Annotated in this window: 52 protein-coding genes and 1 pseudogene (1 of these 53 running past the window's edge); 31 read left to right on the top strand and 22 right to left on the bottom strand. The window is 42.2% G+C overall.

The genetic code is table 11. The features are described 5' to 3' along the window. Together V5G28_RS07600 and V5G28_RS07595 are read left to right on the top strand one after the other, a co-directional pair. Nucleotides 1-139: the final stretch of a nucleoside deaminase gene (locus tag V5G28_RS07600; RefSeq protein ID WP_332992497.1), read on the top strand. It extends 293 nt beyond the left edge of the window; only the last 139 of its 432 coding nucleotides appear in the window; its start codon lies beyond the left edge, outside the window; it ends in the stop codon at nt 137-139. Nucleotides 140-374: 235 nt separating this feature from the next. Continuing rightward, nucleotides 375-776, top strand: a complete 402-nt coding sequence (locus tag V5G28_RS07595; protein WP_096561668.1) for a hypothetical protein — start codon at nt 375-377, stop codon at nt 774-776. 3 nt (nt 777-779) lie between these two features. Here V5G28_RS07595 and rbsK read toward each other — a convergent pair whose 3' ends face one another. The 4 genes from rbsK to V5G28_RS07575 all read right to left on the bottom strand — a co-directional run bounded on the left by rbsK (nt 780) and on the right by V5G28_RS07575 (nt 4,478). Continuing rightward, nucleotides 780-1,730 (bottom strand): ribokinase, encoded by a 951-nt coding sequence (rbsK, locus tag V5G28_RS07590; protein WP_336230042.1) that lies wholly within the window; start codon nt 1,728-1,730, stop codon nt 780-782. A 111-nt stretch (nt 1,731-1,841) separates the two neighbouring features. Continuing rightward, nucleotides 1,842-2,141, bottom strand: a complete 300-nt coding sequence (locus V5G28_RS07585) for a hypothetical protein (protein WP_332992494.1) — start codon at nt 2,139-2,141, stop codon at nt 1,842-1,844. 642 nt (nt 2,142-2,783) lie between these two features. Beyond that, nucleotides 2,784-3,830 carry an alpha/beta hydrolase family protein gene (locus tag V5G28_RS07580; RefSeq protein WP_332992492.1) on the bottom strand — a complete coding sequence of 349 codons (1,047 nt, stop codon included), beginning with the start codon at nt 3,828-3,830 and terminating at the stop codon, nt 2,784-2,786. Between the two features lie 90 nt (nt 3,831-3,920). After that, nucleotides 3,921-4,478, bottom strand: a complete 558-nt coding sequence (locus V5G28_RS07575; RefSeq protein ID WP_096561671.1) for a sugar O-acetyltransferase — start codon at nt 4,476-4,478, stop codon at nt 3,921-3,923. A 184-nt stretch (nt 4,479-4,662) separates the two neighbouring features. Between V5G28_RS07575 and V5G28_RS07570 the strand changes: the two genes are divergently transcribed. Beyond that, nucleotides 4,663-5,865 (top strand): patatin-like phospholipase family protein, encoded by a 1,203-nt coding sequence (locus V5G28_RS07570; protein ID WP_332992510.1) that lies wholly within the window; start codon nt 4,663-4,665, stop codon nt 5,863-5,865. On the opposite strand, the gene V5G28_RS07565 is transcribed toward V5G28_RS07570, so the two are convergent. Together V5G28_RS07565 and folB are read right to left on the bottom strand one after the other, a co-directional pair. Then, a complete protein-coding gene (locus tag V5G28_RS07565; protein WP_096570483.1) occupies nt 5,855-7,165 on the bottom strand; it encodes a GGDEF domain-containing response regulator in 1,311 nt (436 codons plus the stop codon). The two genes, V5G28_RS07570 and V5G28_RS07565, sit on opposite strands and share 11 nt — an antisense overlap. An 810-nt stretch (nt 7,166-7,975) precedes the next feature. Further along, entirely contained in the window at nt 7,976-8,350 is a 375-nt protein-coding gene (gene folB / locus V5G28_RS07560; protein ID WP_096561675.1) for a dihydroneopterin aldolase, read from the bottom strand. A gap of 318 nt (nt 8,351-8,668) precedes the next feature. On the opposite strand from folB, the gene V5G28_RS07555 reads away from it, so the two are divergent. Both V5G28_RS07555 and menD read left to right on the top strand, forming a co-directional pair. Beyond that, the gene (locus tag V5G28_RS07555) at nt 8,669-9,922 is read left to right on the top strand and encodes an RNA-guided endonuclease InsQ/TnpB family protein (protein ID WP_332992486.1); all 1,254 of its coding nucleotides are present in this window, start codon (nt 8,669-8,671) and stop codon (nt 9,920-9,922) included. Between the two features lie 84 nt (nt 9,923-10,006). Beyond that, nucleotides 10,007-11,800, top strand: a complete 1,794-nt coding sequence (gene menD, locus V5G28_RS07550) for a 2-succinyl-5-enolpyruvyl-6-hydroxy-3-cyclohexene-1-carboxylic-acid synthase (protein ID WP_332992484.1) — start codon at nt 10,007-10,009, stop codon at nt 11,798-11,800. Nucleotides 11,801-11,803: 3 nt separating this feature from the next. Here menD and V5G28_RS07545 read toward each other — a convergent pair whose 3' ends face one another. After that, entirely contained in the window at nt 11,804-13,894 is a 2,091-nt protein-coding gene (locus tag V5G28_RS07545) for a S8 family serine peptidase (protein ID WP_332992482.1), read from the bottom strand. Between the two features lie 428 nt (nt 13,895-14,322). On the opposite strand from V5G28_RS07545, the gene V5G28_RS07540 reads away from it, so the two are divergent. The 4 genes from V5G28_RS07540 (at nt 14,323) to V5G28_RS07525 (ending at nt 19,196) form a co-directional block, all read left to right on the top strand. Further along, entirely contained in the window at nt 14,323-15,117 is a 795-nt protein-coding gene (locus tag V5G28_RS07540; protein ID WP_332992480.1) for a TIGR00297 family protein, read from the top strand. 188 nt (nt 15,118-15,305) lie between these two features. After that, entirely contained in the window at nt 15,306-16,064 is a 759-nt protein-coding gene (locus tag V5G28_RS07535) for a foldase protein PrsA (RefSeq protein WP_096561681.1), read from the top strand. Continuing rightward, nucleotides 16,013-18,679, top strand: a complete 2,667-nt coding sequence (locus tag V5G28_RS07530; RefSeq protein WP_332992477.1) for a type I secretion system permease/ATPase — start codon at nt 16,013-16,015, stop codon at nt 18,677-18,679. Before V5G28_RS07535 ends, V5G28_RS07530 begins: the two co-directional genes overlap by 52 nt. Before the next feature lie 85 nt (nt 18,680-18,764). Next, entirely contained in the window at nt 18,765-19,196 is a 432-nt protein-coding gene (locus V5G28_RS07525; protein WP_332992474.1) for a VOC family protein, read from the top strand. Between the two features lie 262 nt (nt 19,197-19,458). Here V5G28_RS07525 and V5G28_RS07520 read toward each other — a convergent pair whose 3' ends face one another. Then, a complete protein-coding gene (locus V5G28_RS07520; RefSeq protein ID WP_332992472.1) occupies nt 19,459-20,160 on the bottom strand; it encodes an esterase/lipase family protein in 702 nt (233 codons plus the stop codon). Between the two features lie 532 nt (nt 20,161-20,692). Between V5G28_RS07520 and V5G28_RS07515 the strand changes: the two genes are divergently transcribed. Then, on the top strand, nt 20,693-21,283 hold the full coding sequence (locus tag V5G28_RS07515) for a hypothetical protein (RefSeq protein ID WP_332992471.1): 591 nt from the start codon (nt 20,693-20,695) through the stop codon (nt 21,281-21,283). 287 nt (nt 21,284-21,570) lie between these two features. Here V5G28_RS07515 and V5G28_RS07510 read toward each other — a convergent pair whose 3' ends face one another. Next, nucleotides 21,571-22,305 (bottom strand): 16S rRNA (uracil(1498)-N(3))-methyltransferase, encoded by a 735-nt coding sequence (locus V5G28_RS07510; RefSeq protein ID WP_332992469.1) that lies wholly within the window; start codon nt 22,303-22,305, stop codon nt 21,571-21,573. Nucleotides 22,306-22,394: 89 nt separating this feature from the next. Here V5G28_RS07510 and V5G28_RS07505 point away from each other — a divergent pair, with 89 nt between their 5' ends. The 5 genes from V5G28_RS07505 to V5G28_RS07485 all read left to right on the top strand — a co-directional run bounded on the left by V5G28_RS07505 (nt 22,395) and on the right by V5G28_RS07485 (nt 27,277). Beyond that, entirely contained in the window at nt 22,395-23,450 is a 1,056-nt protein-coding gene (locus V5G28_RS07505; protein WP_332992468.1) for a C45 family peptidase, read from the top strand. Nucleotides 23,451-23,590: 140 nt separating this feature from the next. Beyond that, nucleotides 23,591-24,730: an FAD-dependent monooxygenase gene (locus tag V5G28_RS07500; RefSeq protein WP_332992466.1), complete on the top strand. Its 1,140-nt coding sequence runs from the start codon at nt 23,591-23,593 to the stop codon at nt 24,728-24,730. 112 nt (nt 24,731-24,842) lie between these two features. After that, complete coding sequence (locus tag V5G28_RS07495) at nt 24,843-25,058, top strand: hypothetical protein (protein ID WP_096561695.1); 216 nt, start codon at nt 24,843-24,845, stop codon at nt 25,056-25,058. Further along, nucleotides 25,051-25,473 carry a hypothetical protein gene (locus tag V5G28_RS07490; RefSeq protein ID WP_332992462.1) on the top strand — a complete coding sequence of 141 codons (423 nt, stop codon included), beginning with the start codon at nt 25,051-25,053 and terminating at the stop codon, nt 25,471-25,473. Before V5G28_RS07495 ends, V5G28_RS07490 begins: the two co-directional genes overlap by 8 nt. Before the next feature lie 226 nt (nt 25,474-25,699). After that, a complete protein-coding gene (locus tag V5G28_RS07485) occupies nt 25,700-27,277 on the top strand; it encodes a hypothetical protein (protein WP_332992460.1) in 1,578 nt (525 codons plus the stop codon). Between the two features lie 50 nt (nt 27,278-27,327). Here V5G28_RS07485 and V5G28_RS07480 read toward each other — a convergent pair whose 3' ends face one another. After that, nucleotides 27,328-27,984 carry a Uma2 family endonuclease gene (locus V5G28_RS07480; protein ID WP_332992458.1) on the bottom strand — a complete coding sequence of 219 codons (657 nt, stop codon included), beginning with the start codon at nt 27,982-27,984 and terminating at the stop codon, nt 27,328-27,330. Between the two features lie 246 nt (nt 27,985-28,230). On the opposite strand from V5G28_RS07480, the gene V5G28_RS07475 reads away from it, so the two are divergent. Both V5G28_RS07475 and V5G28_RS07470 read left to right on the top strand, forming a co-directional pair. Then, nucleotides 28,231-28,482, top strand: a complete 252-nt coding sequence (locus V5G28_RS07475; RefSeq protein WP_332992456.1) for a hypothetical protein — start codon at nt 28,231-28,233, stop codon at nt 28,480-28,482. Beyond that, nucleotides 28,482-28,904 carry a type II toxin-antitoxin system VapC family toxin gene (locus V5G28_RS07470; protein ID WP_332992454.1) on the top strand — a complete coding sequence of 141 codons (423 nt, stop codon included), beginning with the start codon at nt 28,482-28,484 and terminating at the stop codon, nt 28,902-28,904. The genes V5G28_RS07475 and V5G28_RS07470 overlap by 1 nt, the downstream gene beginning before the upstream one ends. A 349-nt stretch (nt 28,905-29,253) precedes the next feature. On the opposite strand, the gene sir is transcribed toward V5G28_RS07470, so the two are convergent. The 3 genes from sir to V5G28_RS07455 all read right to left on the bottom strand — a co-directional run bounded on the left by sir (nt 29,254) and on the right by V5G28_RS07455 (nt 32,874). Beyond that, a complete protein-coding gene (gene sir / locus V5G28_RS07465) occupies nt 29,254-31,284 on the bottom strand; it encodes a sulfite reductase, ferredoxin dependent (protein ID WP_332992452.1) in 2,031 nt (676 codons plus the stop codon). A 328-nt stretch (nt 31,285-31,612) separates the two neighbouring features. Continuing rightward, nucleotides 31,613-32,158, bottom strand: a complete 546-nt coding sequence (locus V5G28_RS07460) for a hypothetical protein (RefSeq protein WP_332992450.1) — start codon at nt 32,156-32,158, stop codon at nt 31,613-31,615. A 377-nt stretch (nt 32,159-32,535) separates the two neighbouring features. Continuing rightward, a complete protein-coding gene (locus V5G28_RS07455; RefSeq protein WP_332992508.1) occupies nt 32,536-32,874 on the bottom strand; it encodes a DUF6464 family protein in 339 nt (112 codons plus the stop codon). A gap of 274 nt (nt 32,875-33,148) precedes the next feature. Between V5G28_RS07455 and V5G28_RS07450 the strand changes: the two genes are divergently transcribed. Beyond that, complete coding sequence (locus tag V5G28_RS07450) at nt 33,149-34,144, top strand: alpha/beta fold hydrolase (RefSeq protein ID WP_332992448.1); 996 nt, start codon at nt 33,149-33,151, stop codon at nt 34,142-34,144. A gap of 278 nt (nt 34,145-34,422) precedes the next feature. On the opposite strand, the pseudogene V5G28_RS07445 reads toward V5G28_RS07450, so the two are convergent. Together V5G28_RS07445 and V5G28_RS07440 are read right to left on the bottom strand one after the other, a co-directional pair. Continuing rightward, nucleotides 34,423-34,953 (bottom strand): annotated as a pseudogene (locus V5G28_RS07445) (hypothetical protein); the annotation flags it as partial. A 536-nt stretch (nt 34,954-35,489) separates the two neighbouring features. Beyond that, entirely contained in the window at nt 35,490-36,836 is a 1,347-nt protein-coding gene (locus V5G28_RS07440; RefSeq protein ID WP_332992446.1) for a helix-hairpin-helix domain-containing protein, read from the bottom strand. Nucleotides 36,837-37,033: 197 nt separating this feature from the next. Between V5G28_RS07440 and gatA the strand changes: the two genes are divergently transcribed. Beyond that, nucleotides 37,034-38,488: an Asp-tRNA(Asn)/Glu-tRNA(Gln) amidotransferase subunit GatA gene (gene gatA / locus V5G28_RS07435; protein WP_332992444.1), complete on the top strand. Its 1,455-nt coding sequence runs from the start codon at nt 37,034-37,036 to the stop codon at nt 38,486-38,488. A gap of 41 nt (nt 38,489-38,529) precedes the next feature. Here the strand turns inward: gatA and V5G28_RS07430 are convergent, their stop codons facing one another. Continuing rightward, entirely contained in the window at nt 38,530-39,495 is a 966-nt protein-coding gene (locus tag V5G28_RS07430; RefSeq protein ID WP_332992442.1) for a helix-turn-helix domain-containing protein, read from the bottom strand. Nucleotides 39,496-39,675: 180 nt separating this feature from the next. Between V5G28_RS07430 and V5G28_RS07425 the strand changes: the two genes are divergently transcribed. The 4 genes from V5G28_RS07425 (at nt 39,676) to V5G28_RS07410 (ending at nt 45,656) form a co-directional block, all read left to right on the top strand. Beyond that, nucleotides 39,676-40,560, top strand: a complete 885-nt coding sequence (locus V5G28_RS07425) for an alpha/beta hydrolase (RefSeq protein ID WP_332992440.1) — start codon at nt 39,676-39,678, stop codon at nt 40,558-40,560. Nucleotides 40,561-40,939: 379 nt separating this feature from the next. Then, nucleotides 40,940-42,049, top strand: a complete 1,110-nt coding sequence (locus V5G28_RS07420; RefSeq protein WP_332992438.1) for a helix-turn-helix domain-containing protein — start codon at nt 40,940-40,942, stop codon at nt 42,047-42,049. A gap of 690 nt (nt 42,050-42,739) precedes the next feature. Beyond that, entirely contained in the window at nt 42,740-44,107 is a 1,368-nt protein-coding gene (locus tag V5G28_RS07415; protein ID WP_332992436.1) for a serine/threonine-protein kinase, read from the top strand. A gap of 40 nt (nt 44,108-44,147) precedes the next feature. Beyond that, the gene (locus tag V5G28_RS07410) at nt 44,148-45,656 is read left to right on the top strand and encodes an ABC transporter substrate-binding protein (protein WP_332992434.1); all 1,509 of its coding nucleotides are present in this window, start codon (nt 44,148-44,150) and stop codon (nt 45,654-45,656) included. A 25-nt stretch (nt 45,657-45,681) separates the two neighbouring features. On the opposite strand, the gene V5G28_RS07405 is transcribed toward V5G28_RS07410, so the two are convergent. After that, nucleotides 45,682-46,362, bottom strand: coding sequence for an HAD family hydrolase (locus tag V5G28_RS07405; RefSeq protein WP_096561730.1), 681 nt, complete (start codon nt 46,360-46,362; stop codon nt 45,682-45,684). 158 nt (nt 46,363-46,520) lie between these two features. Here V5G28_RS07405 and V5G28_RS07400 point away from each other — a divergent pair, with 158 nt between their 5' ends. Continuing rightward, nucleotides 46,521-47,294: a glucosamine-6-phosphate deaminase gene (locus V5G28_RS07400; RefSeq protein ID WP_332992430.1), complete on the top strand. Its 774-nt coding sequence runs from the start codon at nt 46,521-46,523 to the stop codon at nt 47,292-47,294. Here V5G28_RS07400 and V5G28_RS07395 read toward each other — a convergent pair. Further along, nucleotides 47,286-47,414, bottom strand: a complete 129-nt coding sequence (locus V5G28_RS07395; protein WP_442994229.1) for a DUF433 domain-containing protein — start codon at nt 47,412-47,414, stop codon at nt 47,286-47,288. The two genes, V5G28_RS07400 and V5G28_RS07395, sit on opposite strands and share 9 nt — an antisense overlap. Before the next feature lie 5 nt (nt 47,415-47,419). Between V5G28_RS07395 and V5G28_RS07390 the strand changes: the two genes are divergently transcribed. Then, nucleotides 47,420-47,521 carry an AraC family transcriptional regulator gene (locus tag V5G28_RS07390; RefSeq protein ID WP_332992427.1) on the top strand — a complete coding sequence of 34 codons (102 nt, stop codon included), beginning with the start codon at nt 47,420-47,422 and terminating at the stop codon, nt 47,519-47,521. Nucleotides 47,522-47,583: 62 nt separating this feature from the next. On the opposite strand, the gene V5G28_RS07385 is transcribed toward V5G28_RS07390, so the two are convergent. From V5G28_RS07385 to V5G28_RS07370, 4 genes are all read right to left on the bottom strand, one after another. Further along, complete coding sequence (locus V5G28_RS07385; protein ID WP_332992425.1) at nt 47,584-48,012, bottom strand: GNAT family N-acetyltransferase; 429 nt, start codon at nt 48,010-48,012, stop codon at nt 47,584-47,586. Next, nucleotides 47,990-48,364 carry a DUF433 domain-containing protein gene (locus V5G28_RS07380; RefSeq protein WP_332992422.1) on the bottom strand — a complete coding sequence of 125 codons (375 nt, stop codon included), beginning with the start codon at nt 48,362-48,364 and terminating at the stop codon, nt 47,990-47,992. The genes V5G28_RS07385 and V5G28_RS07380 overlap by 23 nt, the downstream gene beginning before the upstream one ends. Nucleotides 48,365-48,481: 117 nt before the next feature. Then, nucleotides 48,482-49,255, bottom strand: coding sequence for an ABC transporter permease (locus V5G28_RS07375; RefSeq protein ID WP_332992420.1), 774 nt, complete (start codon nt 49,253-49,255; stop codon nt 48,482-48,484). A gap of 65 nt (nt 49,256-49,320) precedes the next feature. Next, nucleotides 49,321-50,268 carry an ABC transporter ATP-binding protein gene (locus V5G28_RS07370; protein WP_332992418.1) on the bottom strand — a complete coding sequence of 316 codons (948 nt, stop codon included), beginning with the start codon at nt 50,266-50,268 and terminating at the stop codon, nt 49,321-49,323. Between the two features lie 738 nt (nt 50,269-51,006). Here V5G28_RS07370 and V5G28_RS07365 point away from each other — a divergent pair. The 6 genes from V5G28_RS07365 (at nt 51,007) to V5G28_RS07340 (ending at nt 57,600) form a co-directional block, all read left to right on the top strand. Further along, a complete protein-coding gene (locus V5G28_RS07365; protein WP_332992416.1) occupies nt 51,007-52,503 on the top strand; it encodes a multicopper oxidase family protein in 1,497 nt (498 codons plus the stop codon). A 1,158-nt stretch (nt 52,504-53,661) separates the two neighbouring features. Further along, complete coding sequence (locus tag V5G28_RS07360) at nt 53,662-54,315, top strand: response regulator (RefSeq protein WP_073627933.1); 654 nt, start codon at nt 53,662-53,664, stop codon at nt 54,313-54,315. 34 nt (nt 54,316-54,349) lie between these two features. Beyond that, nucleotides 54,350-55,642, top strand: coding sequence for a hypothetical protein (locus V5G28_RS07355; protein ID WP_332992413.1), 1,293 nt, complete (start codon nt 54,350-54,352; stop codon nt 55,640-55,642). A gap of 136 nt (nt 55,643-55,778) precedes the next feature. Next, entirely contained in the window at nt 55,779-56,177 is a 399-nt protein-coding gene (locus tag V5G28_RS07350; protein WP_332992412.1) for a hypothetical protein, read from the top strand. Nucleotides 56,178-56,401: 224 nt separating this feature from the next. Next, a complete protein-coding gene (locus tag V5G28_RS07345; RefSeq protein WP_332992410.1) occupies nt 56,402-56,722 on the top strand; it encodes a hypothetical protein in 321 nt (106 codons plus the stop codon). Nucleotides 56,723-57,351: 629 nt separating this feature from the next. Next, nucleotides 57,352-57,600 carry a peptidoglycan-binding domain-containing protein gene (locus V5G28_RS07340; protein WP_332992408.1) on the top strand — a complete coding sequence of 83 codons (249 nt, stop codon included), beginning with the start codon at nt 57,352-57,354 and terminating at the stop codon, nt 57,598-57,600. The last annotated feature ends 71 nt before the right edge of the window (nt 57,601-57,671 follow it).

Below are 57,671 nucleotides of genomic sequence, written 5' to 3'. Positions count from 1 at the left end.
AACGTTTCCCGGTGCTAAAGAATTTATGGTATCCCACGGTGTGGAAGTTGTTGACCTCAATCTTGATGAATGCGAACAAATGATGAGCGAGTTTATTGAAGAAAAGCCCGAACTGTGGAACGAAGATATAGGTAAATAGTTGGTAGTTGTAGAGACGCGCCGCTTGAAGCGTCTCTACAGGCTACTCCCTTCCCGCTAGAAGATTACCTATAATGTAGGTCAACTCACATCTTGCACCAAGTAAAAGATACACGTAGCTTCTTGCCAAAAAAAATAAGAAGTCGTGGAACTAATTGAAAAAGGATGCGATTAGAGGTTTGATATTTGGAGCGAGAGACGTAGCGTTCTTTCTAGAATAAGTTAGAGAATTAAAGATGATTGTTGAACCCGAATTTGACAAAGAAACTTTTTTTGAAGCAGGCAATCACGAAGATTTTTGTAAATTATTACGTGCTTGTGCTTACGCTCTTGAAAAAAAGATTTCACTTTATAACGCCATAGAAGAAATCGGAGTGAAATTTCAAATTCTCATGTGTTCTATCGTAAAAAATGAAGAAGTCAACGATGAAGGAAAAATTGAAGAAAGCGAAGGTGAATTTTGTGAAAATTACGAGTTACAAGATTTCATAGAAGATATTCCGTACGGTGTTCGGCTGGCGTTTCTTGCGGCTGAATGCACTGCAAATTTAATTCGCTGCGTAAGTATTTCTGAGAATGAAGAAAGTCGAATTTTGTATGAGTATATAAAAAAGAGTTTAGAGGAAGAGAATGTTTGAGGATTATAGGTAATCTTCTAGCGGCAAGGGAGTAACTCCCCTTTCTTTGAGAAACTCATCAAAAGTTAATCTCTCTGGAAGCGAAGGTTGCGCCCCTGGTTTCGTTGCAGCCAAAGCACCCGCTGCTGCACCCCAAACCACCGCCTGACGCAAAGAAAGTCCCTCATGAAGCGCCGCCGCTAAACCACCATTAAACGCATCCCCCGCAGCAGTTGTGTCAACAGTATGAACTGGAAAACTAGGTATAAAAAAGCTTTCCTCTTGAGTGGCACACAAAACACCTTTTGCTCCCAGTTTGGCGATCGCATTTTTCACACCCCTTTGTCGTAATACAGCCGCTGCTTTTGTTGCCGATTCTTCTCCATCCACGGGAAAACCCACCAGTTGCGCTGCTTCCACTTCATTCGGTGTGATAATGTCTATTAATGGGTAAAGTTCATCTGGTACATCAGGCTGTACAGGTGCTGGATCGAGAATGACTGTGACTCCCGCTTCTCGTGCGGCTTTGGCAGCGGCAACAACAGCAGGCATAGGGATTTCAAATTGTAAAAGTAATGCAGTAGCTTCTGGTAACAAACGCGACAACCGTTCCACATCTTCCTCATTAACGCGCCCATTGGCACCAGGAATGACAAGAATTTGATTTTCACCCCTCATATCTACAGTGATCATGGCAACACCAGAACTCACGGTTTCATCCACCAACACATTGTCAGTTTGCACACCGGATGCTTGCAGAGAGTCGAGGAGTTCTGTACCAAAACTATCTGCGCCTACACGCCCCACCATGTAGGTTGGAATTCCCAGCCGCGCTGATGCTACTGCTTGATTTGCACCTTTACCGCCTGGTGCTTTGAAAAAATCTCGTCCCAGCAGCGTTTCTCCTGCAACTGGTAACCGGGGTATTGTTGCTACCAAGTCTATGTTGATGCTGCCGAATACGATAATAGTCATAATTTAGCGAAGTAGCGCAGACTTATATTATCCCGCGTTTAGGCTCAGGTATCGACGCCGAATGTTTTGTGACGTCCTTAACAAAAAAGTGGAATACGTACGCGTATCAGCTTAAAACTTTTTGTTGCGAAAGAATACAATGTAGTAGAGTGAGGGGTCAACTCTATCTGTAAAACGAGTATAAAAATATTGCTCTTGGCTAGAGTCAGCTTCGTAGTGTTCAGATAGATTATTTTCCAGCGTTTCTGCTGGGCTTGGGGCAAGAGTTGCTTTCATCAGGGCAGCAATCTTTGACGATATAACAGAAAAAGGATTTTGTAGATATCTCTGTACTAGTGGCTTTTGTTCATGACAAGAAATTTCTACTTTTTCTAAATCTTGTTGTAACTGATCATTTATATTGTTAAACATATACGTCCTCCTGGAAAAGCATTAAGTTTTATTGCTGTTTTTTCCCTTTTTTAGGGAAATATATCCAAAGCAGAGATTTGGCAATGGGGAAACATCTAAAGAAGTGAATTTCTTCTGAAGAAAATAGGTAAATTTAGTTGGAATAAAGCTAACGAAAAGCAAATTACTTAGAACTTACGCACTATACCAATGCATCTGCAGATGCATTTAGTATTGTCGTTATTGCAAACATTATGTAGGAAGCTGTTGGTTTAACTTTAGACAGCAATCGTCAACAACTTGGAAATTTTTCAAGACAACCCTGAAAAATTATTTTGTCTTAAGATTTACTGCCACCATACAACCAGGCTATGCACGTGTTGCATAACGCATCATATCAGGAGTTATTTGTAAAGTGCCTAAGTCCTGTCACTATAGAATCTTAGTTATAAACTATAACAGGTAATCACTTTTCGTTGGTAATTCTAACTGCATTCTTAATAGTTGTGGGTGAAGTCAACTTATGCACTTTTAACTTTTATTGCAGTCACATGGCTTGTAACAAGTAAAATGAATTCGGACTCACCTTTTACGAGGTTTCCTACGGCTGCGCTGATTCGATGCCTTCTACACAACACTTCTATTTCTGTTTTCTTGCGTATGTTATTTGGGTTTCTTCAGCCCCAACAGTGCACCACAGGCACTGAGTACCACTAACCCCAATGTACAAGATGCTTCAGGAATAGGCTTAGCTTGGCTAACCACGCTCACATTTGGATCTAGAGCATCACCCGTGTCATAAACGTAATCAAAAGCAGCTTTGTCATCAAGAACACTAGCACGTAAAAAGAGTCCACTCCAACGGGCGACAGTTTCTACTCCCACAGATTGAGGGATGGTTGGCGTGTTAGGATCTGTGATTGCACCTGCAGGGTTATTGGTATTCGTGATGCCATAGTGGTTAGCACCCAAAATACTAATTAACGCTTTGGGAGGCGTCTGGATCTGCTCATAGGTTTTTTCAGCGTTAATGGGAAGAGCTCTGCTATCACGAGTTCCCTGCAATAGGGCGATGGGAATTCTTGAGTTGTTGATGGGAAGAAAGAACGCTCCGTTTTGATTACGCAGACCTGCACCAAAAAATGCTCCTGCTACCAGTTCATTTGGTCGGCTGAAAGAACCTTCACATTGAATAGGGGAGAGGCAGAGGTTTGCAATGGCAGATAGTCCAACTGCGCCTCCTGCAGAGTGACCGAGCAAGCCTAGTTTTTGTGTATTGATAACGCCAGCAACCGGTGAAGCAGGATTGGAATTTTCTGCTTCCATTTGTGCTAAAACAGCGTTGATTTGTGAGGTTTCAGGTAGTAGTCCTGTGAATCCAAACTGGGGGAGTGACCTTGGATGATTGGGTACAACAACTACAAATCCGTATCTAGCGACTATACTGGCATATTCTGAGTAATCTGATTTATCGACATTTGCACCTTGCAATAACAGCGCAACAGGAAAGGAGTAATTGCCAGTTTTCAAATTTGACGGGTTGGGAAAGTATATATCGGCTAGGTCATTATTAGCAGAGATTATTGTACTGTAGCTAGCCACATCGTTAAATAGAGGAGCATCGCTGAAGGTTGCAGCAGCTGCGACTTTCACTGTACCGCAAACTATAAATGCTGCTGCTGCAGCTACTGACACTTTAATGGTAGCCACAGAAACTACTCCTTCTTTCAGTATCTTTATGTATACTAGCTGTAAGAATATCTGATAGCGTAGTTCGGGACAACTTTTGTTAGCTAAAAATTATAATTCCCGAATAACTCTACAGGGATTACCAACAGCAACGACATTTGCAGGTATATCTTTGACAACGACACTACCAGCACCAATAGTCGTATTGTCGCCAATTGTGACACCTGGACAAATAATTGCACCGCCGCCTATCCAGACATTATTACCGATTTTAATTGGAGCGGCGAGTTCTTTACCAGAAAGGCGAGTTTCTGGGTCTGTCGGATGATATGCCGTGTAAATTTGAACGTAAGGAGCGCACAATACATTGTCACCAATATGAACTGTATTGCAATCTAAAATCACACAGCCATAATTCATGTACAATCCGTCGCCTGCATAAATATTTTTACCGTAGTCGCAGTGCAATGGCGGCAGAATTGTCACATTTTGTCCCACTTGACCAAATAATTCCTGTAGAATTTCCAAACGGTCTTCTTGTTGTTCTTCAGTTGTAGAGTTATACATTCTCAGTAGACGAAGTGCGAAGTTCCTTTCAGCAACTAACTCTGCATCGAAACCAAGATACAGTTCGCCTGCCAGCATTTTTTGTTTTTCTGTTTTTTCCATGCAAAATTTATATTGACTCTCAACACTTTTTTATAATTTTTTTATGACTGCTAAAATTTTCGGCAAAACTGTAATGTTTAAAATTAATATATTCTCAATAAACAAATATTAAAATACTGGATTCGTTGCTGTTGTTTTATAGTTTTTATTAAAATCATAAGTAATATACTAACATAAAATTTAAATAATCGAGGATTGGGGAAACTATGCCTTTTCGGATTTTGAGCTTGGATGGTGGGGGGATTGGGGAGTCATTGGGGCAAAGATACTGGCAGACATTGAACAGCAAGTAAATCAACCTTTAAATGAGTATTTTCACTTAATTGCTGGGACTTCTACAGGGGCAATTTTAGCAGCAACCATTGCCAAAGGATCCAGAAGTGAAGAAATTGTTCAATTTTACAAGCAAAACGGCAGAATACTCTTTCCTTATCAAAAGCGTTTTTCGCTGCAGAGAATTCCATTACTTTTGAGGTATGGTTTTTCTGCTCCTAAATATTCAGACAATGGCTTGATTCAAGTCCTAAAACAGACTTGCGGGGAGACAACACTGTTTGATATCGATTCGCCGTTACTATTAATTGTTTCTTATGACACGATTGAGCGGCAACCAATTATTTTTAAAAGCTGGCGTCAAGACAAAGGTTATGGTAATGTTCCTCTGTGGGAGGCGTGCGTTTGTTCGGGATCTGCTCCAACTTATTTCCCAGCCCATAAACTAGACAAGAGAATAGATGGAAAAGTTCAAAAGGCGACACTAGACAGTATAACTCTAGATGAGGATGCATCTTCAACCATAGATATATATAAGGATACGCTTCTAAGCATCACAAGTGGCACAGGTAGTGGACAATCTCGCACTATTAAAAGGTATGTGGGAGCAAATCGACAAGCGTTGGTCAATGCACCTTGGCTTGAGATACCTGACGAGACCTCAACTTATTCAATTCAAACTATATACTCTGCCATTGATGGGGCTGTCGCTGCCAATAACCCCTCTAGCTGTGCCGTTGCCGAAGCGCTAAGATTGGGTCATTCGCTGGAAGAAATTACTGTTCTTTCCATAGGAACGGGCGATGCTACGCGGGTCATCCCATTTGAAAAAGTTCAACAATGGGGTGTTCTACAATGGGCACAACCGATTGTCGATGTCTTGTTTGATGCTTCATCAGACGTTTACGACTACATTACCAGCCAAATCCTTGATCAGCGTCATTTGCGATTGCAATTTAAACTTGATAGGGAGTTAACTGGCAAACGGTTGAGCGATGACATTGATGATGTCAGTGAAGAGAATATCAATAATTTAATCGAAGCGGCAGATGTTTATATTAAGCAACCGGAAATACAAGCGTTACTACAAAAATTTTTGCAGATTAATCATTAGTATCGAGTGACTTCTGGGAATTAAACACAACATAACGAGCTTTTCCCTGTTGCTTTGCATGGTACATAGCCATATCAGCATCCCGCAGCAGATTTTCTGGTTGCTCATAACTACTAGAATTTAAAGCAATACCAATGCTAGCTGCAATTAGTATTTCATGTTCTTTCAACTCAAGTGGCAATTTTAAGCTTTCTTGAATACGTTTGGCAACGTTCGTTGCGTCGGTCACGTCTTTAATATCTTCGATGAGAATCGCAAATTCATCACCACCAAATCGTGCTACGGTATCGCCACTGCGTAAGCACGATTCTAAACGTCGAGCAACCTCCATCAACAAATCATCACCCACACTATGTCCAAAACTATCGTTAATTTTCTTGAAGCCATCCAAATCTAAAAACAAAACAGCATAGCGATCATTGTTTCGTCGTTTTCCCCGCTCAAACACTTGGGTCAGCCTCTCCAAGAATAAAACTCTATTCGGTAGTCCTGTGAGCGCATCGTAGAAAGCATTGCGTACAAGTTGTGCTTCTATGAGTTTACGTTGAGTAATATCTTGAAAAACTAAAACTGCGCCAATCATGTTCCCATCGTCATCGCGAATGGGAGCAATACTACCGCCAATATGTATTTCTGTATAGTTCTTAGTTATTAATGTCAAGGTTTCAGGTAGATTCAAAACGACACCCGTCTGTATGACTTGGGCCGTTAAATCCTTGATCATTAGCCCTGTATCCTTGTCAACCAAGCTCAAAACTTCTGTTAAATTCTTATTAACGGCTTCATCTTGCTTCCACGCTGTAAGCGCTTCTGCCACTGGATTCATCATACAAATACAACCAGAAGTATCTGTGATCATGACTGCAGAACCCATACTTTTAAGAATTGCTAGAAACTTTCGCTTCTCTTCCAGCAGTTTTCTTTTGGTTTGGTGTTTATAAAGAGCCATTTTGATAGCAATATGCATATCTCGTTCAGTAACTGGTTTAGTAATATAGCTAAAAGGTTCGGTTAATCGATTTTCATTGATTGTTTGTATTTTTGAATAATCAGTTAAATATAAAACTGGAACTTCAAAATTTTTTATGATAATATCAGCAACCTGTGCACCATTTATTGTTCCTGATAAACAAATATCAACTAAGACTAAGTTGGGATTTGTTTCTTCTACCTTTTTTATAGCTTCTTCTCCCGAAGAACTAATATCATAAACAAAATAACCCATTTTTTGCAATCTCTTTTTAATATCTAATGCTATTTTTTTTTCATTTTCAACGACTAAAATTCTTTGACTAGCCATATTAAGCTCTCCCTCTGAATTAGCTGATAATTTTCTGAAAAAGATTCATTCACTCAATTTAAAGTGAATCATCCCATAATAGTAAATCTTCAAAATACCTGCATAGTTACTCTATAAAATACTAAATAGGCAGTTTTTTTTTAAACTAAATATTGTTCTTCTAACACTTTTCTTAACTTCCGGACAAAGTTAATTGAATTATTTCATTATATCAATGTCAATTTACTAACTTGACATCTGGGTAGTGTAAAAATAGCAGGTATAAAAGAAATCTTTTGCTCAGCTACAACCGTTTTTGTAGTAACAAACACCTTTTCTTTTTAAGTATAAAAAATAACCAATACTATAACTGAGTTAATTTGAGACATATTAAAATCCATTCATTTTATGTATTCAACTAAATTGATAGATGAAATTTAATACAATATATAACACTTTTATCTGAAAGCAACTGCCAAGATGCCTAGTATTAAGAAGGCAGAAAGCACACGGCTATAATGGCTATAAAACTAGCTTTCTTGTCATTTTTAACTGTCTACTTATTTCTGTTGTGCAATAGTAGAAGCCCGAAGAGCGGCTGAGGGTACGGTACGACACGAACGTATTGGAATGATCACAGAACAAAAGAAAATTGCTATCTCTATTGATAGACATCTTGTATAAATTCCTGAAACCTCCTCAATTCCCCCGCACTCTCCCCTTTCCGGGGAGATGACGGGAACGTAGAAAATTTGTTTCCCTGCTTACAAGTGGGGAGGGCTAGGGAAGGAGTGCCAGATATTGACAGCAAGCGAATATTAATCCTGGACTTCAGGCGTTAGGCTTAGACTTAGTTTTAGTCAGTTCAATGCTGATTTCGCCACCAAAGTCTGGGATGGGTGCAGCAGGTTTACTCAAAACAACTTGAACTTGTACCACGCGATCGCTTGACGCCAAAATAGAATCTGCAATGGTGGCTGCTAACCGTTCCACCAAAGAAAACTTTGATGTCTTCAGCAGATTTTGCACCAAGCTGATCACACTACGGTAATCGAGAGTATCTTCTATTGCGTCGGTTTCAGCAGCTTTTGAGAGATCCAGCCATAACCTCAGATCCACCTCAAACCATTGTCCTAGCACCTGTTCCTCTTGCAGATACCCAGTGTAGCCATAGCCGCGAATTTTCCTTAAATGAATACAGTCCATAAAAATAGTCCCGAGTGAGTACTTTTAGTATTTAGCAACGCCTTGAATTTCCTGATTCATCTACGATAAGAAAGTTGGTTGAACAATTCCGCGTCAGTCCCCATCCTCAGCGTCCGCGGGATGGGGAAGGATAGCGGGGGAATCTAGCGGCTCTAGCCTTTGTGGATTCCCAACCAAAGCTCTAATCGCTTCACGAATAGCATCATTTACGGACATCTCCCAAAAATTTGCATACGCAGTTATCCTCGTATGTTCTTGCTCTGAAAGTCTCAAGCTAAATCTTTTCATGGTGTCATATATGATGCTATACTAATTCCCATGATAGCAACACGCCGCGTTACTTTCAGACTGTACCCAACCCGCCAACAGGAAGAAACCCTTCACTATTGGCGCAAGTTGCACTGTAGTCTTTACAACGCGGCAGTGTATAACCGCAAAACCCAGTACCAGAAATTTGGTCATTCCGTCTCTTACCAAGAGCAGCAAAATTGTCTACCCGCTTTTAAAGAAGTTTGGACAGAGTACAAACCTCTTGGTTCTCATGCCCTCCAAGCCACTTTAAAGCGGGTAGATTTTGCGTTTAACCGCTTCTTCAAAGGATTAGGGGGCTATCCCAAGTTCAAAGCTTCTCGCCACTATTCAGGATGGACTTATCCCTGCAAGGCGGGTTGGAAGGTTGAGTCGAAGGGTGGTAATGGATATCTCTATGTTTCCAATCTCGGTAAGATTCAGATGCGGGGTCATGCCAGGACTTGGGGAACACCTACTACTTGCACGATATTATGTCGTAATGGCAAATGGTACGCATCTATTACGGTGCAGTGCGAACCAGTTAGATCCACTGTTGGCGGTGCAGTTGGTATTGATTTGGGATGTAAGGATGCAATTACGCTTTCAACTGGGGAGAAGATTGCCAAGCCTGATTTCATCAAAGAAGGACAACAGAAAGTTAAGGCTGCATCCAAGAAACTGAGACGTAAACGCGCACCCAATCGCAACAAAAAGATTAAAGCATCACGCCGTTGGAAAAAGGCAACAAAGGAGGTTTCTAAACTACAGCGCAAGATAGCCCTCTGCCGTGAAAATTGGCTACATCAGACAACCAGCAACATAGTTAGCGGTAATAGCCTAGTTGCTGGAGAACAACTAAATATCAAAGGTATGACGAAGAAGGGCAAGAAAAAGAAACGGCAAAAAGCAGGATTAAACCGAAGTATATTAGATGTTAGTTTTGGCACGATTGGGGACATGATTGCCTACAAACAGGCAGAGGCGGGTGGCTTCTACGTTGAGTCACCGACCAAAACACTTAAACCCACTCAGCGATGTGCCAAGTGTTGGGAGCTAACACCTAAAACTCTAAACGACAGAGTTCATGTTTGCTCTAATCCTGCTTGCCAACATACCGAAGACAGAGATGTAAATGCAGCCCAAGTTAATTTAATTTGGGCAAGGGGTAAGGAACTTGCCTCTTTAGGCGCAGAGTCGCCCAGCTCTATCGCGTGCGGAAGTATGCGGCAACTGGGGGCGAAGAAGCGTCAGAAACCGCTACCAAGCGCCGTAGGCGGGTAGCGTGTAGTTCATATATACCAGAGAATGCGGTCAACACCCATATCTCAGAACTCAAGACTTAGAACTTTTGGACTTTCAAGGTTGATGACAATTGATTTTAGAAACATTAATACTGTATGGGCGTCGATTGCAGCCGAGACATTAAAGCGCCTTGGATTGACTTGTGTCGTGATTTGTCCGGGTTCCCGTTCCACACCTCTAGCAGTCGCCTTTGCCCAACAATCACCCGATATTCAAGCGATTTCGATTCTTGATGAACGTTCTGCTGCCTTTTTTGCCTTGGGTCAAGCCAAAGCAACCGGACGCCCCACGGTCGTTGTTTGCACCTCTGGGACAGCGGGAGCGAATTTTTACCCCGCGGTGATAGAAGCTAAAGAAAGTCGTATACCTCTGCTGCTGTTTACCACTGATAGACCAGCAGAATTGCGAGATTGCCACTCTGGACAAACTATAGACCAGTTAAAATTATACGGCAATTACCCAAACTGGCAAACAGAGTTAGCTATTCCCTCCGTGGAGATAGGAATGCTGGCTTATTTGCGGCAAATGATGATTCATGCGTGGGAACGTTCACAAACTTCTGTACCTGGACCAGTACATCTCAATTTTCCCTTTCGCGACCCTCTTGCACCCATCCCCAATGTAGAGATGTTGCAGACAACGTCTTTACAATTGTTACAGTCTGAATTTGACCTAGAAGACTTCTTTTCTCATATAACAACCATCACCGCATCTGCCCATGTGCCGATCTCCTCACCTCCCTTTTTGGAAGAGTGGTTAAAATCTGATCGAGGAATCATCATTGCTGGTGTTGCCCAACCGCAAAGACCACAGGAATATTGTAGTGCGATCGCTCAACTCTCCAAAACCCTAAAATTCCCCGTCTTAGCAGAGGGACTCTCTCCTGTAAGAAACTACGCTGACCGAAATCCTCATATTATTTCCACCTATGACCTCATTTTGCGGAATCAGGAATTGGCAAAACAGCTCACACCAGACGTGGTCATTCAAATTGGGGAATTGCCCACTAGTAAAGAATTACGTAACTGGTTAACTTCCACCCAAGCGCGACGCTGGATCATTGACCCAAGCGACCAAAACCTCGATCCTCTGCACGGGAGAACAACTCACCTACGCATAAGTATAGAAGAATTGGGCAGATGGGGAGATGGGGAAGCAGGGGAAGCAATGACTTCCTCATCCTCCTCATCTTCCTCATCGTATCTCCAACTGTGGTGTGCAGTAGAAGCAAAAGTTAGGGCAGATGTTGACCAAACACTGACAACAACAGAGGAGTTATTTGAAGGTAAAGCTGCTTGGTTACTTTCTCAGACTTTACCACCAAAAACACCCATTTTTATTGCCAACAGTATGCCAGTGCGGGATGTTGAATTTTTCTGGAAACCAAGTCACTCAGAAGTGCATCCCTTTTTCAACCGAGGTGCAAATGGCATTGATGGCACATTGTCCACCGCTTTGGGAATTGCCCATCGCCATCAAAGCAGTGTGATGTTGACAGGTGATTTAGCCTTATTGCACGATACCAATGGATTTTTAATCAGAAATAAGTTTGTCGGACATCTCACCATTGTGTTAATTAACAACAATGGTGGTGGAATTTTTGAAATGCTACCCATTTCCAAATTTGACCCACCATTTGAAGAATTTTTTGCAACTCCGCAAGATATTGATTTTGCTCAATTATGTGCCACTTATGGTGTTGAACATGAATTGATGACCTCTTGGAAGCACTTGGTTTCAAGATTAAACCCACTTCCAACTCAGGGAATTCGGGTTTTAGAGTTGCGGACAAATCGCAAAGCAGATGCCAAATGGCGCAGGGAGAATTTAGGGAAATTTTCAGTAGGTTTAGGTTAGATTTTATCCTACACCTTGTGCAAGAGCCTTTGCTCTCCTGACAGCTGCATCGGCATTAATAAAGCCGTAACCGTACTCTGTATCATAGCCTGCTGCACCCAAATCGTAAGCTGTTTGTGACAGGATCGACTTGATCTGGGTAGCAGTGAGATTTGAATTAGCACTCCATACTAATGAAGCAACTCCTGTCACGTTTGGTACTGCTGCTGAAGTGCCATTGAAACTCTTATCATAGCCGAACGCAAAAGCATTAGAGGACTTGGTAGCATTGGTTGTGGGAAACTCAGATGGTGCCATTAAAGTCAGACCATCTCCTGTGTTGGAACTCCACCATCCTTTATCTTGATAGGAGATGCGTGTTCCGGGTGTTTTTGGATTGCCATACCAGTCTTTAAGTCCCGAAGAAGCACCTACCGCTATGATATTGCCATACTTCTTCGCTAAGTCGGCAGGGCTTTCAAGACTATTGGCACCAGTATTTCCCGCTGCAACCACAAACAAGGTATTTTGGTTATTAGCAATGATTTGTTCAAATTGCGGTGAACTACCACCAGTCAAGCTCAGGTTGACTACCAAACGCTGACTTTTACTGTTTGCCTGATTAATCAATGCTTGTGTAGCACTCACCAAATCGGAATCTCCAGCGTCACCACCCATAACATCAATATGGAAAACATCAGAACTCCAGTTGATACCACTCATCCCCACGCCATTATTACTAGCAGCAGCAATCACTCCTTGAACTGAAGTACCATGTGCCGTGGAGTTAGTCATTTCATCCAAGTAGTTGTTACTTAAAAAATTGGTGGAACGTAAATCGGGGTGAAGATTACCTCCATTGGCAGCTAAGCCTGTATCTTCAATTCCCACAAGTACGTTGCTGGAACCAGTCGTCAAACGCCACGCATTTTGAACACCCATCATGTGTAGGTTCCATTGTTGCCCAAACATCGGGTCATTGGGTGTCACTGATAAGCTAATTGTTTTGTCTGCAAATTTAATGGCTTCAATGCCCTCAAACAAAATTTCTTTGCCGTTGCTGAAAGTTATGGCATCAAATAGGCGATTACCATTGCCTGGGTTGTAGACAACACCACCTGTGGACTCTACTAAATTGAAGTTGATTGTGGCATCTGTAGACAAAAATGAAGATAGATCCAGTAAGTCTCGCGCTCCACTACCAAAGTCAACGTTACCATTGCCAGAGTACACTGTCCGATTGTATGCAGACTGGTAAGCAAAGGTATCTGCCCGGAGAGTTCCCTTAATATAAGATGTCGTGCTGTCAAGGGGTAAAGGTGTACTGGAAGAAGCAGGAGTGGGCGGCTGTGTGTCGCTAGAAGCCAGAGATGATGTGTCAACAGAATTGGGAATCGGTGGTAAAACATTACCAGATACAGGGGTTGCTGACAAACTTAGGTTATAGAAAGTTTCACTGCCCTCGTATGGGTATTGTACATAGTAAATTTCCGCATCTAAAGTGCGTATTGATTCATTTGCCGTACCGAAGTTAACGGAACTTGTAAGCGTATTGCCGTTAACGTCTAGTAATCGCAGATTTGCATTATCACTCACCTCAGTGAGTCCTAATTTGAAGTCACTGTTGGTATTTAGGCTAAATTTGTAGTAGTCGTTCGTGTCTGATAGACCTACCCAATCACTGTAGTTTTTAGTTTGGGAATTAACAGTAACATTACGGACAGCCTGGAAGAAATCTCCAGCATTATCAATAGGCGTTGCGGAAACAGCTAATTTATAGTTCGTTTCTAAGCCTTCATCAATATAGACTTGGATGTAATAAGAGCCTGCATCTAAGGTTTTACTAATTGATTCAGCATTTATGCTACTAAAAATAGAACCATTTATGACTTCACCGTCATCTACCACACCATTACCATTTGCATCTTTCAAATCTGCGTGTGCATTTTTGCTAGAATCTTCCAGAGCAAGGTCAAAACTGCTACGACCTTTCAGGGTAAAGCTGTAGAAATTGCTATGACTGGTACTTAATGTGTCGCTAAATATTTGAGGGCTTATACCAGTATTAAAGTTTTTAGCCGTTTCTAGAAACTTCCCAGGAACAGTTTCTGACATATGTTAAGGGTATATGGACAGTATATATTACATCAACATCAATATCGACTTTCTCTAAAGAAAAAAAAATAGGTATGTATCTTAGTTTACTAAAAAAATAGGAAAATTTTACTGAATCTTCATAGTTAAGCTTCTGTTGCAGATAAATTAGGGTAGAACGGTAAAAAGGCTATCTTTGTCGCCATCTCTAGAAAAAATTTATTTTTGAATCTTATCCTCCCCTCTCTACGATGAGTTATGGTCTCTTGAGAAATTGCAGAGAACTAAGATGCGTGTTCAAAGAAAGACGGAGTGTAATCTAGAATACGATAATGCTAAATATTTCTTACACAACTGGGGGGTTGCGCTCAGCAATCACATCTGTTCTAAATTAGTTATTCTATTGGTACTTTGGCAAAAAAACTCGTAATAAAGATGAGTGGCTTATAATGTTTTCTTCCATTAATTCTCTGAATCCTTGGCTAGTTGGAGTAGGATTGAACTCTATCTTGGCGGTTGTGGCTTGGATTGTCCCCAAAAAGTTGCTGACTCCAGCTGGATTATTCCACGGTTGGTTACTTGGCGTCCTGATTTGGGGAACACTAGGATGGCAGGGATACATAGTAGTCATGTTCTATTTTCTTGTTGGTTCTTTGATTACGCGCGTAGGTATGGCGCAGAAAGAAGCAGAAGGCATTGCAGAAAAGCGTTCTGGTGCTAGAGGTCCAGAAAATGTCTGGGGTTCTGCTTTAACTGCGGCTTTATGTGCGTTGGGAGTATGGGCGATAAGTTTGGGAATCTTTCCTACGTCTCAAACCCTACACCCTACGCCCTACACCTTATTGTTGCTGGGCTATGTGGCGAGTTTTAGTACAAAGCTTTCTGACACCTGTGCTAGCGAAGTGGGTAAGGCTTATGGTAAAAGCACTTTTCTGATTACCACGCTGCAACCAGTGGCACGGGGAACTGAAGGGGCAATCAGCTTAGAGGGAACTTTAGCGGGTGCTGTAGCGTCACTTGCTCTAGCACTCCTTGGTTGGGGAGTAGGTTTGATAGATTTGTACGGTGTCCTTTGGTGTGTTGTAGCAGCATTCATTGCCACCAATTTAGAAAGTGTGATCGGAGCAACACTGCAATCTCGCTTTCACTGGCTCACTAATGAAGTGGTAAATATTTTCAACACATTGATCGGCGCTAGTACAGCAATTTTACTTGCCTGGATATGGGCAAATGTCATTGCCTAATTCTTTTTCTAAAAGGTTGAGTCTTTTCTACCAATTCTCTTAAGATTTGGTTGTCACTCTCGCCTAAGACCGCTTCGGATTGTCACACTATTTTTGCCTAAAATTGTCAATTAAAATGCAATTTTATTTTTTCAAAAGTTGTATGTTGTTTTTTTGTAACTTTTTCTACTCATTAACTTTTTAAGTTTATGGAAATTTCATCATTTTTAACCATAGATGACCAACCAATTTCTTATAGACAAGCAGTAAAATATTTGCAAGCCTCGGGAAAATTGGGACAATTCATTGGAGACATTCTCCGTCAGTACGTGATTGAACAAGAACTACAAACACGAGAAGATATATTTATCAGTCCTGCTTTGACCGAACAGACTATAATTGATTTTCGCCTAAAAAATCAGTTGACAGACCCTTCTAGGTTTCAAGAATGGCTACAGAGTAACGGGACGGATTATGATACCTTTCATTCATCAGTAACTTATGGTTTTAAGGTAGAAAAACTGAAAGCTGTCGTTACAGAATCAAAGCTGCAAGAATACTTCATCGAGCGTAAAATTTATCTAGATAGAGTGGTAGTCTCGCGAATTATTGTTGATAGCCAAGAACTCGCTGAAGAACTACAAACGCAAATCGAAGAAGGAGCAAACTTTGAGCAACTTGCTCAAGAATATTCACTAGCAGATGACAAAATTGTCAACGGTATGATGGGACCTGTGAGTCGGGGAACAATGCCAGATACACTCAGAGCAGCTATTGATATCGCTAGTCCCGGACAATTAGTAGGACCGATAGAACTAGAAGGACGGTATGGATTGTTTCGTGTGGAACAATTTCTGTCAGCGTCATTAGAAGATACTCAACTAAGGCAAGCACTACAAAACGAGTTGTTTGAGAAATGGCTAGCAGAGAAAATCCAAAAACTAACGGTAAAATTGCAGGTGAATTAAAACTTTTAGGTGAGGAATCTTCAGAAAATAGTGTGCTAGCGTCTCTACCTTGGAATCAACCACCGCTGTGCTGGCTAACTCCTGAACAACAAAGCCGACTGCAACAGGTGTCAGAAACTCTTCGCTACAATTTAGGAGAAAAAATCTGGTCACAAGAAGCAGGAGGTTTCCAATTCTTAATTGTTTCTGGAAAAGTCCGTTTGCGCGAAGAAAATGTCAGTAAGCCTTTGGCAACGCTACAGTCAGGAGATTGGTTCGGTGACTTAAACAGGTTTTCTGTGGAATGCAAGGCTGTCGCTGCTAGTAAAGAAGTCGTCGTGGTGCGCACCACGACAGCAGTGTGGGCAGAACTTTCCACACCACAAATTGAAAACTTTTGGTTAGGCACTCAAGAAGACCACGAGGACAATAGGAGTGAGGGAGGGAAGGAGGGAGGAACCGAAGAATTTTCCCTCCCTCTCTCACGCCCTCACTCTCCCACTCCTGTGTCAACATACCCATTTGTCTCTAGCTGGAATACGGCGGCTGCATGTTTAACAATGGTGGCGCAACAGTTAGATAATCCAGTGCAACTGGAATGGGTACAACGCCAAATTAGAGGACAGCGACCGAAACATCTTGTGGAAGCAGCAGAAAAGTTAGGATTTGTGCTGCGGCGGCTGCAAGTCACTTGGAATGAGTTGCGACAATTATCATTTCCAGCTTTGTTGCGCTGGGAAGCATCAGAAGCGAGAGAGGGAAGTTGGGTGGTTGCGTATGCCCTTAAGGGCGATCGCCTGACTGTTGGCAATCCCTTAAATTCTAATCACACCTGTGAAAGCATACCACGCTCAGTCGTTGAAGCGACTTGGGATGGGCAGTTGTGGCAAGTAGAACTGATCAACAAGCAAGAAAAATTCAACCTCAATTGGTTCACTCCAGCAGTTTGGCAGTATCGGGGATTGCTGAGTGAAGTGCTGCTGGCGTCCTTTACATTGCAGCTTTTGGGGTTGGCAACACCACTAATTACACAAGTCGTTATTGATAAAGTGATGGTGCAGGAGAGTTTGCCAACTCTTGATGTCATGGCGATCGCACTCCTGTCCACAGCAATATTTGAGGCAGTTCTTGGTATCCTGCGACTGTTTATTTTTACCCATACCGCCCGTCGCTTAGATTTAAGTTTATCGGCACAGCTGTTTCGCCACTTGATGCGCTTACCCTTGGCTTATTTTGAGTCTCGGCGGGTAGGAGATACAGTTGCACGAGTTCAGGAACTCGAACAAATCCGTCAATTTCTCACAGGTACAGCGTTAACTGTGGTTTTGGACAGCATCTTTGCTGTGGTGTACCTGGGATTGATGTTTTACTACAATATCCCGCTGACTTTTGTGGGGTTAGCAGTCTTGCCCTTGTTTGCCATTCTGACGCTGATAGCAACGCCAATTCTGCGTAACTGGCTGAACGAAACTTTTAACCGCAGTGCTGATAGTCAATCATTTCTTGTCGAAACTATTACAGGAATTCATTCAGTTAAAGCACATACAGCAGAACCAGCAGCACGCGATCGCTGGGAAGGTTTGTTTGCCCGTTTCGTCCGCACAGGTTTCAAAGCCTCTACCACCTCGAATATCAGCAGCAATATCGCTGACTTCCTCACCAAATTTTCCAGCTTACTGATTCTTTGGTTTGGAGCCAAGCTTGTCATTAAGCAAGAACTGACTATCGGTCAATTAGTCGCATTCCAGATGCTTTCTGGTAGAGTCACAGCACCACTTTTACGGCTAGTACAGCTTTGGCAAAATTTACAACAAGTGCTGCTTTCTGTAGACCGCATTGGTGATATTCTCAACGTTGCCCCAGAAACTGAACCAGGAACTGGTTTAGTTTTGCCATCCCTCAAAGGTCAAGTTAGCTTTGAGCAAGTTTTCTTCCGCTACCGACAAAGTACTGAACCTGTCTTGCGAGGAATTTCCTTCTCTGTCCAACCAGGACAGTTTGTCGGTATTGTTGGACGCAGTGGTTCTGGGAAAAGTACCCTTTCTAAATTATTGCAACGCCTTTATCAAATTGAATCAGGACGCATCCTGATTGATGGTTTTGATATTAAAAGCGCTGATTTAGCCTCGCTGCGCCAACAAATTGGTGTTGTTCTTCAAGAAGACTTTTTATTCAATGGTTCTATCTTGGAGAACATCACTCTTGGTAATCCCGACATCACCGCAGAACAAGTCGTAGAAGCTGCAAGATGTGCCGTTGCCCACGATTTTATCAGTGAATTACCTCACGGTTACGAAACCAACGTCGGAGAACGCGGTACAGCTTTATCTGGCGGACAACGCCAACGCATCGCCTTAGCCCGGTTATTTCTCTCGCAAGCGCCGATTTTAATTTTAGATGAAGCAACCAGTGCTTTAGATAGCGAAACTGAACAGCAGGTTCTGGAAAACCTCCAAAAAATTTCCACCAACCGCACCGTGTTTCTCATCGCCCACCGTTTTGCCCCCCTCAAGCGGGCTGATTTAATTTTGGTGCTAGAAAAGGGCGTTCTTGCTGAACGGGGAAGCCATGCAGATCTGTTGCGACAAAAAGGTTTGTACTGGTCATTGTATCAACGGCAGCAGGCGAATATTTAGTAGTCATCAAACCACGATTTTGCATTGCTACCAAAACAAATGAGGAGAATAGACTGTAGATAGTACTCATTCTCCAGGACAAGCAATGAACCAAACGCTATTTCATCTTGCCTTTCCCGTCACAGACATTGCCCAGGCAAAAGCATACTATGTCGATGGTTTAGGCTGCACTCCTGGACGGGAAAACCGCAACGCCCTAATTCTCAATCTCTACGGTCATCAACTGGTAGCTCACGTTACAAAAGAACCACTTGCACCACAGCGCAGTATCTATCCCAGACACTTTGGGCTAATTTTTACCTCAAAAAACGACTGGGAGGACTTACTCGCAAGGGCGCAACAGCGACAACTCCTTTTTAAAGAAGAAGCCAAACACCGCTTTGTTGATTCTCCCTTAGAGCATCGCACTTTCTTTTTAGAAGACCCTTTTTACAACTTAATGGAGTTTAAGTACTACCGTCACCCTGAAGCAATTTTTGGCAGTGCCGAGTATACACAAATTGGCGATCGCCTTTAACAGTTACCAGTTATCAGTTATCAGTGAGCCAGCGCTATGCAGGAGGGTCTCCCGAACTCACAGCGACTGGCGTTCGTCGTATCCCTTACGGGACGCTCTGCGCTCAGACGTGCCGCAGGCATACCCGAAGGGTTATCAGTTTTATCCTTTGCATGTTTCAGTCCCCCACCAAGAACGTGGAAAGCGTTGGTGTCAGTACAACCACACCAGCCCGAGAAAGCGTCACTGTGGCTGGTACTGTTCACTGTTTTAACGCATACAGTCAAGAGACAGAATACTTGGTAGTACTGGGTTGTTTGTTTTTGAATTTTGAATTTTGTAGATGCCCGGAGGGCAGCTTCCCGGAGGGTATTTTGAATTGTTGAACTGGAGTTGCCAACGCTTCTGCCACTGCAGCCAAACTTCTTGAATCTGTCAGCATCCAGGCGTGATTCAAAACTGGCACTATCACCTCGCGTCCCAGAGGCATTTGTGAACTCGTTGCGGGGACAATCATCAAGTCATAAGGTGTCCAGATAGAGGTAAAATCTATCTGCTTTAACATACCAATATCCCGATTCAAATCTTGTAGTAGAACACTGTCAGGACGCATTTGAATGCAACCTATACCATCACGACAGTAAGCAATCCAAGTGCCATGATGCGGTGATGAGATGGTAATAAACCGCTGCACGCGATTGATTCCTCCCAATCGTTGGACGTAATAACGACTGACGATACCTCCCATGCTGAAGCCCACTAAATCTACGGGTTGTTCTGGTTCAAAAGTGGCATCAATATAATCAGCGACTTGTTGAGCCAACGTGTCAAGACCCATATTGCCATTATTCGGCACTAAATCCAGATCATACACAGTCCAACCCCTCTGTTTCAGGTAGGGAATCATTTGATCGAAAACTCGACCTGTATCATAAATACCGTGTACTAATAACACGGGATTTCGCTGTTGTTTTACCTTATTCATGTACAAAATAATGTTGTGGCGGTTTTCAAGTCAGTAGAATATACGCCCTCATGCTTTGAATGTAGTATTCTATAATCTCCAGGCAGGGGCTAAACTGTATGAATCCCTATCAGGGATTGAAATCTATCTTTACCTAATTTAGTCGAGTGTCATTACCATTTGCCAAAAAGCTATGACACTCCCCCTACTGGCTTGAGCAACATCCCTCTTAAGACTGAATAGGTATTGTTAAAAGTATAAGTTAACTTTTGTTAAGCCTACTCTTAAAATATTGCCCCAAGTTACAGTAAAATTTAATAATTAAGTCTGACTGTGTACAAGTGGCAAGTGCTGAAAGTAAAGAGTTAAGAGCATGAGTCACTTGCTGTTAAAACAACTTTAGTTGAGAAAAAAACCTATGAAGGCTGTCACGATCATTAGGTTGTACAGACGAATGGGTGGGTCAAGAATATCTTGATAAAAATTAAAAATATTCCGTGATTTTTTCAGGATTACAGTCATATTCCAGGTATAAGAGGCAGGAGAAATTGTAATGTTGGGTTTTATCAAAAATTTAATCGGTGGGGTTCTGAATTTCTTTATTGGGCTTTTTGGTGGCAAGAAAAGCGGTTACTACATGGAACTCGATGAAGCCGTCGAAGTAACGAAAGATGCAGCTAAACAAGCTGCATCGAAAGCTAAGGACGCGGTTGAATCAGTTGCATCGAGTGCTAAGGACGCGGCTGAATCAGTTGCATCGAGTGCTAAGAAAGCGGCTGAACCAGCAGTATCGAGTGCTAAGAAAGCGGCTGAACCAGTTGCAGCAAAAGCAGCAACCAAGAACGGAACACAGAACGGAACAAAGAACGGAACAAAGAACGGAACAAAGAACGGAACAAAAGATTCTCAATCTGCCGCCCAGCCAGAACCAGCTAAAGTTCAGCTAGTACAGACTGCAAATGGCGTTAAGCCTGAACTTGCTCAAAGCGAAAAAGCCAAAGCAGCAATTCAACAGCAGCCAGCTGAAACGACTTTTGCGCCAAAATATCTCGCCGTACCATCTAGTACTAATGGTCGTCGGCGTCCTGGTGCGAACATGAGTTCTTACTTAGACATGGCACGTCAAGTAAAAACCCCTGGGTAACTTTGGTAAATAGCAAATAATAACTGGCAATTGTCCAGCTATTATTTAATAATTTTCAAGAAATTGTCGAGATGGGAGGTTTCCTGTCTCGACAATTTATTTGATAAGTAAGCTTACAGCAATTTTCACGCTTTTAGGCTATGCCAAGAAACCTAACCCCCAACCCCTTCCCACCTCTCCCTAACCCTCTCGTTTTAGGAGAGGGAAGCGGAAAAACTTTTTTTGTTGGAAGGGGAGTAAGCCTCTCTCCACTGACGGCGGATGAAGATGTGTGCCGTACAAATTCCCTAACTGACATTCTTTACATCCACCGATTCTAACTGTGCTGCCACAATAGATAAGGCAACAATCGGAGCTGTCACTGCTCGCAAGATGCGACGACCAAGGGAAACTGGTTGAAATCCAGCATTAATAGCGGACTCCACCTCTTTTTCTGTCCATCCTCCTTCTGGTCCAGTGGCAATCATAATTTCAGATGTGGTAGAAACTTGATTGATTGCTTCTCTTAAATGAGGATAACTGCCACGCGCCTCACAAATGTAACGCTGAGCAGTCGTTTCTGTGGCAAGACTAGTAATAAAAGAAACAGGTTCTAATATCGTAGGTACAAAAGCGCGTTCTGATTGCTCTGCAGCTTCTTGTGCAATACGCAGCCAGCGTTCGAGTTTTTGAGGACTGGGATTAAGTAAAGTGCGATCGCTCACCACTGGAGCAATAACAGCGACTCCCAACTCAGTACAACACCGCACCACATCATCAAATCCATTTCCTTTGGGCAAGGCTACCATTAGTGTGATGGATACGGGTAATTCGGTTTCTACTGTCAGTGGTTCTAAAACCTGCGCTTTTTCTCCTTGTAGCTGCGCCAGCCACCATTTACCCTTGCCATCCATTGCTATGAAGTGATCGCCGTCACATAAACGTAATACACGCCCCAGGTAATGTTGTTGTTGAGGTGTCAGCAAGATTTGTTCTTGTTGGAATTGGGAGGGTGCGATCGCGATTCGTTGCAGTTGTGACATTGGATTAAGGATAATAAAGACGCTTGCTTTTTTTCTGAGCGGAGTTTTAAGTCCTGTTGTAAAAACTAATGTAGTGGGAGACGATTGTTGTGTCACCTCGCCCTGATATAAGTAAAGATTCAACTGTTGAATTACTTACTGCTCAAGGTTTAAAGATTGTTCCCCCAAATCTTATTGAAGAACATCCTCAAGCAAAATTACCCTTAGTTCGTTTAACAGGTTCTCCAGAAGAGATAGGAGCAGAACACGGTACTAAGCTTAGCGATCGCATTGAAAAAGCTTTTGAACTTTACAGAACAAAACTTTTTGCCCAATGGACTGATGCTTCGCTCAAGGCGACTTCCTTAGCATTTTTTGAGCGGATTCAAGAATTTTCAGAGCCGTATGCTCTTGAACTCAAAGCGATCGCATCTCACGCAAGGCGAGAACTGTGGGAAGTCGTCATGCTCATGTCCCGAACGGAAATACTTCGGTCTAGTACACCTAATGAATGTACCTCTGTTTACTTTAAAGAGAGCCGTATTCTAGGGCAAAATTGGGACTGGGTAGAAGAGTTTGAGAACTTAGCTGTCATCTTTGATGTTACACGACAGGATGGTTTCCGTTTTCTTGCTTTAGGAGAGCCAGGTTTTGTCAAAATCGGCTTAAACGCTGCGGGTGTTGGAGTTTGCCTCAACATTCTTAAATGTCAAGCACCGACAGGAGGAATTCCTGTGCATATACTTCTGCGAAAGGTTTTAGACTCTACCTCACTCAATGAGGCATATCATGCCATTAGTGCTGCTGAACGGGCAACGATGAGTAACATTCTTATCGCTGATGATTCAGGTAAGTATTTTAATCTTGAACTTGCTGGAAATCAATTATTTGCTCTCAATTCAAATGAAGTGGAAGTCAACAATGTTGTGGTTCACACGAATGGATTTCTCACTTCAAAAGGGGAGAAGATAGATTTCCCCGAAGAAACTGAAAGTTCAGCGGCGCGAATTGTTCGAGCAAAGTCTCTGACATCCACTCAATGCGGACGACATGAAGCTGATATGTTAAAGATTCTTCTTGATCACGAAGGAAACCTACCCATATGTCGCGAGTCAGAGAAAATATTTTTGATGGTCTTACCTATGGAACTGTATCAACGGTTGTGATGAATTTGAGTGAAAGAAAACTGATTTTCTCACAAGGCAATCCTCGTAACGGGACGTTTTTCTTGCGTCTCAATTTGTTAATGGGGTACAGATCTGATAGGGAGTAACCAACTGACAAGTCTGTCGATTAAAAAAGAAAGATGCAAACAGCTAAGAAGATCATCATTATCGGCGGCGGAATTGGCGGTGCTGCAACTGCACTTGCTCTGCATAGAGTTGGTTTTGAACCAGTTGTCTATGAGCGAACAAAGGAGTTGCGGGAGGTAGGGGCTGGTATTGCACTTTGGGCAAATGCCACACACATCCTAAAAAATTTAGGCTTGTTGGAGGACGCCCTCCGCGTTGGCTATCTAACGACAAACTACCAATTCAATTCCCAAAGCGGCAAGGAGTTGGTCAATATACCCGTTGATACTTTTGAGTTGCCTGTTATTGGCATCCATAGGGCTGAATTACATCAGCTATTGTGGCGTAATGTACCCAATGAAAAATTTGTTTTAGGACAAACCTTCCTTGGATTTGAGCAGGAAGAAGAGAAGGTTCGCGCTCACTTCAGTTCTGGCTTAACAGTCGAAGGGGATGCTTTAATCGGGGCTGATGGTTTGCGATCACCCGTACGAGCTGCCCTCCTCGGTGATCAACCACCCATCTATCGCAATTTTAAGACTTGGCGTGGTTTAACAGATTACGTTCCCAGAGGATTTCGTCCCGGCTACATTCAGGAGTTCTTGGGGCGTGGCAAAGGCTTCGGTTTCATGATGCTGGGCAAAGGGCGGATGTATTGGTACGCAGCAGCAACTGCACGCCTAGCACAGCCGGATGCCCCAGTTGGTCGTAAAAAAGAGCTTGAAACCATGTTTCAAGATTGGTTTGCATCGGTTCCTGAGTTAATTACAACGACGGATGAAGCCAATATTCTGACAACAGATTTGTATGATCGTGTCCCGACTCAATCTTGGAGCAAGCAGAACATTACGCTACTGGGTGATGCTGCACATCCAATGCTGCCAACTATGGGACAGGGTGCATGTACAGCATTAGAGGATGCTTTTGTCGTCGCTAAGTGTCTGAAAGAGCAAGCAAATCCCACAGCTGCTTTCCAACAGTATGAGTCAGAGCGGTTTCTTCGCATGAAGTTGATCGTTGAGCAATCCTTGCGCGCAGGGAAAATGGGTGAATTGGATAATCCTTTTGGTGTGGCATTACGAAACATATTTATGAAGCTCATGAGTTCAACTATCAGCAACAACTTCAAGTCGCTTCATGCTTACAGAGCTTAATCACAAAAGGTAAGGGCACAGCATACTTTACCCCTTACAATCTGGGCAAAATAATGATATTAGAGGTTATCCTCAAAATTGATATTCAATCAGTAAACACGCTTGGTTAACAATGGTATCTACTGAGTTAGTTGAACAATTACGCAAACTCAATCGCGTAGATAAGCTCATGGTAATTCAACTTCTGGCTGCCGAACTGGCAAATGAAGAAACTAACTTGATAAAATCTGGTGCATCCTATCCAGTTTGGTCTCCTTACGATGCAGTGGAAGCTGCAAATATCATGTTAGAGGCGTTGAATGCTGAAGCTTCCTTAAATCATGAGTAATCCAGCAAGGTATTCTTTCATTGCAACTGATAGCAGTTTGGGAGAAGCAAGCTTTAAGCCGTTTTTGCCACTGACGTTGAATTATAGAGAAAAATCACAGGAAGTTATTGGACTTTTGGATACGGGAGCGATGGTAAATGTTCTTCCCTATCAAGTTGGAGTTGAATTAGGAGCAGTTTGGGAAGAGCAAACAACAATGCTTCAATTATCAGGAAACTTAGCACAGTTTGAAGCACGAGTGTTAATTTTTTCTGCTACTATTGGGCAATTTCCGACTGTTAGATTGGTATTTGCTTGGACACAGGCTACTCAAATACCGCTCCTGTTAGGACAAGCTAACTTTTTCATGGAGTTTAATGTCTGTTTTTATCGCTCTCAAAAGATATTAGAGGTGACTCCAAAACCATCATCCTAAAAGGAAATGCAACTGTATCAACGGTTGTGATGAATTTGAAGGCAAGAAAACTGATTTTCTCACACGGTAATCCTCGTAATGGAACGTTTTCTTGTCTCTCAATATAACTGTACAAGATATACATAAAAACATCTATCTTCAGTGGGAAATAACAGTTGTATAATTGAAATCACATTAGGAGTGCGTAAGCTCTGATTCATTTTTCAAAAAAATAGGCAGCGTAACGATGGGAGACAGTGCAGAACAGTTGTTGACATCAGCGCGAGAAAAATTTGGTCATCTTACCGAAGTGGATGAGAAATTATTTCGTGCTGTGGTTCAAGGTAAAGCGGCTGACTTTAGCAGTGACGCTGATGAACTCAACGAGCCTGCCAAATCTGATGAGTGGAACCATGAGCGCACTTTATCTGCGGACCGAATTGTTTGGCTCTGTACGAATACAAAAGCGCGAGAACTATTGACCTACCGAGGAATATGTATTATTGGCGCTAAAGTTGAGGGATATCTGGATCTAAGTTTTGCAACGATAGAAGTTCCTCTCTTGTTTATTAGGTGTACTTTCTCAGAGTCCATTTCTCTTCTGCAAGCCAGATTACGCTTTTTGAGCCTAAAACGAACTCATGTTATTTCTATCAATGCTACTGGGATACAGGTTGAGGGTTCTGTCCTCCTGAAAGATGGCTTTGAGGCAAAAGGGGAAGTGCGACTGCTTGGAGCCTTCATTGGCGGTCAACTTAACTGCAGCAGTGGTCATTTCTTCAACGAGAAAGGATATGCCCTGTCTGCCAGTAGCGCAAATATCACGGCGGATGTTTACCTGAGCGATGGCTTTGAGGCGAAAGGCGCAGTCCAATTGTGGGGAGCTTGCATTGGCGGTGATTTGGACTGTAGCGACGGTCATTTCTTCAACCAGGAAAAGTATGCTCTGGTGATTAATGGAGCAAATATTGAAGGGGATGTCTATTTTACCAATAGCTTTACAGCCCAAGGGCGAGTCAGCCTAGTCAGTACGAGAATCGATGACACCCTTTATCTCAAACAAATAAATAATCCCCAGCAGATGATATTGGATCTTAGTTTTGCCAGAGTCAATACGCTGGCAGATGAGGCAAAGAGCTGGCCTGGTGAAAATAGGTTACATCTCAATGGGTTTACTTACAATACAATCAGCGAGTCATCTCCACCTGATAGCAAACAGCGGTTAAAGTGGCTACGGCTTCAACCGGAACAAGAATTTGCACTGCAACCCTATGAACAATTAGCCGGAGTGTTGCGGACTAATGGTCATGAAGATGCTGCTATAGAGATTTTAATTGGAAAACAGCGTGACCGATTACGTTATGGCGGTTTGAAGGGATGGGAACTGTTCTGGAATCGTTTCCTTGGAAAGACTATTGCTTATGGCTATCGACCGCAACGTGCCTTGTGGTATTCATTGGTAGCCGTAATTTTAGGTACGTTCTTGTTTTGGCGTGGTTATGAAGCGGGGCTAATTTCACCCGCTTCTAATTTTGGACCATTCGACGAATCAAAGCTTAACTCTGAAGTTTCAGTAAATTATCCAGTTTTTAATCCACTGGTTTATTCTCTTGATGTCTTCCTGCCAATTGTTGATTTTCATCAGGAGAGTCATTGGTTGCCAAATAGCAAAAAAACAAGTGACAAAACTTTGCTCTTGTTCTTTAAAACCCGTTCAGATATTGTGTTGCGCTGGTATTTCTGGCTGCATATTGTTCTTGGGTGGGTGTTCACCTCTTTGTGGGTTGCTGGGTTTACAGGACTCATCCGCAGTCAGAACAAATAGTTTTGTTGTTCTTCTTAGTGCAATACAAGTCGATTGTCTGGGAATTAGCGTCAGTCAAGATTATCTGGATCTATGCCGAGCGATCGCAATTTTTCCGCTAACCGTTGAATCTTCTCTTGCGGGGTAGGATAACGTTTTCCTGACTCATCATACCAATAAAGCCATTCTCTAGTTACACCAGAATAATTGCCGAGTTCGCATCCAATTCCTAAGCCAATTTCCGGCAGCCAAACAGGATTTCCTACTTGCAATTCATACTTGCCATTAACTAATTTATGCACTTCCAAACGCGGTTTACGGCGACGGCGAGAAGAATAAATTACGTAATAAAGTACACCTAAATCTGCATATTCATCTAATTTAGTCGTATATTCCTTACGATAAGTTTGAGATACCACCTCTAACACTAAAGTCGGTACAACTTTTTCTTCCCACAACACATAACTGGGACGCAATTCCTCGTCATAAAATCGTTCTACCCCTAAGCTCAAAAACCCATCTGGTACAATCGGCGCTTTATCAGGGTGATAATAAATACCCATATCTATGCCAAAAAACCAGTCCATGCGTTCTGCCCAAAGTATTAGCAGTATTGCCTTCAGCAAGCCTGGTATTAATTCTTGCAGTTCATTATCCACAGGCGTTTCGTCAGAGTCGGGTAGTTCTTCGGCTGAGGGCAAGTACCGTGGCAGGTCGTATTCTAACATGGCTAGTTTCCCTAACACTCACCAAAATTATAGCGATTAACTGTGAGTATTCTTCTAGCCAGAATTTCTCCATCTGGACTAAATTATACCCAGAGAGTATTTGCGATCGCTTGATTAAAAACCAACTTGCTAACATAAGATACAAGGGTGTGTTGTCGCGCAGCGCAACGCACCATTAATCATTGATCGTGCGTTATAGACAGAACGACAAGAACGCACCCTACCAGGCGATCCGATCGCTTTACAATGAAGGTAGATGACGCACCGGATACGCTTATGACTTTGCCAGAATTGCAAAAACAAGCACTGCAATTGCCTATTAACGAACGTTGGCAACTAGTACAAACCCTGTTGGAATCGCTACAACAAGAAACTTCTCCTGCGAAGAAAAAAGGGAATTTATCCCGTTTGCGGGGTATTGCCAAAGGTACAGAGATATCCGCTAATAAAGAAATTAAAGATGATTATGCAGCTTATCTCACAGAAAAATATCAATAATGCGAATTTTAATTGATACAAATGTTGTTCTTGATTTTTTGCAAGAGCGAGAACCTTTTGTTGAAGATGCAGCAAAGTTGTTTGAGAAAATTGATGCTGGTGAGATAGAGGGGTTTATTGCAGCAACAACAATTACCAACATTTATTACATTGTTCGTAAAGCAGTAGGAATAGTTGCTGCTCAAGATGCAATTACACAAATATTGACAGATTTATATATTTGCCCAGTTGATAGAAGTGTAATTGAACAAGCGATCAGTCTTAATTTCCGAGATTTTGAAGATGCGGTGCAATATGCCTGTGCAATAGCGCACGGATTAGATGTAATTGTTACCCGTGATGTATCTGGATTCGTTAGTGGGGAAATTCCCGTAGTGTCACCTGGGGAGTTAGGGAGTATTTCAATTAACAGTGAACAGTGAACAGTTATACCATTTTACGAAAAGGATGATACAAATCGGTAGTGTAGAGACGAGAGGTGGCGCGTCTTTACAGAATTTCAATGTATCGCGATTAACGTGAAATGGTATTAATCCCCATCAAGACCTGATGGGGATTTAAACAAGGACGCCGTATTTCTCGTACTACGTATCTCGTTTGGACATCTTTCTATGTACTTCCATGTTTAAAAACAGGGGTTTGTACCAAAATTTTTGTCTAATAACTGGTAACTGATTTGGTCAGGTCTCCGTTCGTAAGCTCTAATCCTAAGATAATAAATAGCCCCCTCTCTGCTTGCACAGAGGGGGTTGGGGGTGAGGTTCCTACTTTCTACTGATTCTTCAAGTAATCCAAAAGCGCTTCGTTCACCAAATGAGTCATCGGCTTCCCTTGGCGCTCAGAGAGTTCCTTAAGCTTGTTGTAAACCTCATCCTGTAAGGTAATGCGACGGCGGGTTTTGCTTGTTGCAGTCGTTGTGTTGGCGATCGCCACTTCCTGACGCTCGCTCTCTTCTGTAATTGGCGCAGTCGTCGAATCTGCCATCGTTTCGATTAAACCATCGGCATCATCTGTGATTTCTGGCGGTGCTACAGTTTGAGATTCGTACTTAGCAGCAAACTCGCGGATGGCATCAAAACCAAGGCGATCGCAAAAATCACCGAATTTTTCTTCCGGCTGGCGCTGCTCTTTGAAGTAGACAAAAATCGGCTCTAGCTGGGTTTCTATGTCATTATGGTGCAGCCGTTCCATGTAAGGTAACGCCAACCGTGTTTGATTTGGCGAACCTCCCAGCCAAAGTTGGTAAGATTCGGGAGCGCTACCCACAAAGCCCAGTTCTGCCATGTAAGGACGAGCGCAGCCGTTGGGACAGCCTGTCATCCTTACCACAAAATGTTCATCTTGTAAACCTACTTTATCCAAAAGGGCGTGAATCCGGTCTAAAATTCCTGGAATCGCCCGTTCTGATTCGGTAATTGCCAAGCCGCAAGTGGGCATAGCTGGGCAAGCCATGGCATACCGTACAAGGGGGTCGATTTTCTCTGGTTCAAAAACGATGCCGCAACGATTGAGAATTTTTTCAATAGCTTGCTTGTTCTTTGGTTCTATGTCGTAGAAAATGACGTTGTGGTGGGGTGTTAGGCGGATGGGCAAGTTAAACTGCTCGACAATTTCCCGCAAAGCGGTTTTGAGTTGGAAGTTGCCTTCATCCTTAACCCGACCGTTGTCGATGGAAATACCCAAGAACAGCTTACCGTCGCCTTGTTCATTCCACCCGAGGAAGTCATGATATTTGAACTCTGGTAGTGGCTTAAATGGTGCAAGCGGTTTGCCAAAGTATTTCTCGACCATAGATTGGAACTTCTCAACGCCCCAATCGTGGATGAGATATTTTAACCTAGCGTGACGACGGTCAGTGCGATCGCCATAATCTCTTTGAGTGGCAACAATCGCCTTGACGATATCGTAAACGTCATCCTTGTCTACGTAGCAAATTGGATCTGCGAGTCTGGCGAAGGTTTCTTCTTTGTTGTGTGTCCGTCCTAATCCGCCACCAGCAAAGACATCAAATCCTTCTAACTCTCCTTTGTCATTCGTTATGACCACCAAAGTGAGGTCTTGGCTATACAAATCTATCGAGTTATCTCCTGGCACAGTCACGCAAACCTTAAACTTGCGTGGCATATAGTAAGTCCCGTAGATCGGTTCTTCCTTGTCGTGGAAACTTGTGCCAGTACCATTTTTTTCTCGCGCCGCCTTCACCTCTGGGTTTTCTTCAGCGCTAATTGCTTTTTCACCATCCAGCCAAATTTCGTAATAAGCACCTGTTTGGGGTGTCAGCAACTGAGCAATATTATCAGCGTATTCCCAGGCAAACTGATATTCAGGCTTATTTTTAAACGGTGCTGGAGGTGCCATCACGTTGCGGTTCAGGTCGCCGCAAGCTCCCAGCGTCGAACCCATGCTATTAATGATGGCAGCCATTGATGCCTTAAGATTTTTCTTTAAAATCCCGTGCAACTGAAACCCTTGACGAGTCGTTGCTCGCAAGGTGTGGTTACCATATTCATCAGCCAGCTTATCTAAAGTCAGATACAGTTGCGGCGGAACTAACCCACCCGGATTTTTCGTCCGCAGCATGAACTGGTAATCTTTTTCCTGTCCCTTGACCCGATTGTCACGGTTATCTTGCTGGTAAGAACCATGAAACTTTAGTATTTGTATTGCATCTTCACTAAAGTGGGTAGTGTCCTGGAGTATTTCAGTTGCAACAGGTTCACGCAAAGAATTGCTGCGTTCCTTGATTGCTTCTACTTTGGAAGGCTTACGGCTTGTGGTCAGGGGAGGGGCAGATTTAACCATTGGAGTGGTACAGAGTTTTTTAAATAAATCATCTCAACGCGCCGAAGCGTAACTTAGAAGCACCCTTTCGGCTTATTTATTTCCGTAAATCCGGTCGGAATTAAGAGGAATAATTTGATTTTAACATGGCAAAAAGCTGGGTTTTTCAGTGATGTAACACTTAGATAAACCCAGCAATACTACTTATACTATAGTTAGGAGTTATAACTTGCCATTTGACGCATTTAAATAGGCAAATGGTTTGTCTATAATTCTTGACTTTACAGGAGTTAACCTCCTGTAAGCATTGGTTAAGCTGTATGTTCAACCTGACACTTGAACTACAGCTTTACTTAAAGCGATAGCCTAGACCACCATTAATGCTGAGGGCAGAAGCAGGGCTATTTTTGTAAGCATCAATTCCTACGGTAGCGTTGCTGTAGAGCATAAAGCTATTACCAAGTTCTGATTCTACGCCAGCAGTCAGCGCTAGTCCATCTTTGTTGCCCAACGGACTTGGTTTGCCCTTGTCCTCTACAAAAGAGTAACCAACACCTACGAAAGCATTGGTACCTTTTGCAATCCCTAGGTCTGCGGAAACTTGTGGGATAATAGCAGCTGTTTCATCGCCCCAAAGGACATGACCACGTGCAGACAAAGGTGTCTCTCCTAATTTCACGCGACCTGTGACATTTCCGCCCATTACTGCAGCATCATTCTTTTGCCCACCATTGGTAACACCAGCAGAAACACCAACACCAACATAGTTAGCATCAGTACCCTTTTGTGTTGGTTGAGGCAAAGCAGAAGCTTGACCAGCCGAGAGAAAAATAGGAGCAACTACCACAGAGGACAATGCAGAAATTGTCACAAAGGATTTAAGCAACCGTTTCATAATCTTTACCAAATGTTGTAGGTATTGCTTTTAAATCTAAGGTCGAAAAACTAACCAAAATGTTCCATATAATTTGAAAATTTTTTTTCTTATCTGTTGCTATTGATGCTGAATACTTCAACGTATCTTTTTCTAGTTTTTTTGTTAGAAAGCTATTATCAATACAGGACAGAATCCGGCTGTCCGGTGTTTTTGTTTCAAAATAGACACTTTTTTGAGTGTCACATTAATCAATCATCTTTTATCACTATTCAGTAAAGTTTTTGCAAAAAATAGGTTGAGTTTATTTGGAAGCATAAACACAAAAAAATCAACACAGATTCATTATCTGTGTCCATTTCCATCATTCCTCGTTACAAAGAGGGAGAAATGATTAGTCAATACGGTAAGTCTGACGAGCTATTTTCACTACAAACGGTTTCCTTAGGTTGATAATAGCGGCAACCTTCGCATGGTCCGGTGGGATTGACAGCACAGCGCAAGTAGCCAGAACGGGCATTAAATTGGCAGCTGATGTCGCCAATCAGGTAGCCGACTCCTTCAAGATAATAGCGATCGCTGGGATCGCTTATGGTGTTCTGCCGTATTCGCCGTGCAGGAGAACTCATAGCTGCTCGCCTAAACTGCGAACGTGTTCTAGCCTGGGTTTTACGCATCAACCACAGGGAGAATAGGGACGGTAAGAAACCAATGATAATAACCAAAAGTGTATTCACTTCAACACCTTCTTTTGATCTTTTTTGTGCGCTTATCGTCCCTGGTATTGCATCTTCGCGTTTAACGATGCAACCGGTGGGAAATTCCGCGTGGAAGAAAGCCAACACTAGAAGAAGTGTCAACTGCCACTTTAATCAGCATAACCGTTGTAACCCAAACCGTGCGTTTTGCTTGAATGTTGCTACCTTAAGATTTGTTTATAAGTCGCTCTTTGAGCTTGCACAAGTCTTACTTAGATAAAATAAAGCGATATGAAACTTGGCACACCTGACTATGGCAATCACTAAAGAGTTGATTTTGATTGGATTAGGTATGACTGCCGTGGGATTACTTATTGCGGGAATTCTCTACCAAAGAGTGAGTGAAGGTATCGATAAACGCAAGTACCCTCCACCAGGTCAGCTCGTTGATGTCGGCGGGTTCCGTCTGCACTCCACGCTCATTGGTCAAGGGACACCGACTGTCGTAATGGATGCTGGCGCTGGTGCTCCGTCAATTTCGTGGGGGTTGGTGCCATCTGAAATTGCTAAATTTACTCGTGTGTGTATTTACGATAGAGCGGGTTTTGGTTGGAGCGAACCTAATCTCAAAAAGCCACGCACTAGCCAACAGAGTGTGGATGAGTTGCATCTTCTTCTAACTCAGGCTGGAATTAAGCCTCCTTACATCTTGGTTGGACACTCTTTAGGTGGAGGCAATATGCGCTTATATGCCAGTCAGTATCCAAAAGATGTTGTTGGATTAGTGTTAGTTGATTCTGTACATGAGGATCAAATGACACCCCAAAGGTGGCAACAGAAAGAAAAGGAGTTGTGGCTCTATAAGGCTATGGGAATTGCCAACCGATTTGGTGTGTTGCGTTTAGTAGGCGAACTCAACTTACTGCCTTATCTTCAAGATATTAAGCAAGAGATCCAGAAATATCCACCCCAAGTGCAGGCTATGTTCGACACCTTCAAATCGTACTGTTACCGAAAGCATTACTGGGCAACTGTGTACAGTGAAATGGCTACTTTGAAAGAGAGCTTTGAGCAGGTGCGAGCAGTTAAATCATTAAGCGCTTTGCCTCTAATAGTGCTGACTCAAGGTGCTAAAGATTCAGATATGAGTGATGAGCGATGGCAGAGATGGCAAGAGCTTCAAGTGAATTTGACCAGTCTGTCATCAAATAGTCACCAAGTTATTGCAAAAAAGAGTGGGCATCTGATCCCGTTAGATCAACCTGAGTTGGTTGTTGATGCTGTTCGTCAACTTGTTGAGAGATTTTGAAGTTGTGAAAGCATCCCGAATTCTATAAAATTCTTGTGTAATACAGCACATAGCAAGTCAATGAAGTACAACGCGCTTTGTTTAAAAAGCGAGACACTAAGCCCTTTTTACTTCTGACTTCTGAACGGCAGTTGCTTTATGCCGGGGAACCGTTTCGCCAGTTCCTCAACGGGATGGACAGTTTCTCCCGGAGGGTTTCCCTCCTCAAAACTGTCCTCGGGAACCACCGCACTGCCTCCTCCTGACTCCTGTTCGCGTAGCGTGTCCGCAAGACATATTTTGCTGTAATTCATTCTCCAATAATCAAGCTTATCTATGAGGATTGATTTAGTGATAACATTCACCCCGTTTCCTCGCCAAGCAATTTCTGGATCTGTTGTAAAAACAGCGCACTCTAATTGCTCTAGCTTGATATTCCAATACTGACTAAATCTGCTTTTTAAAGTTATTACCTGCTCGAATACTTTATTTCTGTGCTTATTTCTTCTTTTTCTTTCTGTTGCGCCTGTCGCTTCTGTATCAATAAATTTCGTTTCAATTATAAAAATTTTACCAAATGAAGTCAGATAAACAAAATCGCACTTTCCCAAATCTGTATAATCAGCAATTGGGGACTTTTCAAATAACAGTAATTCACAGCATGAAGGAAATATCTGTTTGATATTCAAAAATAAATAAGCTTGCAACAGGAGTTCCTTGTCATAAGGAAAAGCGATAACCCCTTCAAAAAACCTTTTGATGTTTTCCTGAGATTGGGGTTGAATTTTTTTGCAATATACAACAAAGTTATTAACATCATCTGCGGTCATGCAGTTTTTGCTCCTTCCCCTTTGTTGCCACACACACCTTCATGGCATAAAAAATATCATGTACACAAGGAAGAGATCATCCGCAGAAGTAACTAAAAAAACGATTCAACTATAAGTTACCTACGTTAATTTACTGATGACGCAAACGCAAAATAGTTATCTAAGCTATTTGCTGTTTTATATAAGCTACTCCCTTTCAGCCAGAAGAATACCGATTAAATGAACCACGTTCAAAGCAGCGTGTCCTCTGGACCACGTAGATCCACTCTTCGGCGTCCCTTCGGCTAGGACACGTTCGGCGGAAGCCGTCTCGTAAGTCCTGCGGACAGGCGCTCCTAAGAGTGCGTCTCCGACAGGAGAAGAGAAGGAAGAAGATAGGTAATCTTGTACCGGGAAGGGAATATACTTTTTAAGCTTGCATACTTGCTCGTAACGCTCATCAGGAAAAAGGGGGTTCCCGCCGCCCGTGCGGACTAGCGTGGGTTGGGGGGATCAAGTCTTATCCGAACCGTATTGCTTTGCGGCGTTCTGTTTCATCAAACATTAGTTAGCGATTGTACATGAGCAGAAAATCTGGCGTTTTGAAGAGCCTGAACAGTTGTTCTCGAATCCTGTACCCAAAATTGTCGTCCAAAACGGACAAGTTGACGGGAATTTCCGGCTTGTACAATTCCTATCACTGGCACTTTTGCTTTTTCTTTGTCTCCTGATTGTTCTTGCAAAATTGTTCTGAGGCGATGCTGTTCCTCAATAGTCGCTGCTTGTTGGGTGTTGAGTTCCACCATCACCAGATGTACTGTTTCCACTGGTTCTACATCTTCAACAATCAATTGAGTTTGGTCTTCGCGTCGGTCTATTTTGCCCCAAATAATTAACCTAGAATCAACTAGAAGCAGTGAATTAATTCGCTCATAAATTTTGGGAAATACCACCGCTTCTGATTGTGCAGTTAAATCTTCTATTTGCAAAATCGCCATTGGATCGCCTTTTTTGGTCATCACTTTTTTAACGCCATTGAGCATGACAACCGCACAAATGGTACTTTCTTCTTTCTGTTCGCCAAGTTGCGAAAGGTTAATCGGAGCAAGAACACGCGCTGATTGGCGAATAGCTTTCAGAGGATGATCTGATACATAAAATCCCAAAAGTTCTTTTTCTCTGCGCAACTTTTCCTGTGGAGGAAAATCAAGAACTGGTTGAGCTTTGGGAGCAGATTCAAAGCTATTTTGAACTTTATTTTTATTATGAGAAAATTCGCCACCGAACAAATCAAACAGATTTCCCTGTCCAGTCGCTCTATCTCTGGCACGCGATTGTGCCCAATCATACACTAAATTGAGATCTTGGATCAGTTGGTTGCGGTTGGAGTCGATTTTATCAAAGGCTCCACAGTAAATGAGTGATTCCAAAGTGCGACGGTTAACAGTACCCAAATCCACGCGATCGCAAAAATCACCCAAGGATTTAAACTCTCCTTTTTCTCTCACTTCCAAAATACACGCTATTGCGTTCTGTCCCACGTTACGAACAGCAGACAGCCCAAACAAAATTTTGCCATTTGACGGTGTAAAATCCACAAGAGAGCGATTGATATCTGGCGGTTCTATCTGAATATTCATACTCATACAGGTGGAAATATATTTCTGCACCTTGTCTGTGTCGTCACTGTTAGCCGTCAACAGCGCCGCCATATATTCCAATGGATAGTTAGCTTTTAAATACGCAGTTTGATATGTTACATAACCATATGCCGTAGAATGGGATTTATTGAAACAATTGGAAGCTATGAAGCCATTTTTAGTAACAAAATTATGATCCCGTTCTACCCCAATATCATAGACATCTTCCGTAGTTAATGATTTGCGTGTTATGATTTTAACCATATTATTCCTTTCCTAAAAGCTATAAAATTGTCAAGAACAAAAGCCTGCTGACTGGAAGAATAATTAAGCTGATGAGCGTACATATCTTAATTTAGTGCAAGCCGCCTTTAAGTTGAATATCTGCACGGCTGAATACCTTAAGCAGGAATCGTCAAAATGTACTAAAATCAAGGACTTGAGTCGTAAAGGGAGCAATCATGGCGTCCATCCGCGAGTTGCACACACAGCTAATCAAGAAAGAACGTTCTGCCGTTGAAATTACTCAAGAAGCAATAGAGCGCATTCAAGCAATAGAACCGAAATTGCACAGTTTTTTATGCGTTACTGCTGAACAGGCACTAACGCAAGCGCGGAATGTAGATGCTAAAATCGCCGCCGGGGAAGAAATCGGTATTTTAGCAGGGATTCCCATTGGGATCAAAGATAATATGTGTACTAAGGGAATTCCCACCACCTGCGCCTCTCGAATTCTGGAAAATTTTGTACCGCCTTATGAATCAACTGTCACCCAAAAACTGGCAGATGCTGGTGCGGTGATGGTAGGGAAAACCAATTTGGATGAGTTTGCTATGGGGGGTTCTACAGAAAACTCTGCCTTCAAACTCACCGGCAATCCTTGGGATTTGTCAAGGGTTCCAGGAGGTTCTTCTGGCGGTTCAGCCGCAGCGGTAGCAGCAGGAGAATGTGTTGTCTCGCTAGGTTCCGATACTGGCGGTTCGATTAGACAACCAGCGTCTTTCTGCGGTGTTGTGGGGATGAAACCAACTTATGGACTGGTTTCTCGTTATGGTTTGGTGGCTTTTGCTTCATCTTTAGACCAAATTGGACCATTTGCACGCACAGTAGAAGATGCAGCGATATTATTGCAGGCGATCGCCGGTCATGATCCCAAAGATTCCACCAGCCTGAAAGTCCAAATTCCCGACTACACCGCCAACTTAAAACCAGATTTCCCCAAAGGAAAGCTAAAAATTGGTGTTATTAAAGAAACTTTTGGTCAAGGTTTGGATTCACAAGTCGAAGAAGCTGTTAAGGCGGCGATCGAACAATTAAAAGAATTGGGAGCGGAAATTCAAGAAATCTCCTGTCCTCGGTTCCGTTATGGCTTACCAAGCTATTACGTAATCGCCCCATCTGAAGCATCAGCAAACCTAGCTCGCTATGATGGCGTGAAGTATGGCTACCGCGCTCCTGATGCAGATAATTTGATATCAATGTATAGTCGCACCCGTGCTGCTGGTTTCGGTGCAGAAGTCAAACGCCGGATTATGATAGGAACTTACACCCTTTCGGCTGGTTATTACGATGCTTACTATCTGAAAGCGCAAAAAGTTCGCACCCTGATTAAACAAGACTTTGAAAAAGCGTTTGAAAAAGTTGATGTTTTAGTCAGTCCCACAGCTCCCACCACTGCATTTAAAGCAGGGGAAAAAACCGCTGACCCTTTGAGTATGTACTTAGTTGATTTGATGACTATTCCCGTAAATCTTGCTGGTTTACCGGGTTTAAGCGTGCCATGTGGTTTTGATAACAATGGGTTACCAATTGGTTTGCAGCTCATTAGCAATGTGTTGCGAGAAGACCAACTGTTTCAAGTCGCTTATGCTTATGAGCAATCAACGACTTGGCATCTACGCACGCCGCAACTATAGTTAAGAGTCATTTGTCTTAGTACTAATGTCTTATATCATGTCTATTGACTATTAACAGTTTCTGGTGTGTTATTTGTTTCTGGAGTTTCTGGAGTTTCTGGAGTTTCTGGAGTTTCTGGGGTTTCTGGAGTAAATGTAACTTGCTTCACACTCCCCATACTTCCCAATGGTGTTGGTTGCTTCTTATTAGTAGAAACCAATACCGCACCAGCATTTCCAGAACGGATAGTCAACTCTTTTTGTGCTGTCCAGGTTTTCTTATCTCCCTTGTTTAACTCCCCTTCAAATTCAGTTTTGCCATCCACTTTCACTCGCACCCATGATTTGTCTTGCAGCTCAAGAGTCACTTCAACAGGAGTCGTTTGTGCTGTAGGATCTCCGGTTGGGCTTGGAGTGGTGGGTTCTGTAATAGCTGTCGCTTGTGTTGAGGGGGATGGAGTTGGAGCGATCGCACCTGCTGCAGCCGATTCCTTGGTTGTCGTTGAGGCGACAGGTGAACTAGCTTTTGGCTTGGAGGATGATGCTAATGATGAAGTTTTAGGTGCAAATTCTGTTTTTTGTTCAGAAGCAAGCGGTGAGGATTTCTTTTGACTAGAAGATTCAACTGAACGTTGTGGATTGAGAATATAAAACAGTCCAAAGGAGGCGACTGCTATTAACAGGGCGTAGGGAACAGCAAGAGGTATGTATAAACTTGGTTTTTTATCTAACTCCTGATTATCATGATTGGGTTCTTGAGGAGGAGAACAAATACTTGCAACAGTTTTTGCTAAAGCAGTACCATCTAGTCCCATAGCATCTCCATAGCGGCGGATGAACCCTTGGACATAAATAGGCTCTGGCAATACTTCAAATCGCCCTTCTTCTATAGCTTCTAAGAAAGCTAATCGAATACGTGTGTAAGCTGCTAGTTCTTCTAAACGTATCGATTTTTCTTCGCGTACTTCCCGTAGATGTGCAACGACTTCCTTGAGTTCTTCTTCTTGAGCCTCGTTTAACAGCTTCACCGTCTTCTCCTCTTTTGTTGCTAACGTTTTATCATTCAATCAAGAACTACTTAAACTGATGTAGAAAATTTTACTTATTTACTCTTTTTATTTTAAATCCTTTTTTGATAATTGATTGATTATTTTATCAAGAGAAAGCTGCTTTGTTAGGCTAATAATATTGTATTTATCAATACTTACATGAGGACAAACAAACTGCAATATCCAGTGCAATTACTGTTCACATTATTTATTTGGTTAGGAGTCGTTGTAGCGATCGCCTATTTGGCTGTATGTATATTTCTTTTTCTCCAACAATCTCGGTTCATCTTTTTTCCCGCTAAGGTGATTGAAACGACACCAGAGTTTTTTAATTTAGCTTACGAAGATGTTTGGTTGCCTGTGAAGGCTAAATCAGGCAAGATGGCACGCATTCATGGTTGGTGGATACAAGCAAGCCAGCTCAATACCAAAGTTGTACTGTACCTGCATGGCAATGCTATCAACATTGGCGCAAATGTCGCCCACGCACACAGGTTTCATCAACTAGGGTTTTCAGTGTTAATGATCGATTACCGAGGTTATGGTCGCAGTGAGGGCGGCTTTCCTACTGAATCGCAGGTTTATCAAGATGCTGCGACAGCTTGGGATTATTTAGTTTACCAGCGACAAATTCCACCCAGCCAAATTTTGATTTACGGACATTCCCTAGGAGGCGCGGTAGCGATTGATTTGGCTGTCAACCATCCAAATGCTGCTGGATTAATTGTGGAAAGCTCTTTTACCTCAATCCAGAAAGTCGTCGCTTACAGGAACAATTTTTGGATGTTTCCAGTCGATTCAATCTTAACACAGCGTTTTGATTCGATTACAAAGGTGCCAAATTTAAAAATACCAGTTTTATTTATTCACGGTACTGCTGATGTCATAGTACCAGCTTTCATGAGCCAAGACTTGTATGCTGCTGCTCCTGAACCAAAAAAATTGGTTCTCGTTCCAGGTGCTGCACATAACAATGTAGCAGAAGTCGCTGCTTCTGTATATCTGGAAGCGGTGCGCTCTTTTGTCATCAGTACTGAGTCCTGATTTGTGAGTTCTGAGTCAAAATCACAGAAAATTCTTGGTGGGCCGTTCTACTTAGACTTATTGCTTGCTACTTAGAACCTACTTCCTTAGGTAGTAGCAGAACTTAAGAGTTAACAATTATAGTTAGTAAATATTTTCATATATGAAGTAATTTTTAATACGAAGATTTTTAATAAGTATTTGTAAAAAAAAATTGGCGTGACCTCTACAATCTTAAAGATGAGGTTAGTATGCTATGCCAAAACTGAGCCAGCAAAAAAAAATTATTTTTCTTGAATTCAGAAAAAATAACTACGTAACAATCCGGAAAAGCCAGCAAACAGTAGAAGAGATTACACAGGTATAACTTCTGCTTAATTGCCGCAAGAGGCTGTCTACAATGGCTACTACACCTGTATATTTGTTAAAAATTCTCGGAAATCCAACTATTGAAATTTCTCAAGATGAATTGCGGACGCTTTTAGGAGAAATAGAAGCTGAACTGCATCAGAGTAAAGCTTATCGCCGTGCTGTGGCGATGTTCCAAAACTTGCTTGGTTCTTCATCTGATCAAGCCAACGTTTTATTTAAATCAGTAGGTAGAGAAGCGATTGGTTTGGTATTTCGCCGATTTGTGCAACAGTATCAGAACAGCAATGAAAATCAGCAACACGAAGACAGCATAGATGAAACATCACCTACTGAACAAATAGCTTCCACTGATGATTTATCACGTGGTTTATCACAGTGCTTAACAAATGTTACTGTTAACCAAAAAACGACTATCGAGACTGATAAGAAACCCGATTTACCATCAGAATCTCAAGTAGAAAGTAAGACAGCAAATAATTCCACAAAACCCAATGAAGACCGTCCCAAAACGAAAAAAACGATTAAGTGGTTCACTCCTGGGAAAAAACGGAAACAAGCTGAACTAGCTAAACAAATGGCAGCCGAACAGCGCGTAGAAAATCTACGTCAAATCGGTGAACAACTACGACAAACTCGTGAGTCTCAAGGTCTTTCTCTGGCGCAACTTCATGTTTACACTCACGTACCACTTCATCACATGGAGGCAGTGGAAAACGGTAATTGGGAATCATTGCCAGAAGATGTTTATGTTCGTGGCTTTATTCGTGTCATGGCTAATGCTCTTGGATTAAATGGCACAAATTTAGTTGCTTCTTTACCTGCGCCAGAACCAGTAAAAGCAATTATACCACCTACTGCCTATCAGCATAAAAGCCGTTTTGGATTTGGAATAGCGCTGCATCCGGTGCATTTGTACGTAGGCTATGCAGCCCTTGTCGCTGGTTCAGTAGGAGGGTTGTCAGTCATGGCATCCCAACAAGCAAATGCTGATAGACTGATCGATAAAGATGCAGCAACTCCACCTTCTTCATCATTCACTCATTCATCGCAGGATACAAAACCCATTTCTAAACCGGGACTCTCTAGTAGTGGTAATGTCACTGTTGGATCTGGTATTGCTACACCAGAATCTTTTTAAAAGCGATGAGTTATGAGTTATGAGCTTAAGAAGAACACAGAACACAGAACTCCCTTGTCAGAATACATCCCCATAAATAAATGCGCTCTTATTTGATAAGGACGCCCCGTATCCCTCACGGGACGCTTTGCGCTCAGTTTGCACTCATAGGAAAACCAACGCCAGTCACCGGGGCGCGGGTTTCCCGCCGTAAGTGCTGGCTCCTCTTTGCAACTTTTAATACCAATTCTCTGTAATACCAATTTTCCATAAAGATGCTCTTAAAAAATGAGGCGGAGCCTCCCTAACTCGTTCCCAGGCTGAGCCTGGGAACAAGAAATTGGATGCTCTGCATCCTTAAAATCCAGAGGTCTTATAGACTGAGGGAAGATAAAGTGCAAGTTTACAAAGAATTGGTATGAGTACTTTCTTTGGTCAATTATGGATGATAAAACTTATCATTCATAATTTATAGTTCATAACTCTTAACTCCTTTCACGGCGATTGGGCAGATGGACACTGCCGTAAGCCCTGGGGACAGGCTGCGCCCCGCCCATAAGGCATCGCTCACAATAAAAAATATAAAGTAGACTATCAATATAGATTTGAGATTTGTTACATTATTAGACTCTTAATCCGGAAAGCTCAGAAGACTCGATGTATATTGATTACTATTAACAAAAGACAGTCATAAAAGACAGCAATAATACTATGGTTTGCTGCCTAAATCCCGAATGCTCTCATCCTCTCAATTCAAAAGGAACAAACTTTTGTGGAAATTGCGGGGCAGAGTTGATTTCGTTACTTAGGGGTCATTACCGCATTATCAAACCGTTGGGAGGTGGGGGATTTGCTCGCACTTATCTTGCAGAAGATGCAGATAAGCTTGAGGAAAAATGCGTGGTCAAGCAACTGGTACCACAAGGTCAAGGCAGCTGGTCACGCCAAAAGGCGACTGAGTTATTTCAGCAAGAGGCAAAACGTCTCCAACATTTAGGCGAACATCCCCAAATTCCTACCCTGTATGCCTATTTTAAGGAAGATAACTACCTGTATTTGGTGCAGCAATTTATTGAAGGGCAGAATCTGTTGCAGGAGTTAGGACAACACGGCGTGTTTGATGAAGCAAAAATTCGAGAGTTCTTGCAAGATTTGTTATTTGTGCTAGCAACGGTACATCAGCAGCAGGTCATTCACCGAGATATTAAGCCAGAAAATATCGTTCGTCGTGAAAGTGATGGTAAGTTAGTGCTTATTGATTTTGGGGTGTCAAAGCACAAGACGGGAACAGTACACGCGAAACCAGGAACGAACATTGGTTCATTTGGTTATGCGCCATTTGAACAAATGTATTCAGGCGAAGCTTATCCTGCTAGCGATTTGTATAGTTTGGGAGCAACAGCCTTTTATCTGTTGACTGGTATTTCGCCTTGGGAAATATGGATGAAACAGGGCTATAGTTGGACTACTACTTGGTGGCAATATTTAACACAACCAATCAGTCACGACTTAGAGCAGATTATTGATAAGTTGCTGCAAGAGAATTATAAACTGCGTTATCTCTCAGCAGAAGATGTCTTACAAGACTTGAATGTTGAGTTACCACCACTGCCTACTTTACAGTCTACGCCACTGTATACAGTCCTCTCGCCTGTTCAACCAGAAAAGCTAACGCTACAAATTGAACAGCAACCACCTAAGGGGGCGCAAAACTCCATAGAGAAATTATTGCCTTGGGCAGTTATGGCGGGATCAGGAAGTTCATTTTTGGCGATCGCCCTTCTGAGTTCTGTCGGAACTATTTGGATGAGTTCTGGTTTATGGTTGCTCATTTTAGTAGGGTTAATCTTTACCCAGCCTCGCTCAATTTTTGAAAAGACTTATTTGTTTCTCGTTGCCGGAATTACGACATTATTGATTGTATTTATCTACAATAATTTTTACATTGTTAATATTTTTCAAGCTGGGATCAATGGATTTCTGGTTTTAGTCTTACTAGTTATACTTGCTGGATTACTAACAGTGACTCTCTTCAATTTGTCCCAACTCTTGAACAGATTTATCTCTAAATATTTCTAATTTATGATAGATAAATTTTTTGGATTTGGGGTCATTTGATATGAAAAATAAAACAGAAAATATCCGCCTCCTTTTTTCTTTGGGGCTGTCAGGATTTCTGATAGCAGTTATTTTATGGTTATTAGGTACAGTCATTCGTCCCCAAACAGAGTATTCTGGGCAATTGAAACAACAGAGTGCTTCATTCGTTCCACCCTATACTAATTCACCTTTAAAAAATCGGATGAGTTTGGGTGAGAAAATTTTTGTGACAGAAGGAAGACCTCTTGAGAAAGAAGCTGGAAGGAGAGCATTTGAAGCGGGAGATTTTGTGACTGCTGTTACTAAATTCCAATCATCCTTGCAAGCTAAACGTAATGACCCGGAAACATTAATTTATTTGAACAACGCTAAAATTGGCAAGGCGAAATCTCTAAAAGTTGCTGTCATTGTGCCGATTGGTATTTCCTTAAATGAGGCGGAAGAGATATTACGCGGAGTGGCTCAAGCTCAAGATGAGGTAAATAGCAGTGGAGGAATTAATGGCTTACCGTTACAACTTCAGATTGTCAATATTGATAACTATGAGATACTTAAACAGATAAATACTGACTTGGTGAATGACTCTAGTATACTGGCAGTTGTCGGTTTTAGTCGTGACCCATCAATTTATAACAAACGTGGTTTGGTGATGGTTTCACTAGTCAATCCAAAAAAGCCATCTAACCCGACAAAATACGTCTTTTACGCTACTCCTAGTTCTGATGTTTTCAGTGATGCTATTGCTAGCTATATTGTTCAAAAAGCTCGCCTCACCAACATCGCTATTTGTAGTGATTCAACATTCACTGTCAATCAGGAAAAAATAAGTAAAGAAATTGTAGAACAATACACTGATTCCATTAGAAAATATGGAGGTAAAGTCACCAGTACAGTTTGCGATTTGGGTGCGCCAACGTTTCAACCCAGCAGTTTTCTCAGTCGAGCCATCAGCGATGGAGCAGAAGGTTTGCTACTCATCCCTAGACCAGATAAACTCAATTTAGCTATTGAAGTGGCGCGTGAAAATAAAGGCAGACTACCGCTTTTCGCTTTTCAAGCTATGTACACGGAAAGAACGTTAAAGTATGGGCAAGCCGATGTTAAAGGAATGATGCTGGCTGTATCTTGGCACCGTGATGCTGTTGGAAACAAATTGTTTGCCCCCAAAGCCATTCAACTTTGGGGTGCAGAGGTGAGTCCGCGAACTGCTACAGCTTATGATGCACTCCAAGCAATTATCGCTGGCTTGAAAGAAGGTAACACCCGTGAGAAGTTGCAAAAGGCACTGTCTAATCCCAATTTTTCGGCTTTAGGAGCAACGGGAACGATTCAGTTTTCACCAACAGGCGATCGCCTAAGGGAAAGCTTTGCCGATGGCGTCTCTAAGGCGGGAAAGGGCAATGGCGCTTTTCTCCCGCCCCTTCGGGGCGATCGCCAAGGTGGAGTTTTTCTAGTCAAAGTGGTACCTTGCGATTCAAGCCAGTCTTGCAATTCCACCACAGGATATCGTTTTCAACTGGTGCAGTAGCACTTGCAATAGTGGCAGAGTAGATTTAACCCAAATAAGCCACATCTTCCTCTACTGACGAGTTCAGCAGCGTCCACAACTGCAAATCAGTAAAATCTGGAATTGTCATAAATGCCCCAATTCCCTGGAGAACTTTCGGCTCTTGAGTGGTTGTAACGCCAATTGTACGTATACCAGCACCGACAGCAGAACGAATCCCAGAGGGAGAATCTTCTAGTGCTATTGCTTGTTCTGCTGTAATACCTAACCTACTTAGGGCGACTTGGTAGGGTGCAGGGTCTGGTTTACCTGCTATCTCATCTTCTGCTATGACAACTGTATCAAATGCTTCGTTTATTCCCAAGACTTCTAGCATGAATTGGACATTTAATTTCGGAGCGTTGGTGACTAAAGCACGTTTAAGTTGGTGCGTATCTGTCCATGCTAGGAGTTCGGAAAATCCATCAAGTGGTTTTAGAAGATTTTTGGCTTGTTTGCGGAAAAGCGCTTCTTTTTCGTCTGCAAACTTTGCGCCTTCTTCCGGTGATAATTGTGGCAGTAAGTCCTCTATGATTTGTGGATTCGTCCGCCCGCTAATTCGAGATTTGTAAAATGCTTCATCAATGTCCATGCCGTAGCCTAACAGCATTTCCCGCCAAGCTTGGTAGTGTATAGGGTCAGTGTTGGCGATCGTTCCATCTAGGTCAAACAGAATTGCAGCTAGCATGGTTTTTTAGGGTGTAAACTCTTGTAAAGTTTCATCACATAGTTTACATTGTTTTGTTGTCCTTCTGCATTCTTAAAAGTAGAAAATTATAAGTAACGGCAGACAGGTCATGCCCCGACTCGTTTCCTTTGATGTGAGAAAATTTTCTGTAGATTCCAATGTCAACCGCCAAAAATTCTTTTCGCGTCGATGCTCTACAAGTACAGGTTTATAACTCTGAAGTCGAACTGGCGCAGGATGTAGCGGAAATTGCACAAAAACATTTACAGCACACGCTTGCGCAAAATGATGCTGCGGCTTTATTGCTGGCGACAGGCAACTCCCAAATTCAATTTCTTGATGCTTTGATAGCATTGGGTGGTGTAGATTGGTCACGGATTACCTGTTTCCATCTTGATGAATATTTGGGCATTTCTGCTGACCATTCCGCAAGCTTCCGACGTTATTTGCGCGATCGCGTGGAAAAGCAGGTGAGTCCCAAGGAATTTCACTATATAGAAGGTGATGCGATTGAACCTTTGGTAGAGTGCGATCGCTATACCAAACTCTTGCAAGCACAACCTATTGATTTGTGCTGTCTTGGTGTTGGTGAAAACGGACACTTGGCTTTTAATGAGCCTGCGGTAGCGGATGTTAACGATCCTTATACACTCAAATTGGTGAAGCTGGACACTACAAATCAGCAGCAACAAGTCAACACAGGGTATTTTCCCAATTTAGAAAGTGTGCCGCAATATGCTTTTACCCTCACCCTCCCAATGATTTGTTCGGCAAAAAAAATCATTTGTCTTGCACCAGCAAAACGCAAGGCGAAGATAGTAAAACAGATGTTGGAGGGCGAAATTACCACAGGTTGTCCCGCTTCTATTCTCCGCACACAGCAGCAAGCGACGTTATTTTTGGATGTAGATTCTGCGGCTTTGTTAAAGTAGAGTCAACAAGGATGAAGAAGAAATAACTGCGATCGCCTGCTGACGGCTAACACTCGGAAAATGGTCTAGAAATACATCCAACGAATCACCCGCCTTAAGATAATCAAGCAAAGTTTTCATCGGTAGTGGAAATTGCTTTAGCCTGCGGCTTCAACAGCCACAGCCATCTGAGCCAGCAATTTCGACAGCTTACAGGCATGTCACCTAAAGCTTACCGAACGAATTAAGCAAGTTTACTTTGAGGCAGTGCTTTAGCCGTCTAACCTTCCCAGTCAGCGGCTGCTAGTAATTACTGCAACACTTTTCTTAGAAAAAATCGACTGTGCCCTTTTGGGAAATCTGATAACTCCCCGAACACAACGTATCCACACTTCTGGTAAAACTCTGGTGCCTGAAAACTAAACGTATCCAAATAAGCATACTGGCAACCTCGCTTAACAGCCTCTTGTTCCGCAGCAGTTAGTAAGGAATCTCCGTAGCCCTTTCCCCGATAAGATTCATCTATCCAAAAAACATCAACATATAGCCATTGCCAATACGTTGAGCCGACCAATCCGCCCACTATATTCTCATCTGAATCTCGTAGGAAGATAGCTAATTGCTGGAAGTTGCCCTCACCGGCACAACGGGTGTTGAACTGGATCAGTTGTTGAACAATCAATTCAGTCTCATCAGGCTTTGGTTCCTCGGCTATCTCAATCTTGAGTTGTGGGTTCATCGCAATTTCTGGTATGGGCAAAAACCTTACTCTGCTTATGTATTTGAGCAGCTTTTAGCTTCTGATACAAAGGCAGATTTTTCTCTCTAACAGACTGTTGCAATCTCTCAAACTCTTGTTCACCTTCTCTTAAATACGCATCAATGAGTTCTCGATTGGCAAGATAAAAGGCAATAGCACCATAAACCTGTTCCAGCGAGAGCAACGGAAAATTTTGAGCAATGCTTTCAGGAGACTCACCATTCAAGAAGGCATAGACAACTGAATCGAGAGAGATGCGAGTCCCTTCGATCCAATATTTTTCATCTCGTTGTTCAATGTATTGCTTTGCTAGGGTTGGTGCTGCTGCCATAAATTTGTTAGTTGCTTTGTACCTAGATATTAAGCGATCGCTTATCCGTCCGGAGCAGGGGATTTATCATCCTACCAAATCCTGATACTATGCCGAGAGCCTGCGGCTATTTCCTAATTAATATCCACTCAGCATTCCTCGCCGCTTTGCCTCACGTTCAGCAAGATAAAAAAGCAGTAATCCTACAGCAAAATAGACAACCCCATTCACGAACGCTATACCTAATTTTGTGAAGTTTAAACCCTCACCCCGTGCCATCAAATCACGTAATATTGCTGCACCAGAAGTCATGGGCAGTAATTGTGCCAAAATGTTTAGTGGTGGTGTCCAAGTTTCAGTGGGAGTGGCTAATAAAAATAAGAGCGCAAAGTTAAAAATTCCCAGCAATTGTTGGATACGCTTTAGTAATAAAGCTAAAGAACCCATTGTAAAAGCAATACCATATGCTCCCATTAATACCGTGACGAACGGAAAAAGTAATGTTGGGGGAAAGTTCAGACGGCTCCCAGTCAGCCCCATAATGATAAATAGAATGGTGAGCATAATAACCATCTGCAAGGTTAGGCTAGCCAAAGTCCGCATCAAGAAGACTTTGATGGCACCAAATCGAGAAAGGAAAAGTTGTTCTAAAGTGCCAGTCTGTGCCTCGTATTGCAAGTTGCCGGCAATGTCGGTAATGATGAATAACACCAAAGTCCAAAGCACATAGCCGATAATGATTGAGTCAAGGCGATCGCCTAACTGTAAACTAGGACCAGCAAGGTAACGGGCGCTTAAAAAAAGTCCATAAAAAAAGATAGTGGTGATGACAATTAACCCAATCGCCTCCGCTGGATAACGACGAAATTGAAGCCAACTGCGACGTAATTCAGCTATAAATAATTCAAACATTGCTATTTATTAAAAACTTCATTGAAGCCCACTGATGTAAGTTTTGTTTGTATCTTCGCACATTTCTAGTTTGAGCGCGTTAATATCTTTTTACGGTCAGTTCCTTCTCTAACTATTTGCAAAAAGATTTCTGTCAGATCAGATTGTTCTTTTTCGACACAGTTCAAAGGAAAAGGTTTGACGATATTAAACACTTGATAAAGTAATTCTGATTGACTCACATAGATATTTTTTCCATCTTCAACATCAGCACCAATTTCTATTAATTCTGCAATTCTTACTTTATCTAGTGTTGCTTCCATTTCAATTTTGTAAGCTGTACCAGAAAACTGTCTGATCAGTTCTTTTGTTGGTGATTCTGCTAAAATTTCACCTTTTTGGATAATGGCTATTTTATCAGAAAGCTCTTCGGCGATCGCCAGTTGGTGAGTTGTCAACAAGATAGCACAACCAGAAGCAGCGATTTCCCGCACCAGCACTTTCACATCTTCAGTCGCCTCTACATCTAATCCTAAAGTCGGTTCATCTAATAATAAAAGCAAGGGTTGATGAACTAAAGCAACTGCTATTGCTAATTTCTGCTGCATCCCTCGCGAAAGTTGCTGTACTGGTGTACGACGTTTGTGGAGTAAACCAAATCTTTCTAAAAGTGCGATTCCTGATTTACGGGCTTCTCGCTGGGAAAGTCCTTTTAACACCCCAAAGTATTCTAAATTCTCTTCTGGTGTGAGTCGCCAGTAGACATTACGATTTCCTTCCAGCACTGCACCCATCTTTTGCAATGCTGCTGGGTTACGATGGGGATCACTTCCAGCAATTCTGATCCAACCTGCATCCGGCTGAATCAATCCTGCCATCATTTTAATACTCGTCGTCTTGCCTGCTCCATTAGGACCAAGAAACGCCAAAACCTCACCAGGGAGAATGGTTAAGGAAACGTTTTTGACTGCTTCCACAATTTGTTTGCTTTGGCGGTATGTTTTTTTGAGGCTGTAGGCTTCGAGTGCTTTCATGAGGAAAATACAGCATTGAGGTTACTGATAATAAAATTATATTCAGTATTTTTACTATTTTTTACGCTCAATTTCATATATTAGATGACTTCAAAATCTAACCCTAAAGGCTGAGTTGAGGTATTCTGCGTATTTGCTCAAAAAAGTATTAATCAATACAATTAAGATGAAATCTACATACAAAATAATTTGACATTTTTCACCAAAATTAATTCCTTCTCACACAGTGGGTGCATCCGCAGTCCAGAGTTTACCGTTTCTGAAAACGACTATGAGATAAAGTGAGTACTTTTACACAATCTTCCATTAAAAGTAGCTTGGCAACAAAACGTAAAATCAGCAAATCTTAGAATAAGGCAATTCATTTGCTGAAATTAACAATTGATGTTTGATAATATTAAATTTAACTTAGAATAATTACATTTTTTTCTTGTTTATGCTAACATTTCTATTCCTAGAAAGCTTACACAAGAGCTTTTCTAGCCATATTTGACTTTTTTTTTACATATTTAATAAACAAGAGACGCAGCCACAAAAGAGACAAAAATCATAAAAATGTAATTTTAATTAAAATTAGTCATTTGTCATTTTTTTATAACCTATTTATTTTTAGTATTATTACTTAAATAAACTTTAGCGTGTTGTTATATTTTTTATGAAAGAATGACACTACACAAAAATTCTGACTGCTTTTAAGCCAGTCACATTTATACAAACTTTTAACCAGGGAACTGCACAATGAAGAAAATCACCAGACGTGAAGCGCTGAAGATTGCAGCGCTTGCGGGAGGTTCTGTTTTGCTTCCCGTAGCACTTCAAAATCGTGGATATGCTCAGAGAACTGATGAGAGAGTCGAGCCATTTACACTTGGGTTCCGCACACCACCAGTGTTGAACCCTGTACGCAGCGATTCAACAACTGATTATTACCAGATGACGCTCCAGAGGGCTAGTGTAGAGATATTACCAGGACGAACAACGGAGATTTGGGGCTATAACGGTACATTTCCCGGTCCGACAATCAAACAACGTCAAAATCGGCAATCGGTTGTGCGGTTTATCAATAATGTAGGTGTACCAACATCGGCTCACCTACATGGAATGGCATCGTTACCCCAGTACGATGGCTACGCTGAGGATTTGATTCCTCAGGGATACTACAAAGATTACACCTATCCCAACCCTACTGCTGCTACTTTGTGGTATCACGACCACGCCCTCGGTCAGACTTCTGTAAATGTGTACAGGGGGCTGGCTGGGATGTATATTGTCCAAGATGACAATGAGCTTAATCTGCCACTGCCCAAGGATGATTATGATATCCCCCTAATTATCCAAGATAAGATATTCGCGTCTAATGGTTCACTCATTTTTGATGACCAAGCTCAGCACAGTCTGATGGGCGATGTGATAACAGTCAACGGTGTGCCTTGGCCTCGTATGGAGGTAGCTAACCGCAAGTACCGCTTCCGGGTGTTAAACACATCAGTTTCCCGCTCTTACAAACTCGCTCTGAGTACTGGCGATGACTTGATTGTGATTGGTACTGATGCTGGCTTGATGTCTGCACCAGTAAATACTAGAGATATGCGTATTGGGATGGCAGAGCGCTATGACTTGATTATCGATTTTTCTAGGTATTCTATAGGGACTCAGGTCGTCCTGCAAAATCTTGGACTTCCTAATAACGATAATACCGGCAACACAAATAAAATCATGCGCTTTGATGTGGTGCGTTCTGAGAGCGATAACAGCTCTATTCCCAGCACACTACGCAATATTCAATTCATCCCAGAATCCTCAGCTGTGCGAACCCGCGACTTCACCTTTGAGCAAGGTGGTAATCCGTTATGGGTGATCAATGGCAACGGATGGGACCGAAACGCAATTGATGCTAATCCACAACTGGAAGAAGTGGAGATTTGGAGGCTGCACAACAACTCAGGTTTGTGGTTTCATCCTGTTCACCTTCACCTTATCGATGCTCAAATCCTTGACCGGAATGGTCACCCGCCTTTTGCCTATGAGCGTGGCTTGAAGGATGTCTTCTATGTTGGTGAAAACGAGACTGTACGAATCATTGGCAGGTTTAGACCTCAAATTGGCAAGTATATGTACCATTGCCACAACATGGTTCACGAAGACCACGACATGATGCGTCAGTTTGAAGTGGGACAAGGTGGGATAGATCCGATGTCGGCTCCGGCGCAGCCGCTTCCAGCACCAGCGCTTTAGAGAGATACCATTACTTATGCGTTGGCTTGTATGTGTGAGGAGCAATCGGACGGGCAAGATGCCCGTCCCACAAAAGGAAGTGGTCTAATCATTTGAAAAGCGCTATAAAAGAGAATCCAACAATCATTCGTCTACATCTTCATCCAAAATTGCCTCCAAATCTCGTGCTCCATGCAGCACTCGTAGAACTTCTACACTGGAGGAGGTTGCATGGTAGAAGATGAGAAAGGCATTGAGCCAAGATCCACGCTAAAACGGAAATAGAAGCTGAAAACCCTTGCCAATTCTAAGCTTTAGAGATTTGGCGAGGGAGATGAATTGCATGGACAAATGGTTGGCGAATATTTTGCTCCTTCACAACATAATTGCCATACCGCTTGATATAGCAACAGCCAAGGTAGTTAGGACATCAACAGATGATAAAACCTAGACACAAAAGGACTTTTCACCCAGTCCCCAGTCCCTAGTCCCTAGTCCCCTGCTATATGTCTGATGTGTAAGAACCGTTAGCTGCTATCAAGCTGGCTAGAGTTGGGAGATTTGAGTTAGAAATTTTGAATTTTACCAACTTTCAATTATTGAATAGTTTCAATAGCCATACCCAGAACCCCTAAAAAATCAATGTTGTTTTGCCTGTTATTACCAACATTCGGTTATTAGTTGGTATTTACAAAATATTTTTAAGGGTATTTATTTTAATTACTTTCATGGCTGCGGGTTATTTTCGACAAGCTTGCGCTCGTAAGCCGTCGAAAATAACCCGCACAAAGCGTACGTTCCACGAAAATGCCCCTTTCTTTCATAAATATTCTGGAATACATGATATTTCTATTGAAGAACTAGTATGTGCATCTAACTAGTCCTCTGACACAGCAACTATGAGGAGTTCGTAGCAATAACGAAGAGTGCTTTGGAAAGGGCTCAAGCCCTTACTACAAGCCTTGAAAGTTGGTGTGACAGACTACTAAGTATGGGAAAATTTTTCCATACCCCATAGCATGGTACAATCCCTTTGCTCAGTACTGCCTAAGTTTCGGCAACTACATAAGTCAATTATAAATTCACCTATAAAAAGAAGTAAAAGTTTAGCTTGGTTAAAATAAAAACGCGGTTTTTCCCAGGTGGTACAAAAAAAACTATGTCACATCTTATAGTTCGATGAATATTCAACAACCAAAGATTTTAATTGTTGATGACCATCGCTTACTGCTGAATGGAACAATTAGCTTGGTAAGCGAGCGCTATCCCGATGCACTTGTATTATCAGCCCAAACTGCACGGTCAGCCCTTGCTTCGGTTGCGGAGCATTCTCCTGACTTGGTAATTGCGGATTTATCCATACCACAAACAGCAGAAACAACAGCGCAAATAGAAAATGGATTGGGGTTGCTGTCACAATTAATGAAAAATTATCCCCATCTTAACCTGATGGTGCAAAGTAGTAACATCAAAGCCTTAATTCGCTTGATGCCAGAAATTGATGCCCATCAAGGAGGATTTACAATTGTAGATAAAAGTTTGAGTGTAGAAACCTTTTTAACCCGGATGGATTGGTCAATCCAGGGACTGACTCACACTAAAGATATTCAAGGGGATTTGGAAGTCAAACCAGAGTGGTTGGAGGTACTGCGACTTGCGTTTGAAGAAGGATTGCAAGATAAAGCGATCGCAAGCGCCATGTATAAGTCCGAACGCATGATTCGCCATTACTGGTCAAAAATTCAAGATGCATTAGAAATTTATCCAGAAGAAGGAAAAAATATTCGGGCATTGACCCAAATTCGTGCGCGCGAAAAAGGGTTAATTGACTGATTAAATAATTGATGGAGTTAAGGGTGTGTTGTCTATGATTTTAGATTCTCATAGTAGACTAAAGCGTCGATTCGTTCTGGGTATTTTGAGTTTGATGACTATCGGTGGAACTATTTCTACGATTATTCATCGACTTAACCCGCAACCAGAGCGAATTTACCTAATAGTACCTCCCTTGTTTGCAATTACATCCTTAATATTATTAATTCGTCTTTATACAAAACCGCAGACCTTACAACAAGTCATATATCTAGGTTTATTTGAGGCTGTAATTTTTGTGGTGTTTCCCTCTTGGTTCGTAACTATAAAAGCGTTTACCTCAAAAACTACCCTTGTGGGAAGTTTGCCCCCCAGTACCTCAGCATTATTCTTGTTGACAACGTGTATGCTGATAACCCTGCGTCCCCAACAATTGCTGAGGGCAATTATACTCACCTGGATAGCGATCGCATCTCCCATTTTGACCTACTTAATCCTCAACTCGGTAGAATTACGCAGCCCACGAGGATTAGATTTACTCATCTCTCTGGGTCCAGTCATGGGAGTACAAAGTATCATAATTCTATTACATACTCGTCTCCAGTCGATAGTAGAACGTTTGTATGCCGAGCGTCTCCAATATTATGCTCAAATCATCGAACGGCAAAGTATTCGCCAAAAGGCGATGGAACAAGCCTTTAGCCAAATTCATAATGGTCCATTGCAAACGTTGGCACTCCTCCAGAGAGATGTGCAACAACAGCAGATAGCTTCTCCAGAACTTTTACAGCGCTTACATGATCTCAACACAGAGATTCGGGCAGTAGGACGCAGCCTCATACATGAAAATGATACTGATAACAAACCATTGGAGGTGCCAACAGTCCTAGAATTAGTAACCTCTGAAGACACGCTCCGCTTGGGGGAAGGAACCAGTATCGACCTCAATCTTCCCCTGCATAATTTATTACACGAGGTCTACTCCCTGACTCTCAAGCGTAATCTACCTTATTTTCAAACGATTAAAGTCAAAGTACGGAATTTTGCCCCCATTAATCAACCGGACATCACCCTGGAAATAAAACGCGATTTGTGTTTGTGGTTAGAGGAAGCCCTGTGTAATGTGGGTAAACATGCCCAAGGTGTAACTCGGATTATAGCAACAGGAGAACAACAACAGAACAAGTACATCCTTAAGGTACAGGATAATGGCTCTGGGTTAAAACCCGGACAGCAAGAGGGAACAAAGCACAGCTACTTATTAGCAAAAAGGTTGTCCGGGGAATTTCGTCGGGAGTCTTTACCCAAAGGAGGTGTATTGTGTGAACTTTCTTGGTTCGTGGGATGATTGCCGAAAAGTGTAATACCCAATGGTCAAAAATCACCATAAGCACTGTCTGCAACTATCAATGATTTCCCTTTCATATTCTCCGATACTGAAATCATCGTTCCCCGAACAAATGATTTTACAAGGAGATTGAATTATGAATATTAAAGTTCTCGCTTTAGCTGCTATTCTTGGTTTTTCCGTACCTGCAATTATAGATATTGCTTTAAATCCTCAAACTGCTGTAGCTATGCCTACAGATTTTGTTCGTCCGACAGGTGCTTTTACAGATAACAATCAAGAATGGGTTGTAAAGCTTAGTTTAGACCACTTTGGTATTTATACTTATGAAGGTCAAAATGTAAAAAAAGGAAGTGACCTAACTTTAAAAAACCCAGAAATGTCTGGTAATAGTCAAAGTTACACTTATACTTTCAAAAATCAAAATTACAAATATATTATTACTTATCACCTAGCAGACACAAAACATATTCGTCTTACAGTTGTTAATCCCCAGGGAAATACAATCTTAAACAAACTGATGGCTAAGGGATGAACTGATAGAGATGTTTAGACTATTCCCTTGAGGGAAAACATCATATTTAAGTAGGTGCGGTCTACTCCTAAGATGCACGTTTTACAATTCTGAGACAGCAAGGGTTTTATAATTCCAGAAAAATGTGCTTCTTTCATTTGTTGCTAGTGGCGATCGCCGCTAGTCGGAGGCTCACCGGAATGCACCTGTTTCTGTTAACAGTATAGGAATAAGGGATAAGCGTTATGGATAGAGTATTGATGGTGCAAGGGCTAATTGTATTAGTGACAGTGGGAATAATCCTGTACATTCTATATCTATACTTACATTTGTGGCACCAAAAATATCTTCTATCACAACAACTTCAGCTTCAACAAGATTTAATGGAAAAGACATTTGCTTCAATTCATAATGGTCCAGTGCAAACGTTGGGGTTTCTTATTAGAGAAGTTGAAATTCATCAAGTAAATCAACAAGAATTACTAGAGTATTTACGTGGTATTTATCAAAATATTTTAGTGGATGTTGAAAACTTAAATCTTTCGGATTCCACAAAACATAGATAAATTAGTTGCTTCAAGCCCAACGGGAGAGGCTGTCCAGTGGGACTTGGTTAAAAATGACATGATATGGTGCCCAGCCTCTCAAGTAGAGGCTGGGTTTTTTATTTTACCAATGAGTGGTCGCGGCACTCAGCATCTCGCGAGATTCTTCCCTATGCCTGCGCGCCCGCACTCGCGTTCGGTCAGAATGACATATTTGAACGCAATTTGGTGTCACCGCACTACACCACTGCATCAATCCCCTCCACATAACGGCAAATTGAGCTACAAGCCTTTTTCTTGATAGCGATCAAAATATCGCGGTAGGGGGAGGGACGGGGAGCAATACTGCTCGATATGCCACGGGAAGCAGGGAAGCTCTTATGCAGAGGGAGAAAAAAATTCAACCCAAATGCTTTGACAGCAACCTCGGTCTTCTTATCCCTGTCTTGAGGGAATCTAGCGTTTCCAAGCAGTATTGGGAGGGGGAGGGAAGAATTTGGAGCGATTTTTAACCCATTGCCGAAAAGTGTAATGGACTATGGACAAAAATCACAATTGCCTTTGTCTGCAATTATCAATGATTCCCCTTAGATATTCGACCATACTGAAAACATCAAACACAAACAAATTGATTTCAAAAGGAGAAAGTTATGCCAGTAGATAATCAAGACCGTACATTGAAACTTGGTTCTCAAGGAGATGACGTCAAGCATTTGCAAGAAGATCTGAATCTTCTAAAATATGGACCATTGACAGTTGATGGTAACTTTGGCACAAAAACAGAAGCTGCGGTCAAACGTTTTCAAAGCAAGAATAACTTAGTTGTAGATGGAATTGTTGGACCACAAACTTGGCAAGTTTTACATGAACAAGCAGCAAGGGCAAGAAGAGCCAGTTAGTTGAAGAAGCGCAAAAATAATAGTCTAAAAAGCTTATTCAATAGTCAGGTGGCTTATGCCACCCAGCCGTC

The sequence above is a fragment of the Scytonema sp. PRP1 genome, from assembly GCF_036697665.2.
GTDB classification, from domain to species: Bacteria; Cyanobacteriota; Cyanobacteriia; order Cyanobacteriales; family Nostocaceae; genus Kalymmatonema; species Kalymmatonema gypsitolerans.
The sequence above is the reverse complement of the archived record's forward strand: the minus strand, read 5'-3'. Positions and strand labels throughout refer to the sequence as shown.

Excerpts from the sequence above, each read along its gene's own strand:
- V5G28_RS07490 (WP_332992462.1), top strand. The coding sequence starts at position 25,051 with ATGAGTAATCCAGCAAGGTATTCTTTCATTGCAACTGATAGCAGTTTG.
- V5G28_RS07530 (WP_332992477.1), top strand. The coding sequence starts at position 16,013 with ATGGCTAGCAGAGAAAATCCAAAAACTAACGGTAAAATTGCAGGTGAA.
- V5G28_RS07450 (WP_332992448.1), top strand. The coding sequence starts at position 33,149 with ATGGCAATCACTAAAGAGTTGATTTTGATTGGATTAGGTATGACTGCC.
- rbsK (WP_336230042.1), bottom strand. The coding sequence starts at position 1,730 with ATGACTATTATCGTATTCGGCAGCATCAACATAGACTTGGTAGCAACA.
- V5G28_RS07585 (WP_332992494.1), bottom strand. The coding sequence starts at position 2,141 with ATGTTTAACAATATAAATGATCAGTTACAACAAGATTTAGAAAAAGTA.
- sir (WP_332992452.1), bottom strand. The coding sequence starts at position 31,284 with ATGGTTAAATCTGCCCCTCCCCTGACCACAAGCCGTAAGCCTTCCAAA.
- V5G28_RS07415 (WP_332992436.1), top strand. The coding sequence starts at position 42,740 with ATGGTTTGCTGCCTAAATCCCGAATGCTCTCATCCTCTCAATTCAAAA.
- V5G28_RS07545 (WP_332992482.1), bottom strand. The coding sequence starts at position 13,894 with ATGTCAGAAACTGTTCCTGGGAAGTTTCTAGAAACGGCTAAAAACTTT.
- V5G28_RS07555 (WP_332992486.1), top strand. The coding sequence starts at position 8,669 with ATGATAGCAACACGCCGCGTTACTTTCAGACTGTACCCAACCCGCCAA.
- folB (WP_096561675.1), bottom strand. The coding sequence starts at position 8,350 with ATGGACTGTATTCATTTAAGGAAAATTCGCGGCTATGGCTACACTGGG.
- V5G28_RS07410 (WP_332992434.1), top strand. The coding sequence starts at position 44,148 with ATGAAAAATAAAACAGAAAATATCCGCCTCCTTTTTTCTTTGGGGCTG.
- V5G28_RS07365 (WP_332992416.1), top strand. The coding sequence starts at position 51,007 with ATGAAGAAAATCACCAGACGTGAAGCGCTGAAGATTGCAGCGCTTGCG.
- menD (WP_332992484.1), top strand. The coding sequence starts at position 10,007 with ATGACAATTGATTTTAGAAACATTAATACTGTATGGGCGTCGATTGCA.
- V5G28_RS07535 (WP_096561681.1), top strand. The coding sequence starts at position 15,306 with ATGGAAATTTCATCATTTTTAACCATAGATGACCAACCAATTTCTTAT.
- V5G28_RS07520 (WP_332992472.1), bottom strand. The coding sequence starts at position 20,160 with ATGAATAAGGTAAAACAACAGCGAAATCCCGTGTTATTAGTACACGGT.
- V5G28_RS07420 (WP_332992438.1), top strand. The coding sequence starts at position 40,940 with ATGGCTACTACACCTGTATATTTGTTAAAAATTCTCGGAAATCCAACT.
- V5G28_RS07425 (WP_332992440.1), top strand. The coding sequence starts at position 39,676 with ATGAGGACAAACAAACTGCAATATCCAGTGCAATTACTGTTCACATTA.
- V5G28_RS07575 (WP_096561671.1), bottom strand. The coding sequence starts at position 4,478 with ATGGAAAAAACAGAAAAACAAAAAATGCTGGCAGGCGAACTGTATCTT.
- V5G28_RS07500 (WP_332992466.1), top strand. The coding sequence starts at position 23,591 with ATGCAAACAGCTAAGAAGATCATCATTATCGGCGGCGGAATTGGCGGT.
- V5G28_RS07540 (WP_332992480.1), top strand. The coding sequence starts at position 14,323 with ATGTTTTCTTCCATTAATTCTCTGAATCCTTGGCTAGTTGGAGTAGGA.
- gatA (WP_332992444.1), top strand. The coding sequence starts at position 37,034 with ATGGCGTCCATCCGCGAGTTGCACACACAGCTAATCAAGAAAGAACGT.
- V5G28_RS07475 (WP_332992456.1), top strand. The coding sequence starts at position 28,231 with ATGAAGGTAGATGACGCACCGGATACGCTTATGACTTTGCCAGAATTG.
- V5G28_RS07360 (WP_073627933.1), top strand. The coding sequence starts at position 53,662 with ATGAATATTCAACAACCAAAGATTTTAATTGTTGATGACCATCGCTTA.
- V5G28_RS07515 (WP_332992471.1), top strand. The coding sequence starts at position 20,693 with ATGTTGGGTTTTATCAAAAATTTAATCGGTGGGGTTCTGAATTTCTTT.
- V5G28_RS07345 (WP_332992410.1), top strand. The coding sequence starts at position 56,402 with ATGGATAGAGTATTGATGGTGCAAGGGCTAATTGTATTAGTGACAGTG.
- V5G28_RS07440 (WP_332992446.1), bottom strand. The coding sequence starts at position 36,836 with ATGGTTAAAATCATAACACGCAAATCATTAACTACGGAAGATGTCTAT.
- V5G28_RS07525 (WP_332992474.1), top strand. The coding sequence starts at position 18,765 with ATGAACCAAACGCTATTTCATCTTGCCTTTCCCGTCACAGACATTGCC.
- V5G28_RS07370 (WP_332992418.1), bottom strand. The coding sequence starts at position 50,268 with ATGAAAGCACTCGAAGCCTACAGCCTCAAAAAAACATACCGCCAAAGC.
- V5G28_RS07495 (WP_096561695.1), top strand. The coding sequence starts at position 24,843 with ATGGTATCTACTGAGTTAGTTGAACAATTACGCAAACTCAATCGCGTA.
- V5G28_RS07460 (WP_332992450.1), bottom strand. The coding sequence starts at position 32,158 with ATGAAACGGTTGCTTAAATCCTTTGTGACAATTTCTGCATTGTCCTCT.
- V5G28_RS07595 (WP_096561668.1), top strand. The coding sequence starts at position 375 with ATGATTGTTGAACCCGAATTTGACAAAGAAACTTTTTTTGAAGCAGGC.
- V5G28_RS07400 (WP_332992430.1), top strand. The coding sequence starts at position 46,521 with ATGTCAACCGCCAAAAATTCTTTTCGCGTCGATGCTCTACAAGTACAG.
- V5G28_RS07385 (WP_332992425.1), bottom strand. The coding sequence starts at position 48,012 with ATGAACCCACAACTCAAGATTGAGATAGCCGAGGAACCAAAGCCTGAT.
- V5G28_RS07485 (WP_332992460.1), top strand. The coding sequence starts at position 25,700 with ATGGGAGACAGTGCAGAACAGTTGTTGACATCAGCGCGAGAAAAATTT.
- V5G28_RS07405 (WP_096561730.1), bottom strand. The coding sequence starts at position 46,362 with ATGCTAGCTGCAATTCTGTTTGACCTAGATGGAACGATCGCCAACACT.
- V5G28_RS07380 (WP_332992422.1), bottom strand. The coding sequence starts at position 48,364 with ATGGCAGCAGCACCAACCCTAGCAAAGCAATACATTGAACAACGAGAT.
- V5G28_RS07565 (WP_096570483.1), bottom strand. The coding sequence starts at position 7,165 with ATGGCTAGTCAAAGAATTTTAGTCGTTGAAAATGAAAAAAAAATAGCA.
- V5G28_RS07395 (WP_442994229.1), bottom strand. The coding sequence starts at position 47,414 with ATGAAAACTTTGCTTGATTATCTTAAGGCGGGTGATTCGTTGGATGTA.
- V5G28_RS07350 (WP_332992412.1), top strand. The coding sequence starts at position 55,779 with ATGAATATTAAAGTTCTCGCTTTAGCTGCTATTCTTGGTTTTTCCGTA.
- V5G28_RS07480 (WP_332992458.1), bottom strand. The coding sequence starts at position 27,984 with ATGTTAGAATACGACCTGCCACGGTACTTGCCCTCAGCCGAAGAACTA.
- V5G28_RS07375 (WP_332992420.1), bottom strand. The coding sequence starts at position 49,255 with ATGTTTGAATTATTTATAGCTGAATTACGTCGCAGTTGGCTTCAATTT.
- V5G28_RS07355 (WP_332992413.1), top strand. The coding sequence starts at position 54,350 with ATGATTTTAGATTCTCATAGTAGACTAAAGCGTCGATTCGTTCTGGGT.
- V5G28_RS07470 (WP_332992454.1), top strand. The coding sequence starts at position 28,482 with ATGCGAATTTTAATTGATACAAATGTTGTTCTTGATTTTTTGCAAGAG.
- V5G28_RS07340 (WP_332992408.1), top strand. The coding sequence starts at position 57,352 with ATGCCAGTAGATAATCAAGACCGTACATTGAAACTTGGTTCTCAAGGA.
- V5G28_RS07510 (WP_332992469.1), bottom strand. The coding sequence starts at position 22,305 with ATGTCACAACTGCAACGAATCGCGATCGCACCCTCCCAATTCCAACAA.